The organism is Pandoraea soli (genome assembly GCF_902459595.1).
Classification (GTDB): domain Bacteria; phylum Pseudomonadota; class Gammaproteobacteria; order Burkholderiales; family Burkholderiaceae; genus Pandoraea; species Pandoraea cepalis.
In genome coordinates, this window is record NZ_CABPSG010000006.1 from 230,128 (window position 1) to 287,798 (window position 57,671).

A 57,671-nucleotide genomic window follows, 5' to 3' on the forward strand; every position below is an offset into this window, starting at 1 on the left:
CCGACCATGATCACCTGCCGTGCTCGTGCCATCGCCCCAATCGCATCCCAAACAGGGATCTGTGAGGCTTCGTCGAACACCACGACGTCGAAGTCTGCGGTGTCTGCCGGGAGATACTGCGCAATGGAGAGCGGGCTCATGAGCAGACACGGCGTGAGGCGCAGAATCGCATCCGACGCTTTTGACATGAGTTCACGCAATGGCAGATGGCGGGTCTTCTTCTGCATTTCATAACGCAGAAGCCCCCATTCCGAGCCATGCGCCACCTTTGCTGGTGACGGAAGTCCCGCAGACAACTGAGCGCGGACCCATTGCTGAGTCAGCGAGGTAAACTTCCGGTCCAATTCCCGAAAGTCATGAATCCGCTTTTCATGCTCGGCGGACGCAAACGTTCGCAGCACCTCATCTGCATCGACCACGGCATTCAACCACCATCGGCAGTAGTCAGTCTCGAAGGCCTCTTTGACCGAACCCAAGGCGACAGCGCCGTCTTCAATTCCGGAGACCAACGGCGCGAGACCGAGGGAAAGTGCATGCTGACGAACTTTGCGCCAGGCACACCAATCCCGAAGACGATTCGACTCGTTAGCCACCAGACGCGCGCGCTCTGCAATTTCGCCGGGCAGTGCGTTTAAAAGCGATGAGTACTGCGCTGCGGGAATGCCGCTCGCGCTCGCAAATTTCTCCACTGTCTGGTTGAAAGTCCGAAGTGCTGCTGCATAGGCACGTCCCGCCCCCACAATGGAGCCTGCGGGCTCAAGGAGAACGTTGCTGTCACCTAACAGGAGCGAGATCGGGGCTTTGACTTGAGCCAGCGCCTCTGGAGTCGTGGCCAGACTTGCCAGAGCATTAGCGAGCCCGTCGAGGAAATGAAGCGCAGGCTCAATGCCTTCGAGCTTCGTTTGAAGGCCGTTCCAGAGACCGTCCGTCTTGCCCGAGAGATCGCCAAACTCCTGAATGCGCACGCCAAGCGACACGAGCTCACGCATTTTCTTGAGGTCGTCGGCAGCGGCAGCACCCGCGCGCCCTACTTCGATGGCCGCGAAGCCGTCGTCTTGCCAACGGCTTTCGCCTCGTGCGGCGGCGAGTGCCGCCTGGAACGCCAGATATGCTTTTGCGGTTGCAACATCCGATTGATAGCCATTCCAAACGCCGGCGGTTTCGCCACCAAGACGTTCCATCCGAGCCACCACCTGATCGATCTGGCGTAGCTCTCTGATTCGACTCAGATCATCTCGCGCAGACTCGCCACACTGGCCACGACCGACCGGGTCAAGTCCGACATCCTCCCACGCCTTGCGCTCGCCAGCGAGTTCTAATGCGTCCTGAAATGACTGCAACGATCTAGCGACGTCGATCTCAGTCTTCAAGCCAGCCCACACATTCGCCGTGGGGAGGGACAGATCGTCGAAATCCTTGAGCTGCAGAGTGAGCCGGTCAATGCAAGCTAAATGCTCGATGTCATCCTTGAGATCAGGCTCTCCTGCCCCCGTCGCCAACTCTTTCAGTTTCTTCGCGAGGTTGCGTTTGCGCAGGACGCTTAGCGGCCATGGTGACTCCAGAAGCTCCTTCAGATCAGCCTGCAACTCGCCAACCGTTTTCGACGAGATGCCTTCTTTATAGGTCAGTGAGAGCTGATTGACTTCGTCCTGTCGCTTGCGCAATAGTGCGATCGCAGCATTCAGACGTTCGCGAAGTGCCGCATTCCATGGCTTAGACAGGTTTGCGCGGATTTCAGTGTCCCGTTGGAGCTGGGTCACGCCAAGACGCAAATCATCGAGTGCCTGATTGCCCACGGGAGATGACAGCCCCCGGAGCAGTGCCCGGTATCGCTCAACCAGAGGCGCTGCCGACCGAAGGTTGTCGGCGATTGCCTTGGCATCAGGACGCAGAACAAAACGCCAGTCGTACCCGGACGCCCTAGGCAGCACTGCCGACAACTGTTCCAGTCCCGCGCGCACGCGGACTTCCATCGTCAGAGGGTGCAGTCCGATGGCGGCCTGAAGTGCCGATGCTGCGGCCTCAAATCCTGCTACCGCATGAGTAACCTCGACCGCAGTATTCACAAGGCGTTCGGCCCAAAGCGGAGACCATTCGGTCTGTACAACGTGGGACAACGGGCCTTGCGTGAGGCTTGCTTCGCCGACGGCCTTGGCGTTCACATCCAGCAACTCCGCGGTTTGCCGTAGATCGCGCAAGGCTTCAACGTCGTGCGATTGCGGTGCGGGCCAGGCGAGATGGAGTAGTGGGAAGCCGTGTCCACCGACTACACGACCGATAGCGTCATACACGTTCAGACCGTTCGTGTGGCGCGCGTGAAGACGTTCGACGTAACCGTTTAGCTGGGCGCGCAACGTTTCCAGACGTGCAGCCTCCGCATCCCAGTCGTCGGGGTCCAGCGCTGCGGTCGCGTCCCATGACGTGCGGAGTTGCTCAAGAACCTCTGTCTTGCGAGCCTTGTTAGAGTGAAGTTCTAGGCAGAAATTTCCCAGTCCTACCTCTGCTAGTCTGCGATACACGACATCTAGCGCGGCCATCTTCTCGGACACGAACAGGACGCGCTTGCGCTCCGCCAAGAACTGGGCAATGAGATTTGAAATAGTCTGACTTTTCCCCGTGCCGGGCGGCCCGATCAGCACGTAGTCTTTGCCCTTGCTTCCGGCAACGATGGCGGAAAGTTGTGACGAATCCGCGGGAAGTGGGCAAAAGGTGTCTTTGACCGGAAGCTCTGCATCCAAACGCCGAGCGTCGGGAAATTCCACTGCGCTCTGGTAGGCGTCGCGCGGTGCATCGATCAGATGGCGAACGACCGGATTTTGCTTCAGTTGCTCTGTGCGCTCGGTTAGATCGCGCCACATGAGGTACTTGGCAAACGAAAACGACGCGAGCACAACGTCCTCAACGACTTCCCATCCTGCAATGTCCTTTACGGCATGGGAGACCGTCTTCCAGATACCGGCCACGTCCAAGCCTGCTTCGTCCTGAGGCAACTCCGTGTCCCGAATGCTGAGTTCCAGCTCGAAATCCTGACGGAGCATTTGAATCAGAGTGGGATTGAAACGTGCCTCGTCGTCGTGCAGCTTGATACTGAACTCCGAGCGAGCGCTGCGGCGATCAAGCGAAACAGGTAACAGGATTAATGGAGCGCGATACTTTTTGGCGTCTTTCGCGTCGCGTGTCCAGGACAGGAAACCAAGCGCGAGGAAAAGGGTGTTCGACCCACTTTCCTGCAAGGTTGTCCGCGAGTTTCGATAGAGTTCGACCAGCCGAGCGTCAAGGTCTTCGGGTGTAAGGCCAACGAAGACTTCCTTGCGTGTCAACGCATCCAGTGCGTGTTCGCGGCGAACATGCTCTCGTTCCCGGGCTTCGTGTATTGCCTGGTTCCTAGGGTCGTCACCATCCATCAGATCCGGACGGCTCAATAGCTTGAGCGCGTGGCCTTCGGCCAATACATCTTCCAGGGCGCCGGGCTCGGGCGCGTCGAATTTGACAGATTTCTTGCCGGATTTGAAGCTCAGCAGATTGTTGCGCAGCGAGAGATCCAACAACTTGCGCTGCCATCTAGAGAGCCTGTCTTCCGGGGGCTCGTCGGCGACCTCGATCTTCGATTCACTCGTCCAGACCAGTTCGGGCGGGTCTTCCCACTCGGTTTCGCTAGAACTCGTCGTTTCGAGCGCACTGTCGCCACGCGCAATAGCCTTTTCACTCGCAAGTGGCTTAATGCGTTGCATTCGCGCTCGGCGAATGTCGACGGCGAGCTCGAACTTCCCCTCCTCCTCCTCGGAAATGTGTTCATCGCCTTTTGCCGTGGTAAAGCTAAAGGCGGGGAGCGGACGTTGGACGAGCAATGTCGACTCAAAGAGCACCATCTCCTTGAGCTTCGCCCGCTTGCGAAGCGCCGTGATGTCGTCGATAACGGCGGAGGAAAACTCTTCAGCGTTCAACCAGACGCCTGGGAACGCATGTCCTTTTTGAAACACAACAAGGGGATTCAGTCCCGCTTGCTCAAGCGCGGCACAGACAAAAAGCGTTAGGTCCAGACACGTGCCTAAGCCAGACTCCGCGACTTGGCCTGGTCCTCGGACCTTTTGTCCATCGCGCTCGAAGCTAGCCGGCGGCAACGCATAGTCCAACCCCATCGCGCCGATGGCATTCCATATGGCCGCCGCGATTTCCCAGGCGCGTTTAGGCCCCTCTTCGTATCCGTTGATCGCACCGGATTTTCCTGCTCTACGCAGGATTCCAGCCGCCGCTTTGAGAACGCGGTCTACGGCTGGCTCATTGGGTTGCACAAACGCCGCGACCATATCAGGAAGAGACGAAAGACCACCCCATTGGTTTCGCGGGAGGAGTTCAACGACGTGTTCGCTGCTGGACACAGTCGTCAACGCGTCATCCGTTGTCGTGAGTTCAAACTTCAGGACTGCCTTTTCCGCTTCGGTAAGACGTCCGAGCAATGGCCCATCCAGTGCGATATCCAAATCCGACACGCGAACGGTCTGCCCCGCGGCCAGATGATCGAGGTGCCAGGTTTTCGGCTTGAGAAACGGAGGCTCAGATAGCGCGGTCAGGCGAAGGTTGCGAAACGTGTCGTCCGTTTCATTGACCACGGCAAGTTCGTGAACCGCGGGTACCGCGTTTTGATAATCCGCCAGATTGACTCGAATCGAAACGGTTGTTTGAATTCTTACTTCGCGTGCCGGCGCAACCGGCGAAGGCGTCGGTTCGATGTCCCCGTTACTCATTGTGAATTCCCCGCTTGCTCTTTGACTAATTCAATGCCCGCGGTTGACGGCGCGGTTCGCTGGGGAAGTTAAGTGTGCCGAATAATTACCGCGAACGGCAGCGGGACTTCCCCTGAATAGCAGTAGGCTACCTCATTTACAATTTTATCTCGCGGCGGCGATTCGCGTGGGGGGGCATTCCTACCACATGTGGTATCTCCTCACGACTCCGGTAAGCGCCCGAACGTTAGACGCCACAGCCATTCATCGACAGTGGCGACTCGAGATTCCTTCGAGGGCCAGCATCTGAAACGCTTTTGGTTTCAGCAAGTGATGACGCCTCACGATCTTGAAATCGGGTAGACGTAACGCCCTTCGACGTTGAGCCGCACACGCCGCATTGCCAGTAACGATGGCTGGACGCCGACTAAAACAGCTGAATTCGATGCAATTTTGTGGCCCTGGTGATCTGCATTGAATAATTCGGACCACCTGGAATGTTAGTTTTTCGGCAAACTTTACCCTTAAAAAAGGAAGGCTTTGCCATGAAACGCACGCGCTTTTCAGTCGAACAGATTGTCTCAGTACTGAAGCAAGCGGAGTCGAGCATGCCGGTCGCAGATCTCATCCGGCACGTCGGTATTTCTGAACAGACGTTCTACCGATGGAAAAATCGGTATGCCGGCATGTAGTTAGATCAAATTCGCGAACTCAAACAGTTGGTTACTGGGCTGAGCCTGGACAAAGCCATTCTGCATGACGTCGCGTCAAAAAAGTGGCCCGGCCCGCGCTGAGGCAAGACGTGGTGGATTACGTGATCATCCACTATGGATTTACCCTGAGGCGGGCCTGCAGGCTTGTCTAGCAACCACGTAGCGTGCAGTATTACCATAGGGAGAAAGGCCGCAGGTCTGACGCAGGAAAAGCTGGGAGTACTTGCCGGCGTTGACGAGATGCCCGCTAGCACTCGCATGAACCAATACGAACGCGGCAAGCACGCGCTCGACTATTTGATCGTCGAACGTATCGCTGGGATCCTAAATCTCCCGACGCCTTACTTCTTATCTTCGGATATCTCAGAAGCCAAGCTGCTGGTCGCGTAACATCGCCTGAGTAGCGAGGACAAAGTCCGTCTTTTGTCCCAAGCTCTGGAAATGATCGGAGAGGAAAACTGATCGCGCGGCACACGAATTCTGCGGTGTGAAGCAGTCAGCGCGTTGATAGTCATTTTGTTGGTCGCTGACACAGAAAACAAAAAAGCCCTTGAAAATTCAAGGGCTTCATTGTGTGCTTGGCGGAGAGGGTGGGATTCGAACCCACGGTACGGTATAACCGTACACCGGATTTCGAGTCCGGCGCATTCGACCACTCTGCCACCTCTCCAAGCGTTCTTTCTGCTTTGGTTCGCTGCCTAAGTGGCCTCAAGCAGCGAGAAAGAGATTATAGCCGAATTTCTTCAGCCGCCAACCCCCTTTCCAAACTTTTTTACGCAGCCGGCGCAAGACGCTCGATGCCGCCCATATACGGACGCAGCACATCGGGCACGGTCACCGAACCGTCGGCGTTCTGGTAATTCTCCAGCACCGCGACCAGCGCGCGTCCCACGGCCAACCCCGAACCGTTGAGCGTATGCACCAACTCCGGCTTGCCCTGCGCATTGCGAAAACGTGCCTGCATCCGCCGCGCCTGGAAGCTCTCCATGTTCGAACACGACGAAATCTCGCGGTAAGTGTTCTGCGCTGGAATCCACACCTCCATGTCGTACGTCTTCGCGCTGCCGAAGCCCATGTCGCCCGTACACAGCACAATCGTGCGGAACGGTAGTTCGAGCTTCTTCAGAATCGCTTCCGCATGCCCCACCAGCATCTCCAGCGCATCGTACGACTCCTCCGGACGCACCACATGCACCAACTCGACCTTGTCGAACTGGTGCTGACGAATCATGCCGCGCGTGTCCTTGCCATAGCTGCCCGCTTCCGAACGGAAACACGGCGTATGCGCCACCATGCGCAGCGGCAACGCATCGCCCGCCAGCAATTCGTCGCGCACGAGGTTCGTCAGCGACACTTCCGCCGTCGGAATCAAATAGAAGTTCTCGATCCGCTCGCCATCCTCACCGCCCACCTTGCGCGGCACCTTGAACAGGTCGTCCTCGAACTTCGGAAGCTGCCCCGTGCCACGCATCGACGCCGCATTCACGATGTACGGCACGTACGTTTCCGTATAGCCATGCTCGCTCGTGTGCGTATCGAGCATGAACTGCGCTAACGCTCGATGCAGACGGGCAATGCCGCCCTTCATCACCGAAAAGCGCGCACCGGCGAGTTTCGCCGCCGCGTCGAAGTCCAGACCCAGCGCAGCGCCCAGATCGACGTGGTCGCGCGGCGCGAAGTCGAACGCGCGCGGCGTGCCCCAACGGCGCACCTCCACGTTCTGCGTCTCGTCGGCGCCCAGCGGCACGCTCTCGTGCGGCAAGTTCGGCACACCCAGCAACACGTCCGACAGACGCGTCTGAATCTCCTCCAGACGTACCGACGACACCTTGAGCGTGTCCGCAATGCCGCCGACTTCCGCGATTTCGGCCGAGGCGTCCTCGCCCTTGCCCTTCTTCATGCCGACCTGCTTCGAGAGCGCATTGCGGCGGGCCTGCAACTCCTCGGTTTGCGTCTGAATCTGCTTGCGCTCCGCCTCGAGCGCAGCAAACGTCGCCACGTCCAGCGTATAGCCGCGCGCCTTGAGTCGCGCCGCAACGCCGTCGAGATCCTTGCGAAGAAGTTGAATGTCGAGCATGGTGGGGTGTCTGTCGTTAGCGGCCCATCGTCGTGGGCCAAAAAATTCGTTCTGGCTGCCCGCTTGCCCATCAAGGCACCGGAGGCAGCATCAAGCCAGGGATTTTACCAAACGCTCACGGCGATTTCGCCATTTGGCGCGTTTTGCGATGGCAGCCGCAGCCGCGTCAGGCCGATTCATCGTCGGAAGGCTCGGCTGGCGCAGGCTTGCCGGAAGACGTCGCCCCCGCGCCCGATGGCTTGGCCGCGGCGTCGGCTTGACGCCCCTTGGTGTTCGCGCGCCGCCACTCGGCGTCGAGCGACTTCAACCAGTTGAGCTTCTCCCCAATCTTGCCCTCCAGCCCCCGCGGCACCGGACGGTACCAATGTTGGGCGCGCAAATCGTCGGGGAAATACGTCTCGCCCGCCGCGTAGGCATCGGGCTCGTCATGCGCATAGCGGTACTCGTGGCCGTAGCCGAGTTCCTTCATCAACTTTGTCGGCGCGTTGCGCAGATGGATCGGCACCGCCCGCGACTTGTCCTTGCCGACGAATGCCCGCGCCTGATTGTATGCGTTATAGCCCGCGTTCGACTTCGGCGCCGCCGCAAGGTACAAGATGGCCTGCGCGAGGGCAAGTTCGCCTTCAGGCGTGCCGAGGCGCTCGTAAGTCTCCGCCGCGTCGAGCGCGATGCGCGCCGCGCGCGGATCGGCCAGACCGATGTCCTCCCACGCCATGCGCACAATCCGGCGCGCGAGATAGCGCGGATCGGCGCCGCCATCGAGCATGCGGCAGAACCAGTACAGCGCACCGTCCGGCGAGCTGCCCCGCACCGACTTGTGCAACGCGCTGATCTGGTCGTAGAACGCATCGCCGCCCTTGTCGAAGCGCCGTAGATTCTCGGCGAGCACGCTGGCGAGCAACGCTTCGTCAATCGTCGTGACGTTCTGCATCGCCGCCGCCTGCGCGACGATCTCCACGTTGTTGAGCAGCTTGCGGCCATCGCCGTCCGCCGAATCGATCAGGCCCTGGCGCGCTTCGTCCGTAAATCCGATGTCGCCCAGTTCATGCGCGGCGCGCACGATCATCTCGCCGAGTTCGTCGTCATTCAGGCTCTTGAGCACATACACGGCCGCGCGTGAGAGCAACGCGCCATTCACCTCGAACGACGGATTCTCTGTCGTCGCCCCCACGAAAATGAAGAGCCCCGATTCGACGTGCGGCAGGAACGCGTCCTGCTGCGCCTTGTTGAAGCGATGCACCTCGTCGACGAACACGACGGTTTGCTTGCCCTGCCCGCGCTGGATCTGCGCGGCCTCGACGGCGTCGCGAATATCCTTGACGCCCGAGAGCACCGCTGACAGCGCGATGAAGTACGCCTTGAATGCATCCGCCATCAGGCGCGCCAGCGTGGTCTTGCCCACGCCCGGCGGGCCCCACAGAATCATCGAGTGCGGACGCCCCGCTTCGAACGCCACGCGCAAAGGTTTCCCCTTGCCCAGCAAATGGCGCTGGCCAATCACGTCGTCGATGGTACGGGGGCGCAGGCGCTCGGCCAAAGGCACCGAAGCCGACAGAGGGGCGTCGTTGGACATGTTCTCAAGCAGCGCGGCCGGGGAGTCCCCGGCCGCTTTCGGATCGTCAGATGTCCCCATTATGCCAGCCCGGACACCGCCCCGCCGGCAAGTAACGCCACCGAGGACGGGCACATCATGGACTGATGCGGACGAAGCGCGTTCAACCCTTGATCAGATCGGCCCCCTTGGGCATCGTGAACTTGAAGTTGTCCGCCGACATCGGCGGATTCTTCTGGATCTTGTCGAACGTCAACAACGTGACGTTGCCGAAGGCGTCATAGAGCTCCATTGCCGCCAGGTTACCGTCGCGAAACCCGATACCCACGCGCTGGAACTGCGTGTCTTTCGCCTTCGGCTTCAGCTCCACCCAGTCGATGCCGTTCTTCACGCCGGCGTCCTTGAGGGTGAAATTCTTCTCGATGTCGTTGCTGCCGAACAGGATCGCCGCCGGGCTCGCGCCCAAGGAAGCGCCCAGCTTGCGCTCGGTCACCTGGTTCAGATCCTTGTCATAGATGTAGAGCGTCTCGCCGTCGGCCTGCAGCAGTTGGTCGTAAGGCTTGACGTAGCGCCAGATGAAGCGGCCCGGGCGCGCAAACTCGAAGGTTCCCGAGGCTGCGTTCGACACCTTCACGGCCCCGTCCTGCTGGCCCTTGACCTGCTTCTGCTCAAACTCGCCACGCGCCGACTTCACTTGCGCGACAAACGCCTTGAGCTGCGCCGTGCCACTGGCATAGGCGGGGGCAACCAGCGCCGCCAGCGTCACACCAACAGCACCCGCGATAAGCGGCAAGCCGCGCTTGAATCCCAACATATTCCTTACTCTCCTTCGCGATTCGGCACCAGAATATCCCGGTTACCGTTGCTCGCCATCGCCGACACAACGCCGGACTGTTCCATCTGTTCGAGCAGTCGCGCCGCCCGGTTGTAGCCGATGCGCAGATGCCGCTGTACCAACGAAATCGACGCACGGCGCTGCTTGAGCACCACGGCCACGGCCTGATCGTACAGCGGGTCGGACTCGCCGCCGCCCTCGCCGGTTCCACCGCCCGCGCCACCGGCGCCGTCGATGCCGCCGTCTTCACCGTCGACAACGCCGTCCAGAATGCCCTCGACGTAATTCGCCTCGCCCTGCTCCCGCAGGCGCTCGACCACGCGATGCACTTCGTCATCGGCCACGAACGCCCCGTGCACCCGCAACGGCAATCCCGTGCCCGGCGGCATGTAAAGCATGTCGCCCATCCCCAGCAACGTCTCGGCCCCCTGCTGATCGAGAATGGTGCGCGAATCGATCTTTGACGACACCTGGAACGCCACGCGCGTCGGCACGTTCGCCTTGATCAACCCGGTAATGACATCGACCGACGGACGCTGCGTTGCCAGAATCAGGTGGATACCCGCCGCGCGCGCCTTCTGCGCGATGCGCGCGATCAGCTCTTCGACCTTCTTGCCGACGACCATCATCAGGTCGGCCAACTCGTCGATCACCACGACGATATACGGCAGGCGCTGCAGCGGCTCCGGCGCGTCGGGCGTGAGCGAGAACGGATTCGGGATGTGCTCTTCGCGCTTGGCGGCATCGTCGATCTTGTTGTTGTAACCGGCGAGGTTGCGCACCCCGAGCTTGCTCATGAGCTTGTAGCGACGCTCCATCTCGGCCACTACCCAATTCAGCGCATGGCCCGCCTGACGCATGTCCGTGACCACCGGGCACAGCAGATGCTGGATGCCTTCGTACATGCTCATTTCGAGCATCTTGGGATCGATCAGGATCAGCCGCACCTGCTCGGCGGTCGCCTTGTAGAGCAGCGACAGGATCATCGCGTTGATCCCCACCGACTTGCCCGAGCCCGTAGTACCGGCTACCAGCAAGTGCGGCATCTTCGCCAGATCGGCCACCACCGGCTTGCCGCTGATGTCCTTGCCCAGCGCGAGCGTGAGCAGCGATGCCGAGTCGTTGTAGATCTCGGAGCCGAGAATCTCCGTCAACCGCACCGTCTGACGACGCGGATTCGGCAGTTCCAGCCCCATGAAGTTCTTGCCGGGAATCGTTTCGACCACGCGAATCGATACGAGCGACAGCGAACGCGCCAGATCCTTCGCAAGGTTGACGATCTGGCTGCCCTTCACGCCGGTAGCCGGTTCGATCTCATAGCGCGTGATGACCGGCCCCGGATAGGCAGCCACGACGCTCACGTCGACGCCAAAATCCTTGAGCTTCTTCTCGATGAGGCGTGACGTGAATTCCAGCGTCTCGGCCGAGACGGTTTCCTGTGCGGCCGGGGCGGCGTCGAGCAACGCGAGCGGCGGAAGAATGGAATCGGGCAGATCGGCAAAGAGCGGCGCCTGCTTTTCCTTCTCGACACGCTCGCTCCTGGCCACGACCTTGACGGGCGGCACGATCTGCACCGGTTCGTGCACCTCCGCACGCACGCGGTTCTGCACGATGGCGCCCTCGCGTGCGATCGCGGCCTCCTCGCCCAGCCGACGGTCCTGACGCGCCTCGCGGCGCCGGCGGATCACGGTGCCGGTATCGAGAATCAGCGCGCCGAACTGCTCGGCAACGCTCAGCCACGAGAAATGGAACAGCAGCGACAGGCCGAAAACGAAGATGAGCAGCAATGCCAGCGTGCCGCCGGTGAACCCGAACGCGTGCTGGAAGAAGCCGCCGACCGTCTCGCCGATCACGCCGCCCGAGGCTCGCGGCAATTGGGCTTTGAGGCGATATAGACGCAGTGACTCGATGCCGGCACTGGAGAGCAACAGCATCAGGGACGAAACGATCTCGACCCATCCACCGCTGGCCAGCCGTTCGCGCAGCGGGGGCGCTTCGCGCTTGGCCGAGATCCGGCGATAGCCGGAAATCACGCGCCGGGCGATGAACACCACCAGCCAATACGCGGAAAGGCCCAGCATGAGCAGCAGCATGTCGGCCACCCAGGCACCCACGCGCCCCGCCCAATTGGCGATGCGCTCCACGTGCGCCGCATGCGTCCAGCTGGGGTCCAGACGGCTGTAGGACAGCAACGCCATCAACAGGAACACCATCAGCGCGACCTGCGCCATCCAGCGAATTTCATGGAAGAGGTGCGTCACCCGGTTGGGTAACGACGATCCGGCACCAGCAGAGTAGGAAGATTTCGTCGTCATCAAGCCATGCGGTTGGGCGGGCAGACGGGCGGCCTGCCGCGCGGCAAGGCTCCATTGTAAACAACTATTCCCCCACTTAATGCACGAATACGTGACAAGCCGTAACGCCGGGGCTCCCGGCGGCCTTCGGCAGACGGCCGCGACCGGGCACTCACCCGCCCTGGTGGCACGCGGGCTATCGCGTCGATTGCAAGACTCGATCAACGAAACGACGTCGGCCCCTTATAATGGCGGTTTGCGCCAATCCCCGCGCCGCGCCATTGCGGTGCAGGATCGGATCGGGCGCCAGCCCCCATCCCTTTCCGGTGAGTTCTCGTTCATGTCCGTTGCCAAGCACGCCAAAGTCCTGATTCTCGGTTCCGGCCCCGCCGGTTACAGCGCCGCCGTCTATGCCGCGCGCGCCAACCTCAAGCCCGTGCTGATCACGGGCATCGCCCAGGGCGGCCAGTTGATGACCACGACGGACGTCGAGAACTGGCCCGGCGACCCGACCGGCGTGCAAGGCCCCGAGCTCATGGCCCGCATGCAGGCCCACGCCGAGCACTTCAACACCGAGATGATCTTCGATCACATTCACACGGTGCATCTGAATGAGCGTCCGCTGCGTCTGATCGGCGATTCCGGCGAATACACCGCCGATGCCCTGATCATCGCCACGGGTGCCTCGGCACAATATCTCGGCCTGCCGTCGGAAGACGCCTTCTCGGGCCGCGGCGTGTCCGCCTGCGCCACGTGCGACGGCTTCTTCTACAAGGGCAAGGAAGTCTGCGTGGTCGGCGGCGGCAACACGGCCGTCGAGGAAGCGTTGTACCTCTCCAACATCGCCAGCAAGGTCACCGTGATCCATCGTCGCGACAAGTTCCGCGCCGAGCCGATCCTGATCGACCGTCTGCTGGAGAAGGCCAAGCAAGGCGCGGTCGAACTCAAGTACGACACTGTGCTCGACGAAGTCACCGGCGACGACTCGGGCGTGACCGGCATTCGCATCAAGAACGTGAAGACCGGCGCCAGCGAAGCCATCGCGCTGCATGGCGTGTTCATCGCCATCGGCCACAAGCCGAACACCGACATCTTCGAAGGCCAGCTCGAGATGAAGAACGGCTACATCGTCACGCACAGCGGCCTGAACGGCAACGCCACGGCCACCAGCGTGCCGGGCGTGTTCGCGGCGGGCGACGTGCAGGATCACGTCTACCGTCAAGCCATTACCAGCGCCGGCACGGGCTGCATGGCCGCGCTCGACGCCCAGCGTTATCTCGAAAACCTCGATCAGTAACCGCTGAATGACCTGCGACGGCGCCCTCGCCACGTGAAATTTCACACGCCGGGGGCGCCGTTGTCGTTTGATCTCCCACCGTCCTTGTTCGCACGACCATGAGCAAGAAGCCGCCCAAACTCAGCCTCGGCGATCTCGCCGGCCTGCGCGACACGATCGCCAAGGAATCGGCCGCGCGCGAAGCCGAACGCCTGGCCGCAGCCAAACGCGCTGCGCAAGCCAAGCGCGATGCCAACGTGTTCCGCGACAGCGTGGGCGACATCGCCCCGATCGCTCGCAAGGGCGCGACCGATCGCGTGGAGCATCCCCGCCAGCCGCCCGAACCGGTGGCCCGTCAGACACAGGAAGACGAAGCGGCCGTCCTGCACGAATCGCTGTCGGACGAGTTCGATCCCGAAGCCCTGCTCGACACCGACGATCGCCTGTCCTATCGCCGCCCCGGCATCAGTCACGACGCCCTGCTCAAGCTGCAGCGCGGCGAATGGGTGGTGCAGGCGCAGATCGACCTGCATGGCATGCGTCGCGACGAAGCCCGCGAGGCGCTGTCCGCCTTCCTGAACGACGCCGTGAAGCGCGGCCTGCGTTGCGTGCGCGTAATCCACGGCAAGGGACTCGGTTCCGTGAACCGAGAACCTGTGCTCAAGGACAAGGTGCGAGGCTGGCTGGCGCAAAAGGACCAAGTGCTGGCCTGGGCGCAAGCCCAAAGACGCGACGGCGGCAGTGGCGCGTTGGTCGTTCTGCTCCAGGGTGCGCAGACGCGAGCGCCGCGCGGGTAGTCCACGCGCCCCGGCGCGCGCCGAACACACCACGTCGCACGCCGTCGCACACGCCATCGCAGGCGTGGCAAATGTCGCAAACGTCATCGCCGCAGCCTAAGCTCCATAAACGCCAAAGGGCGACGCCGCGTGCGCAGTCGTCGCCCTCCTCCGTCCAGCCCTTTGCGTCTCGCCCCGCTCGCCGCCGCAACCTCGCGACGACGCCCGAGCCGGCGTCAGACCGCTTGCTCGCCCTCTTCGCCCGTACGAATGCGGATCACGCGCTCGACATCGGTCACAAAGATCTTGCCGTCACCGATCTTGCCGGTGCGCGCCGCGCTCAATACCGCGTCGATGACCTGATCGGCCTGTGCCGAGCCGACGACCACTTCGATCTTGATCTTCGGCAGGAAGTCGACCACGTATTCGGCGCCGCGATACAGTTCCGTGTGACCCTTTTGACGGCCGAAGCCCTTCACTTCCGTGACGGTCAGGCCGGTCACGCCGACTTCGGCCAGCGCTTCGCGGACTTCGTCGAGCTTGAAGGGTTTGATGATGGCAGTTACGCGTTTCATTGTCGCCTCGATATCTTGGTTGGATTGTTCTGAGAATTCGCCGGGCTATTGTACCGGTCCGCGCAAGGCGCGCCGATCACAGTACGCTCAGGCATGCGGGTCGTCGGGCACGGTGTCCAGGTCGGCGAGCCACACCACCGACTCTGAATCGCTCGGGGCGCGCCAGTCGCCGCGCGGTGAGAGCGACCCGCCCGTGCCGACCTTTGGCGCGTTCGGAATGCACGACCGCTTGAACTGACTGGTGCGGAAGAATCGGTCCAGAAAAATGCGCAGATTACGCTTGATCGCCACCAGATCGTACGCGTGATGCGAAACGTGGCCTTCGTCAGGCCAGCGCCCCGTCGAGGCATCGTGCCAGGCGCTCCACGAGAGAAACGCCACCTTGCGCGGTGCGTAGCCGAAACGCAGCGTGTAGTAGAGGTTGAAGTCCTGCAACGCGTAAGGCCCGATGAAATGCTCGGTGCGCTGCTCCGGCGCGCCGTTGGCCTTGCCCGGCACGAGTTCCGGGCTGATTTCCGTCTCCAGGATATCGATGAGCACATTGCGACGCGATTCGGCGTCCTTGCCTGTCTTGCTGGCAGGCTTGGCCGACGCCGCGCCGCCCAACTGCCCGGTTTCAGCCACCCATCGCACGAGGTGCATGATGAGCGTCTTGGGCACGCTGGCGTTCACGTTGTAGTGCGACATATGGTCGCCGACGCCGTACGTGCACCACCCCAGCGCCAGTTCGCTCAGATCGCCGGTGCCGATCACGATCGCGCCCAGGTGATTCGCGAGCCGGAACAGATGATTGGTGCGCTCGCCCGCTTGTACGTTCTCGAACGTAACGTCGTAGACTTCCTCCCCCCGCGAAAACGGATGGTCGAGGTCTGCGAGCATCTGCATGCAACTCGGGCGGATGTCGATCTCACGCGCCGTGCAGCCCACCGCCGTCATCAGCTCGCGCGCCTGGCGCAGCGTTCGCTCGCTCGTGGCGAAACCGGGCATGGTGTAGGCAAGGATGTTCGTGCGCGGCAGCCCGAGCCGATCCATGACCTTCGCGCACACGAGCAGCGCATGCGTCGAATCCAGGCCACCGGACACCCCGATCACGACTTTCCGAATCTTCGAGGATGACAGGCGCTGCATCAGCGCCTGCACCTGGATGTTGTAGACCTCGTGGCAGCGCTCGTCGCGGCGGCGCGGGTCGGACGGCACGTACGGGAAGCGTTCGATGGCGCGCGAGAGCGGCAGCTCGACGTTGCGCGGCATCGCGACATCGACCTTGATCGTGCGAAAGCGCGCTACCTCGTCGGCGTGGCGGCGCACCGACACCCCGAACGTCGTCTGATGCATGCGCTCGCGCGCGAGCCGCTCCAGATCGACGTCCGCATAAATCAGATGCGAGTCGCTGGCGAAGCGCGCCGACTCGGCCAGCAGGTCGCCGTTCTCATAGATGAGCGCCTGGCCATCCCACGCGAGATCGGTCGTCGATTCGCCCTGCCCGGCCGACGTATACAAATAGGCGGCGAGGCATCGCGCCGACTGCTGCCCGACCAGTTGATGCCGATACGCCGACTTGCCGACGACCACGTTCGATGCCGACAGGTTCACGAGTACCGTCGCGCCCGCCAGCGCCGCGAACGACGACGGCGGCACGGGCACCCAGACGTCCTCGCAAATCTCGCAGTGAAAGCGCAGCAACGGCTGGTCGGCCGCCTCGAAGACGAGTGCACCGAACGGCACCTCGTCGCCAAGCAGCGTCACCGTGTCGACGCCCGCGTCATCGGCCGCGTTGAACTGACGCGCTTCGTAGAACTCGCTGTAGTTCGGCAGGTAGGTCTTGGGAACCACGCCATGCACGCGTCCGCGCGCGACGACCACTGCGCAGTTGAACAGGCGTTGCTGCACGCGCACCGGCATGCCCACGATCAGCGCGGCACCCAGTTCTCGGCTCGCCGCCACGATGCCGGCCAGCGCCACGTTGCAGGCGTCGAGCAACGCGCGCTGCTGGAACAGGTCTTCGCAGCTATAGGCGGGAATGCCGAGTTCAGGGAAGGCGACGAGCACGGCGCCCGCGGCATCGGCCTGCTTCGCGAGGGCAATGGTCTGCGCGGCGTTGTAGGCAGGATCGGCGACACGGCATTGCGGCACTCCGACGGCCACACGCGCGAAATCGTGATTGTAGAGATTGAGAAATCGGTTGGTCATGTCGGCGGCTACGAAGCATCGTCCCTGTGCCGATACGACGGCAGGCGAAGGCACCATGGGCCGACGCCCGCCCGGCGCGAGCGGCGGACGTGAGAATCGCCAGTATATTACGCGCGACGCCGCCATGCCGGGCGTCGGCGCATGGCAGGGCGGCGTCAGGACGCCGGGCGTTTGAACGGCGTATGGGCCTCCAGCTCGCCGATATGTTCGTCCATCGCCGAGGTCTCCGCATCGAGAAACTCGGCAATGGCGTCGGCGAAGCGCGCATCGGCAATCCAGTGGGCCGACCAGGTAGGCGTGGGCAGCAGACCGCGCGACATCTTGTGCACCCCCTGCGCCCCGCCCTCGAAGCTGCGCAGCCCATGCGCGATGCAATACTCGATGCCCTGCGCATAGCACGTCTCGAAGTGCATGCCGGAGACGAATTCGGTCGTGCCCCAGTACCGTCCGTACATCGTGTCGCCACTCACCACATTGAGCGCGCATGCCAACGGCTCGCCTTCGCGCTCGGCCATGACGAGCAGCAGCGTGTCGGGCATCGCCGCATGCCACTGATCAAAAAAGGCGCGGGTCAGATACGGCGCATTCCAGTGTTCGCGATACGTGTTGTCGTAGCACTGATAAAAGAAATCGAGCGCGGCTTCGTCGATGTCGGCACCGCGCAGCCAGCGGTACGTTACCCCGGCATCGCGCACGCGCCGGCGATCCTGTTTGAGCTTCTTGCGCTTTTCCTGATTCATCTGCGCGAGAAACGCGTCGAACGAGGCGACGCCCGGGTTCTCCCAATGAAACTGCACACCCTCGCGCAGTGCATAGCCGGCCTCGGTGAGCGCCGCCAGATCGTCGTCGTGCGCGAACAGCACGTGAATCGACGACAACTCGAGCTGCTTCGCGAACGCGATCGCGCCACGGGCGAGCGCGACCCGGTCGGCGTGGGTGCGCGCCAGCAGACGCGGCCCCGTCACGGGCGAGAACGGCACCGCGCACAATAGTTTCGGGTAGTAGTTCAGGCCATGACGCGCAAACGCCTCAGCCCACGCGTGATCGAACACATACTCGCCGCGCGAATGCGATTTGACGTAGAGCGGCATGGCGCCCACGAGGCTGTCGCCGGCATGCATGAGCAGATAGGCCGGCTGCCAGCCGGTGCGCTTCGACGCGCATCCACTCGTATGCATCGCATGCAGGAACGTGTGCTGCACGAACGGGTTGCCGCCCGCGAGCGCATTCCACGCGTCGGCCGGCACGTCTTCAATCGATTGCACTACACGGATGACTACGTCGCTGCTCACCGCTCACCTCGTCTGCGAACCTGCCAGCCGACGTTTCGGCCGTCGGCATTCAACTCCCCAACTGGCCGCCATTGTCGCCGAACTTGGCGAGGCTTTCAGCGGGCAACAAAAAAGCCCGGCACACGGCCGGGCTTCTCGAGCGTCGACGAGCGACGCCGCAGGCGAAAATCGCTTACTTCTTGGCGTTGGCCACGCCGTCGACGATTTCCTTGTGGGCAGCTTCGATGCCTTCCCAGCCTTCGATCTTGACCCACTTGCCCTTCTCGAGCGCCTTGTAGTTCTCGAAGAAGTGCTTGATCTGGTCCTTCAGGTAACCCGGCACGTCGTCGATCGACTTCATGTGCGCCGTCATCGGGCAGATCTTGTCGACCGGCACGACCACCAGCTTGGCGTCCACGCCCGACTCATCGGTCATGTTGAGCAGGCCCAGGGCGCGGCAGCGCACGATCGAGCCCGCCAGCAGCGGGAACGGCGTGACGACCAGCGCGTCAACCGGGTCGCCGTCACCGGACAGCGTTTGCGGAATGAAACCGTAGTTGGCCGGGTAACGCATGCCCGTGCCGATAAAACGGTCGACCACCAGCAGGCCCAATTCCTTGTCCGCCTCGTACTTCACCGGGTCGCTCTGCGCCGGGATCTCGATGATGACGTTGAAATCGTTGGGGATGTCCTTGCCGGCAGGCACGTGGTTGAAGCTCATGATGGCATTCCTGTGTATGAAAAAGGGCATGCCGCCGCACGGCGTGCACGCCCGCCAACCCGCCGGATGCCACGCCGCCCGACGGCAATCGGGCGCGAAACATTATAGCGGGTTTGCTTGTAACGCCGGCAGCCGGGCCAGCCGCTGCGACGTGAGCTCGCCCACGTTCGCGCAGCCGAGCAGTTGCATCGTCGTGTGCAACTCGCCCAGCAGCAGCGCGAGCACCCCGGCCACACCCTCGCCGCCGCGCGCCGCCACGCCGTACAGCGGCGCACGACCGAGCAACACGCCCTTGGCACCCAGCGCAACGGCCTTGGCCACGTCGGCGCCGCGCCGCACGCCGCCATCGAGAAACACCGCCATCGCGGGACCGCGGGCGCTCAAGGCCTCGACGATCGGCGGCAGTGTCTCGAGCGGCGCGAGCGTGCTGCCCAATTGCCGTCCGCCATGGTTGGAGACGACGATGCCATCCGCGCCGTGCGCTTGCGCCAGGCGCGCATCCTCCACGGTCTGGATCCCCTTGACGAGCACTTCACCGGGCCAGTGGCGTCGCACCCAGGCCAGATCGTCCCAACCGAGCGACAGGTCCATCTGACGGCTCAGCACCGCCGCGTGACGCGCCAGATCGGCGCGCTCGCCCACACTCTTGGCGATGTTGCGCAGTTGCGGCGCGCCGTAGGCCAGCATCTGCCAGCTCCAGTGCGGATGGCGCACGCAGTCTGCAATGAGTCTCGGGGTCACGCGCAACGGCAACTTGAAGCCGTTGCGCACGTCGTGATCGCGCTTGCCGTGCACCGGCGTGTCGACCGTCAACAGCAGCGTGCGGAAACCCGCCTCACGCGCGCGGCGCATCATGCTCTCGGCAATGCGCCGGTCCTGCTGCACATAAAGCTGGAGCCACATCTCGCCGTCGGGCACCGCCGCGCGAACGTCTTCCAGCAGCGACGTCGACGCCGTCGACAACACGAACGGCAGCCCGGCATCGGCCGCCGCGCGGGCGAGCCGCTCATCGGCACGTGGCCAGAACAATCCGTTGAGCCCGGTCGGCCCCACGGCCATCGGGGCCGCGGCGTCACGCCCCCAAAACGTCGTCGCGCTCGAACATTGCGACGTATCGGTCATCACGCGCGGCGCAAAGCCCCACTGCGCAAACGCGTCGCGATTGCGGCGCAGCGCGTCGCCGTCTTCCGCCCCGCCCTCCAGGTAATCGAACGCCAGCTTCGTCAGACGCCGCCGGGCCGCCCGACGATAATCCTCCACGCAGGAAAACGCGTGCATTGCTCCCCCCAATCCTCATGTCCCCTCGCGGCACTCGCCACGCGGTCTCGATCCGCACCCCACGAGGGGCGATCTGGGCAATTCGTCACTTGCACACAAACAATTGCATTACAATCACAATCGTTACAATCCGAACATACTGGTACATTCCATGCCGCGCTTGCCCGCCCGGTCATCCGGCCGTACTGAAGTCGCGCCGGCCAAATCCGCCAACGTGACGGACGCCGCGCCGTCGACGCCGCGCTCGTCGCTCTTCGTCGGATCCACCGAAAAGACGTTTCAAGTGCTGCACGCCTTCGACGGCCCCGCGCGCTACATGACGCTTGGCGACATCGCCAAAGCGGCGGGGCTCGATCGCAGCGCGACGCAGCGACTCGTGCACACCCTCGAAGCGCTCGGCTATTTGTTTCGCGTACCCGAGACCCGTACCTACGGCCTGACCACCAAGGTGCTTCAGTTCTCGTACAACTACATCCGCGCGAACGATCTCGTCGAGAAAGCCGCGCCATATCTGCTCGACATCTTCCGCCGCGTCGGCGAAACGACCAACCTGCAGGAGCTTGACGGCCACGAGATCGTGTACATCGCGCGCTTTCCCGGCCAGCATCTCGTGAATATCGGCATCGTGGTCGGGGCGCGCCTGCCGGCGATGTACACCGCCTCCGGCATCGCGATGCTGTCGCGCCTGCCCGACGCACGCGTGCGGGAAATCCTCGCAAATACGTCGCTCGAACCGATGACGCCGTACACCACGACCGACGAAAAGAAGCTCCTCGAACGTATTCAGACAGCCGCACGACGCGGCTATGCCATCGTCGAAAGTGAAACCGTGATGGGGGACATTTCGGTTGCCGCGCCCATCACCGATCACGACGGATACGCGGTCGCGGCCATCAACATCTCGGTGCCGACCTCGCGCTGGACACGCGAGCGCGTCGAGGCCGAACTCGCGCCGCACGTTCAGGTCGCCGCCACCTCGATCTCGAAGTCGCGGATCTCGACCTTCCGCCGCTAAGCCCCTCATGCGGCGGTCGGCCCAGACGGCGCCAGACCTCAGCGTCCCTCGAAGATCGCCAGTTGTCGGGTCAATTCCTCGCGCAGCGCGGCCGACAATCCCGGTGCCGGCGGTAACAACGGCGCGAGCATCGCCGGGGCCTGCACGCCGATCAGATCCATCACCGACTTCATCGGCCCCGGGTTCGTCTCGGCAAACGCCAGGTTCATCAACGGAATGAGCGAGCGGTGCAGTTCGAGCGCGTCGCTCGTCCGGCCTTCCGACGCAAGCCTGAAGATGCGTTGCCACGCGCTCGGCAACAGCGACGCGGTCACCACGATGCCCCCTCGGGCGCCCGCCGCCACGTGCAACGGAAACAGCGTGTCTTCGCCGCTCAGCACGGCGAACGACGCGTCGACGCCCGCGATCGTGCGCAGGAAATGCCACATGTCGGTGTTGCACGCCTTCATGCCCACGATGTTCTCGTGGCGCGACAGTTCGTGCAGCACTTCCGGCGCAATCGCGATGCGCGTGCGATACGGAATCTCGTAGATCAGGATGGGCACCGGCGATTCGTCGGCATAGCGCAGGAAGTAGTCGCGGATACCGGCTTGCGTCGGGTTGGTGTAGTACGGGGTGAGCACGAGCAGGCCGTCGGCACCCGCTGCCGCGAAGTCGCGACCGGCTTCGATGGCGTCGTGATATCCCGGGTCGAGCACGCCCGCGATCACCGGCACGTCGCGGCCGTGCGCCTTCACTTCCTGAGCGGTGAGTTCGGCCATGCGCACGCGCTCGGCGCGCGAGAGCGCCCCATACTCGCCGGTGCCGCCGAGCGGCACCACGCCGTCGATGCCCTGCCCCAGCAGATACCGCATCAGCGCGCGCGCCGCGTCGGTGTGAATTGTGTCGTCGGCGTTCACCGGCGTGGGAATCGCCGGCAGAATGCCCTTCAGTTGTGCAGAGCGAAGCATGTGTTAAACGTCCGTGAATCGTGAGTTCGGTGAAATCGGATACCGCATCAGGTCGTCAGGCTGCGCCGGCGCAAGCGCTCGGCCACCCAGATGAGTGCGGCGATAAAAAGGAACAGGCACGTGGAGACCGCGGCGATCACCGGCGAGATCTGCATCGTGATCTCATCCCAGAACTGCTTGGGCAGGGTGGTCGACAGGCCGCCCGACGTGAACAGCGCGATCGTGAGTTCGTCGAACGAGGTGGCAAACGCGAACAGGAACGACGACAGCAGGCCCGCACCGAGAATCGGGAACGTGACGCGGCGCAGCGTCGCCCACGGACGCGCTCCCAGGCTGTAGGCCGCCAGGTCGAGTCGCGTGTCGTAGTTGCGCAGCACTGCCATCATCGTGATGACGACGTACGGCACGGCCACGACGGTATGCGCGAGGGTCAACCCGACGCTGGAGCCCACCAGCCCGATCTTGGCGAAGAAATAGAACACGCCCACGGCCAGGATCATGCGCGGCACCACGATGGGAGCGAGCACGAAGGCGAGCATCGCCGACTTGCCGCGCATGCCGCCGCGCACCAGCAAGAACGCGGCCGGCGTGCCGATCAGCATCGACAACAGCCCCGCACCGATCCCGACGAGCATCGAGCGCGTGACCGCCTGCATCCACAACGGGGACTCCCAGATCTGCTGATACCACTGCAGCGAGAAACCCTTCGGCGGCCAGGCCAGCCCCGAGGCCGAGTCGAACGACATCGGAATCATCAGCAGCGCCGGTGCAGCTAGAAACACCACCAGCAGAGCGACGATCGCGCGCAGCACGCGCCCATCGCCCTGCTCGCCCTTGTGACGCGGCATCGCACGCAACAGCAGATCGGTGGCACTGCCCAACGCCGAGAGCACCGTCTCGCCCAGCGCCCGGCTCCATCCGCCGCGCCGCTTGCCGGTCTTGACGTCGCCCGCGCCGCCGGCCATCGTCGACAGCCCGACCAGGCGGTCGTAGACGAAGAACACCACCAGCACCACGGCGAGCAGCAGCACCGAGATCGCGCCCGCGAAACCCCAATTCAATGCCTGCATCACCTGATCGATGATGAGCTGCGTAATCATCGTGTCGTGACGACCGCCGAGCAGCGTCGGCGTGATGAAGAAGCCGATCGATGTGACGAACACCATCAACGCGCCGGCGGCCACGCCCGGCAGCGACAACGGGAAATACACGCGCCAGAACACGGTGCCGGGGCGCGCCCCCAGCGTCGATGCCGCACTCGGCAAGCGACGATCGATGTTCTCCATGACGGAGAGCATCGTGAGCACCGCCAGCGGCATAAGCGCATGCACCATGCCGAGCAACACGGCCGGAAAGCTGTAGAGCAGCGAGAGCGGCGCATCGATCAGGCCCAGATCGAGCAACGTTCGATTGATCACCCCATTGCGGCCGAGCAGCACCACCCAGGCAAACGTACGCACGAGAAAACTCGTCCAGAACGACAGCAGCAGCCAGAACAGCAGCCGCTGCTTGCGCGCGCCGCTCAGCGTCGAGAGCCGATAGGCAATCGGATAGCCCGTGAGCACCGCGAAGAAGGTCGTGTATAGCGAGACCTTGAGTGTGATGAGCAACACCTCGACGTACACCGACGAGGCGAACAAGCGCTGATATTCGGCGAGTGTGAAGCCGCTCTCGCCGCGAATGCTCAGCAGCAACAATTGACCGACCGGATAAATCAGCATCACCGCCAGCAGAATGACGATGGGCGCGGCCATGAGCAGCGGGCGCAGGCGCGCACGCCAGCGGGCCCGACGCGGCGCCGGCTGAGCGGGACGGGACGAAGAAGGACGAACCACGGCGGATGCACTCATCGCTTACCCCGCGATCGCCACGGCGTCGTCGGCACGCCATGCGAGGCCGAGCGTCTGCCCGATCTCGAAACGGTTGCCACGACGATGTGTCGGGAACGACGCCACGAGCGACTTGCCTACGCCGCCCCCCTCGGCCACCGCCCCTCCCATCACCGACGACTGCAGGTACAGCTTCGTCATGCCGCCCGTGACCATGATGTCGGTGAGCTTCGCCGAGATCGTCGCCACGCCATCGCGGTGACCGTCATCGCCACCGACGGCGCCATCGTGGATGTGCAGGTTCTGCGGACGCAGCAGCAGTTTGACCGCACGGCCCGGCTCGACCTTCGGGTCATAGACCATCGCGCCGGCCCCCCGCGCACCGTCCACGCCCGGCATCGCCACGCGCACCTGATCGCCCGCGCGCTCAAGCACCGTGGCGTCGAGCAGGTTGGACTCCCCGAGGAAATCGGCCACGAACACGCTCGACGGACGGAAATACAGGTCGTCCGGCGTGCCCAGTTGCGCGATTTCCCCGGCGTTCATCAGGCAAATGCGATCGGACATCGTCATCGCTTCTTCCTGATCGTGCGTCACGTACACGATGGTGGTGCCGAGTTCGCGGTGAATGCGCTTGATCTCCAATTGCATGTGATCGCGCAACTTCTTGTCGAGCGCGCCCAGCGGCTCGTCCATCAAAATGATCGACGGCCGGTAGACCATGCAACGTGCCAGGGCGATGCGCTGCTGCTGCCCTCCCGAGAGTTCACGCGGATAGCGCTCTGCGACATGCGGCAGATGCACCATCTCCAGCGCGTTCATGACCATCTTTCGAGCGGCCTGTGCGTCGGTGCGACGCATTTGCAACGGGAATGCGATGTTCTCCGCCACGGTCATGTGCGGGAACAGCGCGTAGTTCTGGAACACCATACCGATGTCGCGCTCGTACGGCGCGCCGTAGGTGACATCGGTCCCGTTGATGCGGATGGCGCCCGCATCGGGCTGCGACAGACCCGCGATGAGCGAGAGCAAGGTGGTCTTGCCCGAGCCGCTTGGGCCGAGCAAGGTCAGGAATTCGCCCTGGGCGACATCGAGGTCGGTCGGGGCAAGCGCGACGAAATCGCCGTAGCGCTTGGACAGACCCGACACTTGGAGATTGGCAACGGTCATGAGATCAGCACCTTAAAATGCATGAAACGGAACGACAGGTGAGGATCAGGTCAGGATCCAACGGTTGAATCGCTCGAGCGCCACGCTCTGGTTCTGCTGCCAGAACTTCGCGTTGATCTGCACGCCACTCTTCATGTTCTCGGGGAACGTCGGGCAGTGCTTTGCAATCTCGGGCTTGACGTAGTTGAACGCCTCGGGCTGCGTCATCCCGGCCGGGAAGAACTTGGTCAGCTCGGCCTGACGCTTCGGATCGCTCACGAACTTGATGAACTCGCGGCAAGCACCGGCGTTCGGCGTGCCCTTGAGGATCGACCAGTTGTCACACCCCCAGATGTTCTGGTTCCACACGATCTCCACGGGCGCGCCGTTGGCCTGCGCCGACTGCGCGCGCGAAGCCCACGTGGCGACCATGTCGACCTCGCCCGAGCCGAGCATCTGTTCGAGCTGTGCGCCGGTGGTCCACCACACGTCCACATGCTTCGCAATCTTGTCCAGGCTCTTGAATGCACGATCGAAGTCGCACGGATACACGGCGCCGGACGCCACGCCGTCGGCCAGCAGCGCTTCTTCGATGGTGTCGAACGGGTACTTGCGCATGGCGCGACGGCCCGGGAAATCCTTCACGTTCCACAGATCGGCCCACGACGCCGGCGCCTTGCGGCCCTTGAACGCATCGGTACGATAGGCGAGCACCGTCGAGTAAATGTTGGTCCCCACGCCGAACGGCGACATGTACTGCGCGGGAATCTTCGCGATGACGGGATCCGACTCGAGACCGTGGCGCTCCAGATACTCCTTGCCGCCCCCCGTCAGCAGCAGGATTGCGGGCTGGCTGATCTTGGCCATGTCCCACGTGTAGCTACCCGCCTCGACCATGCTCTTGATCTGCGCGGTCGGCTCCGCGTTGGCCTGTACCCCCACAACCTCGATGCCCGTCGCCTTGGCAAAGGGCTTGTAGAACACGGCGTCGTACGCCTTGTTGTAGATCCCGCCATCGTCGCGCACGACAATGCGCTTGGTGGCCGCGCGCGAGGACGTCCATACGAACGGGAACGCCACGGCCGCGGCACCGACCAGCGCCGTCTTCATGGCCGTGCGACGGCCCGGCTGTGCGAGCGACGCAGTGTCGTTGTCGGCGTGGGTGTCAGCGATGTCGGCGGTGTCGAGCGGGCTTGCGAAGGTCTTGCGTTTCATCTTGATCTCCGGTCTTGACTGGGAGGGTGGGCGCGGTGGCGGTGTGCGACTTCGGCACAGCCGCCGCGCGCGCGGTTATGGCAAAACAAACAGCAACACGTGAGATGACTCAGGGAACGAGACGTCCCGGATTGAACAACTGGTGGGGGTCGAGGGCCGCCTTCACGGTGCGCATGAGCGCGAGTTCCGCCGGCGCCTTGTAGCGCTGCATGAGCGGCAACCCCGTCTGCCCGACGCCGTGCTCGGCGCTGAACGTGCCGGACAGCCGCGCGGCCACGTCGTTCACGCAGGCGCGCAGGGTATCGCCCATCGACGCACTGTCGGGGAGCGCCGCCCACGCGGCCAACGAGAACATCGGGATGAAGTGCACGTTGCCGTCGCCCACATGGCCGACGACGGCGATGTCGAGTCCCGGCACGACGGTGTGCACGGCGCGCGTGGCGGCGTCGATGAATTCGGGCACGCTCGACACCGGCACGGCGCAATCCGTCGTCAGCCCGACGGTGGTCTTTTTGTTGGCTTCGCTCACGCTGTGGCGCACTTCCCAGAGATCGGCGCGCTGCGTGTCGTTCGCCGCGATGACGGCGTCGTCAGCCAGCCCTTGTTCGATGGCGTCGCCCAGCGTCTGCGTCAGCACGGTTTCGAGCCCTTCGGCGTCGCGCGTGTCGCTCAGCTCGACCAGCACATGCCAGGCGTGCGCGTGCGCGAGCGGGTTGCGGCGATTCGGCACATTGGCCAGCACCAGATCGAGCTGGTGACGATTCATGATTTCAAAGGCCGACAGGCGTGAGCCGCAAGCGTTCTGGAACATGCCGAGAATCTGTTGCGCGGCGGCGGGGTCGCGCGGCGCAAACCATGCGAGCGCATGCTGCGTGGGCAGCGGATGCAGCTTGAGCGCGGCGGCCGTGATGATACCCAGCGTGCCCTCCGCCCCGATGAAAAGATGCTTGAGATCGATCCCCGTGTTGTCCTTGCGAAGCGCGCGCAGACCTTCCCATATCGTGCCGTCGGCCAGCACGACTTCCAGGCCCAGCACGTTCTCGCGCGTGTTGCCGTAGCGCAGCACGCTGGTGCCGCCCGCGTTGGTCGAGAGCGTGCCGCCGATCTGGCACGACCCCTCGGCACCCAGACTCACCGGATACAAGCGACCGACGCCGGCCGCCGTCTCCTGCACCGTTTTCAGAATGCACCCGGCCTCGACGATCATCGACCCGTTGGCCGCATCGACCTGCCGGATGCGACGCATCCGCGCCAGATTCAGAATGACCGGCGCCGGACCGCCGCTCGGCGGCACCGCCCCGCCGCACAGGCTGGTGTTGCCGCCCTGCGGCAGGATCGAGACCCCCGCGGCGGCGCATAGCTTGACGACATCGCTTACCTGCGCGGTGGTCGACGGCAGCACGACACACAGCGCCTCGCCCCGGTAACGACCGCGCCAGTCCTCCGTGTAACCGGCGGTATCGGGCGCATCGCTGAGCACGGCGTCGGCGCCTAGTGCGTCTTGCAACCGGGGGATCAGCGTCTCGCGCGTCACTGCGTCGTTCATTGCCTGCGTACTCCTGAATGCTTCGCTTCAACGATCTCGCCACGGTGCCTGTCACGGGGCGCGGCAAGCGGTGGGGCCACGCCAGATGCCCATCTGGCGATTCAATGCAATCAAGGATAGGCGATAAAAAATTGCAATAAAATCTCTTTAATTGCAATGCAATCGTTTTAGGTGTTTGTGCGGATGTAACTCATGCGACGGTCAACGCCCTCGTGAGTTAAGTGATAATGAGGGTCACCCCCACACGAGGTGACGTCGTCATGCCCGAAGCTACACACTTCATTGGCAACCAATGGGTCGCGCCCGCGAAGAGCCCTACGATTCCTGTCGTGGATCCTTCCGACGGACAAGTCTTCACCCAGATCGCCCGCGGCGACGCCGAGGACATCGACCGTGCCGTGAAGGCGGCGCGCGCAGCCTTCGACGGCGACTGGGGGCGCACTCCCGCCGCCGAGCGCGGCCGCGTTCTCTACGCGATGGCGAATGTGCTCGCTCAGCACCACGAGGCGTTGGCGCAGCTCGAAGCTCGCGACACTGGCAAGCCGCTCAAGCAGGCGCGCGCCGATGCCGCTGCCATCGTGCGCTATTTCGAGTTCTACGCCGGGGCCGCCGACAAGCTGCACGGCGAGACGATCCCCTACCAGCCAGGCTTTACCGTCTTCACCCTGCGTGAACCGCACGGCGTGACCGGTCACATCATTCCGTGGAATTACCCGCTGCAGATCTTCGGGCGCAGCGTCGCCGCAGCCCTTGCGACCGGCAACGCCTGTGTGGTGAAACCGGCGGAAGACGCCTGCCTGTCGCTGCGGCGCGTGGCCGAACTGTCGATCGACGCCGGGCTGCCGCCGGGCGCGCTCAATATCGTGACCGGATACGGCGCCGAGGCGGGTGCGTCACTCGCGCGGCATCCGGGCATCGATCACATCTCGTTTACCGGATCGCCCGCGACCGGCACGCTGATCTCGCAGATGGCCGCGGAAAACCATACGCCCGTCACGCTCGAACTTGGCGGCAAATCGCCGCAGATCGTTTTCGCCGACGCCGACATGGACGCCGTGCTACCCGTCGTGGTCAACGCCATCGTGCAGAACGCCGGACAGACGTGTTCCGCCGGCAGCCGTCTGCTCATCGAGCGCGACGCCTACGAGCGCCTGCTCGCGCGTCTGGCCGAGGCGTTCGCACATCTGCGCGTGGGACCGTCGCAGGACGATCTCGATCTCGGCCCGCTGATCAGTGCCCGCCAGCAGCAACGCGTGTGGGACTTCCTGTCCGAAGCGCAGCACGATGGCATCGCGGTGATGTCGCAGGGCGAAGTCGTCGGCAGCGCACCGGAAACCGGGTTCTATCAGGCCCCCACGCTCCTGCGCGACGTTCCCGCCAGCCATCGCCTGGCCCGCGAGGAAGTGTTCGGCCCGGTGCTCGCCGCCATGCCGTTTATTGACGAGGCCGACGCTGTGCGGCTGGCCAACGGCACGCCCTACGGTCTGGCCGCCGGTGTCTGGACGCGCGACGGCGCACGCCAGATGCGCCTGGCACGCGACATTCGCGCGGGACAGGTCTTCATCAACAACTACGGCGCGGGCGGCGGCGTGGAGCTGCCGTTCGGCGGGAGGAAGCACTCCGGCCACGGGCGCGAAAAGGGCTTCGAAGCCCTCTATGGCTTCACGACGCTCAAGACCGTGGCCATCCGGCACGGTTGAATCGCAGCACCCATTGCGCACTCCCTGATGTAGATCGCGGCGAAGCATCGAGCGCACGCCTTGTGTCCGACGCTTCGCCATCCCCAGGCAATTCAGGAGACAAGGCATGCGTTTGCAAGAGAAAGTGGCCATCGTCACGGGCGCCGGTTCCGGCTTCGGCGAGGGCATCGCCAGGACATTTGCGCGCGAAGGCGCCGCCGTCATCGTGAACGACCTGAACCGCGAGGCCGGCGAGCGCGTGGCCGACGACATCGCCAAGGCCGGTGGGCGTGCGGCGTTCGTATGCGGCGACGTGTCCCGCGAGGACGATCACGTCACCCTGCTCGACGAAGCCGTCACGCACTTCGGCCATCTCGACATCGTCGTCAACAACGCGGGCACCACGCATCGCAACAAGCCGCTGCTCGAAGTCACCGAAGCGGAGTTCGATCGCGTCTACGCCGTGAACGTCAAGAGCATTTTCTGGAGCGCACGCGCGGTCATGCCGTACTTCCTGCAGCGCGGCGCCGGCGTGATGATCAATATTGCGTCGACGGCGGGTGTACGGCCGCGTCCGGGACTCGTCTGGTACAACGGCAGCAAAGGGGCCGTGATTACCGCGAGCAAGGCCATGGCCGCCGAGTTCGGCCCGAAGAACATCCGCGTGAACTGCGTCAACCCGGTCATCGGCGATACCGGATTGACCGCCGAATTCATGGGCGTGCCGAACACCCCCGAGAACCGCGCCAAATTCCTCGCCGGGATTCCGCTCGGGCGCTTCTCCACGCCGCAGGACATTGCCAACGCGTGCCTCTACCTCGCCAGCGACGACGCCGCTTTCATCACCGGCGTGTGCCTGGAGGTCGACGGCGGACGCTGCATTTGATCGACCCATCGTTTTTGCAGTCGGTAATCCCGTAGTTGTCGCACTCACACCATAACGACAGACAACACCCCGTCAAACCGGAGGAGCTTCCGTATGAACAGCGTTCCCACGCCCCCCTCGCCCATGACCGATGCGTCGTCGGCCGACTTTGAAGCGGCCACCTACCGCAAGGTCGGCTGGCGGCTGATTCCGTTTCTACTGCTGTGCTATGTGGTCGCGTATCTCGACCGGGTCAACGTCGGCTTCGCCAAGTTGCAGATGGTCGGCGACCTGCAATTCTCCGAAACCGTGTTCGGTCTCGGCGCGGGTATCTTCTTCTTCGGCTACTTCCTCTTTGAAGTGCCGAGCAACGTGATCCTGCATCGCGTGGGCGCCCGCGTGTGGATCGCGCGCATCATGATCTCGTGGGGCATCATCTCGGGCGCGACGATGTACGTCACCTCGCCACAGATGTTCTACATCATGCGATTCCTGCTCGGCGTGGCCGAGGCGGGCTTCTTCCCCGGCATCATCCTGTACATCACCTACTGGTATCCGGCCTCGCGGCGCGGACGCATGACCGCCTGGTTCATGACGGCCGTGGCGTTGTCCGGCCTGATCGGCGGGCCGCTCTCGGGCTGGATCCTCAAGGACATGAGCGGCGTGAATGGCCTTGCCGGCTGGCAATGGATGTTCCTGATCGAAGCGATCCCGTCGGTGGTGATCGGGCTGATCGTGCTGTTCGTGCTCGACGACCGCATTCGCGACGCCAAATGGCTCAACGATGCCGAGAAGTCGATGCTCGAGCGCAACATCGCCAGCGATGTGCTCAGCAAGGAAGACCTGCCGCTGCGGAAGGTGTTCTCCAGCCCTCGTGTGTGGATGATGAGCCTGATCTACTTCTCGTTCGTGATCGGCCTGTACGGTGTGGGCTTCTGGCTGCCGACGATCATCAAGGGCACGGGCGTGACCGATCCGCTGCAAATCGGCCTGCTCACGGCCATTCCGTACTTCTTCTCGGTGATCGCGATGGTCGTGGTCGGGCGTCGCTCCGATCTGCGCGGCGAGCGTCGCTGGCACATTGCAATTCCGGCGTTCGTTGGCGCCATCGGCCTGTTCCTGTCGACGACCTGGAGCCACAACACCCAGCTCGCCATGGTCGCCCTGACGCTGGCCACGATGGGCATCATGATCGTGCTGCCGCTGTTCTGGAGCCTGCCCACGGCCTTTCTGGGCGGCACCGCCGCCGCAGCCGGTATCGCGATGATCAACTCGCTGGGCAATCTGGCCGGTTTCGTGGGCCCGTACCTGATCGGCTTTCTCAAGGACGCCACGCACAGCACGAACAGCGGCATGTTCCTGCTCACGATCTTCATGATTCTGGGCGGACTGCTTACGCTGGCCGTGCCCGCGCGGCTCGTCAACCAGTGACGGATACAGCGGGATCGGCTGACGAAACCGCATCTCGCCGGGCAAGACCACTCCGCCACGGGGCCGCTGGCCGGGTCGCCACCGTGGCAATCCGTTGGGAGTAATATCTTTCGCATCAAGAAGGCCGTCCTTGCCGGGACGGCCTGTTTTTTGCCCCCAAATATCCGCATGCCCGCCAACGACTCTCCGACGACGCCGGCCGGCGTCTCGCTCACCCCCGCCGAGGTCAAGTCGATCCTCTCCGGGCTGCTGCTCATCATGTTTTTGGGCTCGCTCGACCAGACCATCGTCGCGCCCGCCCTGCCGACCATCGCCCGAGACCTCGGTAGCTTCGACGCCGTGTCGTGGGTCGTCACCGCTTATCTGCTCTCATCCACGGCCATCACCCCCATCGTCGGCAAGCTCTCCGATCTGTTCGGACGACGCGTCGTCATCGCCGTGAGCGTCGCCGTTTTCCTCGTGGGGTCGGTGCTGTGCGCGCTGGCGCCGAGCATGCTCGCGCTGATCGTGGCGCGTGGCGTGCAGGGGCTGGGCGGGGGCGGCCTCATCGCGCTGTCCAACACGGTGATCGCAGATATCGTCTCGCCGCGCGAGCGCGGCCGATATCAGGGATACATCTCCGGCATGTTCGCGGTCTCCGGCGTGGCGGGTCCCATCACCGGCGGGGTATTCGCTCAGTATCTGAACTGGACGCTCATCTTCTGGATCAATCTCCCGCTCGGTCTGCTCGCCATCTACCTGAGCGACCGCGCGCTGCGCCACCTGCCCCGTCGCGAGGGCAAGCCGAGCATCGACTATCTCGGGTCGGCACTGCTTATCGCCGCGACCGTCTGCCTGTTGCTGGCGCTCACGTGGGGCGGGCATCGCTACGCCTGGGTGTCGATGCCCATTGCAGGCCTGCTCGCCGCGAGCGTGATCGTGGGGGCGATCTTCCTGCGTCACCAGCGTGCGGTGCGCGAGCCATTGCTACCGGTGGCGTTGCTTGCCAACCCGGTGTTCCGGATGACGTCGACGATGGCCGTGCTCGTGATGATGGTCAACATCAGCATCGGGATCTACGTGCCGCTTTATCTTCAGTTGCAGCGCGGCGAATCGGCCAGCCGTTCGGGGCTGATGTTGATCCTGCCGTTGCTGGGCATCGTGGTGGGGGCGCTCAGCGCGGGGCATTACATGCGCGCGACGGGGCATTACAAGCGTCCGCCACAGATCGGCCTGCCGGTGGCGTTGCTGGGGCTGACGACGATTGCGCTCGGCGTGCAGTCACTGCCGCTCTGGGTCGTGGGGCTGTGTCTCGGACTGGTGGGGATCGGCTTCGGCTCGGCCATGCCGGTGATGACCGTGGCGACGCAAAATGCCGTCGCGCCGCGCGACATCGGCATTGCGACGGCCGCACACGCATTCTTCCGGGCGCTCGGCGGGATGATCGGCGTTGCGATGTTCGGCGCGCTCATCGTCGGGCTGCTGGTCTCGGCAGACGGCGGCGGCGCACCGCGCGAACTGACCGACTTCCTTCGCCCAGGCGGCGCACCGCCCGGGATGGAAGATCATGTCCGGCTCGCCTTCGGTGCCTTCTTCGGCGGTAGCGCCCTCATTGCCGCGCTGGCCATCGTCGCGCTCGCCCGCTTGCCGGAACTGCCGTTGCGTCAGAGTTCGGGGAACGAAGCAACGGCCATCGAATGACGATGCGAGCCCGACGGCTCGCTCGCCAGCCATTTACGCGGTCGCGCAGGCCCGATAGTGGCGGTTGGCCAGTTCCATCTGTTCGAGCCCCTCGAAGAGTTGCGCAAGCGCCAGATGCACGCGCTGTTGCAGATGCCGGTCGTCGGTATAACGCAGTGCGCCCTCGAGGAACGTCTGCGCCTTGCCCCACAGCCGCTGGTGCTGGCACAGCTTGCCCAGTGCGAAGAGCAGGTCGGGATCGTTCGGATGTCTCTGCTGCCACGCCTCGGCCTTCTGGATGAGCGGCAGGGCATCGCCGCCGGCACACTCGGCGTAGCGGCGCAGCAGACGCGGGTCCCAGTGCTCGGCCAGCGCGGCCTCGACGATATCGCGCGCCTCGCGCAGACGATCGAGCGAAATCAGCAACTCCGCCGCGACATCGGCTATGCGCGCCGACGTGCGCGCATCGGCCGGCAATTCGTGCCAGCACTTGAGCAGCGCGTCGGCATCGTGGCGGTGATCGCGCAGAATGCCCTCGCTGGCCGTCTGCTTGAGCTTGGCCGCCAGCGCCGGATGCAACGCTTCGCGCTTTTCCAGCACCTTGAGCAGTGCCAGGACCTCGGGCCAGTGCTTCAGATGTTGATGTGCCCGCAGGGCGACCAACTGTGCCTGCATGCGGCGCGCGCCCTGCGCCCGCATCTCGGTCAGGGCTTCGAGCGCCCCTTCCGCATCGCGGGTATCGACGCGCAACTCCGCCGTCTGCAACAGACGCGCCTCTTCCAGGTTCGCCCCCTGCGCCTCGGCCAGCCAGGTGTCGCGACGCGCAAACTCACGCATACGGTGCGCCGCGCGCGCCCCGATAATCGCCGCCACGCCGCGATTGTCATCCTGCTCGGCGGCTTCGCGCGCCGCTTTCTCCGCCCGCGTGTAGCGACCCGCGAAGAGATTCGCCACGGCATCGCGCAACGCGATGTTCGCGCGACGGCTGCGTTGGCGATTGCGGTAAGCGGCCACACGCTCCGGCATCTTGTAGATGTTGCGCAGAATACGAATCACGACGTACAGCGCAACGAACAAGGCCAGCAACGCCAGCACAAAAAGGTTCAGCGATACGTCCACTCGGTACGGCGGCACCAGCATCACCACCTGCCCGTGATTGAACGTCGCCAGCACGGCAAAGCCGGCCGCGACCGCGAACAGGAGCGTCAACCAGATCAGTCCTCGCATGCCCGGCTCCTTACGGCTTGTCCTTGACGTCCTTGACCTGACCGATGGCGGTCAGGCTGGCGTCAAGGGTCGGCAGTTCGATCGTGCGCGAACCCGCGTCGACCTGGTCGAGCAACGTTTTCACGGCGGCGATGCGACGCGACTTGGCGTCGAAATACTTATCGAGCGCGGCCTCCGCGACCACCACGTCGCTATGCACAGCAGAGGCGTTGCGCGCAAGCAGCGCCAGTCGCGCATTGAGCAGGCGCAGCTTGAGATTCGCCCGCAGGAACGCGCCCTGCTCCGGCGCCACGAGCATGACGTCCGGGTCGTCCAACCGGCGGACCTGCACCAGTTGCTTGAGGCTGCCCAGCATCTCCGCGGACAGGCGATGCCACGTCGCGATCCAGCCCGCTTCGCTCACGCTGCCCGCACCGGCCGCGCCCCCGGCCGTCGACGTCGGGTCGACGCGCCGCGCCTCGGCCTGCAACGGCAACGTGTCGACCATGGCAATCGCCTGATCGAGCTTGCCGGTCAGTTGCGGCAAATCGGCCGCCGGCACGGCCTTGAGCCGGTCGATGTCCTTCTTCAGTGCGTCCCGCACGCCTGCGAGCTGCGGTGCGCCGGAGCGTGCCAGACGGGCGTCGGCGCCCTCCAGCGCAATCAGCGCGCCGCGAACGTTGCCGGTGAGCTGCAATTGTTGATTCGCACTCGTGACGATCTGCTCGGTCTCGGCGAGCACCCATTCGTCTCGGTTATGCGCGAGATCCTGATAGAGCTGTTCGAGTGCGGCCTGCTGGCTGCGCGAATCGGACACACGCCCTTCGAGCGCCGTGAGCCGGTTTTGCAGATCGCGCTGATTGTCGAGTGCCTGCGCCGTTCGCACCTGCGCCTGCATGACCTGTGCGTCGCCCGTCTGCTGACGGCGCGCCATTTCCTGCTGCACGCGGTCGAGCTTTTGGTTCAGCGACCAGCCGCCGATGCCGGCCCCGGCCGACACGAGCACGAAGAGCAGCCAGGGCAGCGCGGCCCCCGACCCTCGACGCCGAGGCGGCGGCTCGGGCGGCTGCCATGCAGGCGGGCTACCCGTCGTGCCATAGGGAGCACCGCCGGCCGTGGTTGCATTCGACGCCGCCGGGCCGGTCGACGCCGACGGGTTCTGGGAAGACTCGGGAACGCGATTATCTGTCGTCATGCTTTGACTTGAATGGGATCTGCCCATGTTTTGAGTGCCGCCAACAAATTCTCGTCGCCGGGCGCGCATTGCGTAATCCTATCAAACCCGGCAGCCCGCGCGGCATCTGCGATGCGTTCATGCGACGTAAAGCATGGCGCCGCCAGGATTTGCGCCAGCACCTGCGGGGTGCCCGGCGTGTGGATGCCATCGCGCGTGCCGTAGCGCGCAGCGAGCTGCGTGGCCAGATGACGCACTGCCTCGGAGCTGGTCAGCACCCAGGCGCAACGCTCGGGCGAAGCCAGCCGGGCTTCCAGCGCGGCCCACGCGGCGGCGTCCGGCGCGGGCGCCCGACGCGTGTAGGCGCTGACGAGGTCAATCTGCGCGCCGCTGGCGCGCAAGGTGTCGGCCAGCAGTTCGCGACCGCCGTCGCCCCGCACGATCAATACGCGGCGCCCTGCCAGCGAAGCGAGGTCGAGTTGCGCGAGCAGCGCTTCCGAGTCGAACCGCGCTGCCGGACCGCCCGGCGGCACGATCACGCGATGTCGTGGCGCGGCGATGCCCGCGTCGGCCAGCGCCTGCGCACTCCCTGGGCCGACCACGGCCACCGGCAATGCCGCAGGCCACAAGTCGCTCACGTGGATACCGACATCGGCGAGGTCGTCGCTCGTTCGATGATCGAGGGATGCCAGATGCGCCAGCCGAGCCAGGCCATGCGTCACGGCGTTGGGCGAGACGAATACCGCCAGCGCATAGGACGCCAGCGAGCGCAATGCGCGGTCGAGCGCCGCCAATGTGTCCGGGTCGGCCTGCGCGGCAATGTGCAGCAGCGGGAATGCGAGCGTGTCGATACCTTCGGCGCGCAACGCGCGGGCAAGCGCATGGGCTTGTCCGTCGGGGCGCGTCAGGATGGCGCACGGCGAGCGAGGCGACATCGCCCCACCGGCAAGACGCCCGCAGACGGACGCTGGCGCAACGCCAGCGGCGGGCGGCAAGACCGGCGCGCGCGGGCTCAAGCGGGAGGATCCTTGGGCTCGGGCGGCGGCACCAGTGCCAAGCCGCCCGCATCGATCAGTTCCTGCGCGACACGTTTTCCGAGCGCCTCGGCGCCGGCCACATCGCCTTCGGCAACATTGGCCGCGCCCTGAGCGCGAAGCACCGTCGCGCCGTCCGTCGACGCAATAAATGCGCGCAGTGTCAGTTCGCCTTGCGGCGTAAATTCGGCAAACGCGCCCAGCGGCACTTGGCACGAGCCCCCCAGCGCACGCGACACGGCGCGCTCGGCGCTCACGGCCAGCGTGGTGTGGCCATGGTGAAGTGCGGCGAGCCATTGCAGGATTTCGGGACGTCCGGCGCGCACTTCGATGCCCAGCGCGCCCTGCCCGGCGGCCGGCAGGCTCACCTCCGGCGCGAGCGTAGCGCGAATGCGCTCGCCCAATCCCAGGCGCTTGAGACCGGCCGCCGCGAGAATGATCGCGGCGAAATCGCCGCGGTCGAGCTTGCCCAGACGCGTATCGAGGTTGCCCCGCAACGGCGCCACCTTCAGGTGCGGATACCGGGCACGCAGACTCACTTCACGGCGCAGGCTCGACGTGCCGACCACCGCCCCGGCGGGCAGTGCATCGAGACTGTCGTAGTCGTTGCTCACGAAGGCGTCGCAGGGATCCTCTCGCTCGAGCACGGCCGCCAGCGTGAAGCCGTCGGGCAGTTGCATCGGCACGTCCTTGAGCGAATGGACGGCGAGATCGGCTCGTCCATCGGCCAGGGCAAGTTCGAGTTCCTTGACGAAAAGCCCCTTGCCGCCGACCTTCGCGAGCGAGCGATCGAGAATTTGGTCACCGCGAGTGGTCATTCCGAGGATACTCACGCGACACTGCGGATATAATTTGTGCAGCGCGTCACGCACGTGTTCGGCTTGCCACATGGCGAGTCGGCTCTCGCGCGAAGCGATCACCAGGGTTTCAGGAGCAGCGAAGTTCATTCAGCAACCGCGTGAAGACCAAAAGAAAAAATGGTAACACGCTTGACCGGCCCGAACGGCGGGTCGTGAGAGGAGCGACATGAAGAGCAGCGCAAAGGTAAAAGCCCCACAAGAGGGCCTCGCCAAGTCGGTCGGCAAGACTTCCCCCGCGAAGGCAGCAGCCGCGGCCCCATCCACTTCCCGCCCGGCGGCGGATGGGCCGGCCAAGGGCAAGACCCGCCGCTCGCGTGAAGACAAGGACGCCCCGCTGCGCGAGGACATCCGCTTCCTTGGCCGCCTGTTGGGCGACGTGCTGCGCGAACAACAAGGCAGCGACGCGTTCGATCTGGTCGAGACCATTCGCCAGAATGCGGTGCGCTTTCACCGCGAGGGCGACCGCAGCGCCGCCCGCGCGCTGGGCACGTTGCTCAATGGTCTGACCAACGAACAAGCCATCGAGGTGGTGCGCGCGTTCAGCTACTTCTCGCATCTGGCCAACATCGCCGAGGACCGCCATCACAACCGCCGCCGCCGCGTGCACGCGCTCGCCGGCAGCCGCGCCCAGCCGGGCAGCCTGCGCGCCGCGCTGCAAAGCCTGAAAGACGCCGGCCTTGCCGATCCCGCCACGCTCCAGGCATTCTTCGCAAGCGCGCTCATCGTGCCGGTGCTCACCGCCCACCCGACCGAAGTCCAGCGCAAGAGCATTCTCGACGCCGAGCGCGAAATCGCCCGTCTGCTCGCGCATCGCGACGACGCCCTCACCGAGCGTGAGGCCGCGCGCAACACCGAATCGATGCGTGCCTACGTCACCACGCTCTGGCAGACGCGCATGCTGCGCAGTTCGCGCCTGACGGTGGCCGATGAAATCGAGAACGCGCTGTCGTACTACCGCAGCACGTTCCTGTCCGAGATTCCCGCCCTGTACGACGACGTGAGCGCCGAGCTGCACGACGCCGTGCCCGCCGTGCGCGCCGAAGGCCTCGGCCGCTTCCTGCAGATGGGTAGCTGGATCGGCGGCGATCGCGACGGCAACCCGAACGTCACGGCGCAAACGCTGCAACTGGCCATCACGAGCCAGGCCACCGAAATCTTCGCGCACTACCTCGAACAAGTGCACCTGCTGGGTGCGGAGTTGTCGGTCTCGCAATTGCTCGCCGGCTCCAGCGACGCGCTGCTCACCCTCGCGCGCCGCTCGCCCGACGACTCGCCGCACCGCACCGACGAGCCCTATCGACGCGCCCTCATCGGCGTGTACGCGCGTCTGGCCGCCACGGCGCGCGAGTGGGTTGGCCACGTGCCGCATCGCGTCGCGGTCGGCCGCGCCAACCCGTATCTCGACGCGAGCGAATTCATCTCGGATCTGAATACGGTGGTCGCGTCGCTCATGGCGCATCATGGCGGCGCCCTGGTCGCACAACGCCTTGGCCCGCTCGTGCGTGCCGCCGAGGTGTTCGGCTTCCATCTGGCCAGCATCGACCTGCGCCAGAGTTCGGACATTCACGAAGCCGTCATTGCCGAGTTGTTCGCCAAGGCGGGCATCGAAGCGAATTACGCGAAGCTCGACGAAGACCAGAAGCTCGCCCTGCTGCTGCGCGAACTGCGCGAGCCGCGCCCGCTGTTCTCGCCTTATCTCGACTACTCGCAGCGCACGCGCGACGAGCTGGCGGTGTTTGCCGCGGCGCGCGACATCCGCGCCCGCTTCGGACCGCGCGCGGTGCGCAATTACATCATTTCGCATACGGAAACCGTGAGCGATCTGGTGGAAGTCATGCTGCTGCAAAAGGAGACCGGCCTCTTCCTGGGCGCGCTGGGCGGCAACGGCGCGAAGGCCATCGAGCCCAAGGTCGGTGCGATGGTCATCCCGCTGTTCGAAACGATTGCCGACTTGCGCAATGCGCCAGTCATCATGCGCGCGTTCTTCGACATTCCCGGCATGTCCGAGGTGGTCACGCAGCAAGGCGGAGAGCAGGAAGTCATGCTTGGCTACTCCGACAGCAACAAGGACGGCGGCTTCCTCACGTCGAACTGGGAGTTGTACAAGGCCGAACTCGCGCTGGTGCATCTGTTCGAGGAGAAAGGCATTCGCCTGCGTCTGTTCCACGGCCGCGGCGGCACCGTGGGGCGTGGCGGCGGCCCGACCTATCAGGCCATCCTGTCGCAACCGCCGGGCACGGTGAAGGGGCAGATTCGTCTGACCGAGCAAGGCGAGATCATTGCAAGCAAGTTCGCCAACCCGGAGATCGGGCGGCGCAACCTGGAGACCATCGTGGCGGCCACGCTCGAAGCCACGCTGCTGCCGAGCCGTAACCAGCCGCCGCGTCTGGCCGCGTACGAGCAAGTCATGCAGACGCTCTCCGACACGGCCTTCGCTGCGTATCGCGATCTCGTCTACGAGACGCCGGGCTTCACCGACTACTTCTTCTCGGCCACCCCGATCTCGGAAATCGCCGAGCTCAACATCGGCTCGCGTCCCGCCTCGCGCAAATTCTCGGATCCGAAGAATCGTCGTATCGAAGACCTGCGCGCGATTCCGTGGGGCTTCTCGTGGGGCCAGTGCCGTCTGCTCATCACTGGCTGGTACGGCTTCGGCAGCGCAGTGCAGGCATTTCTCGACGGTGGGCAAGGCAAAGCCGCGAAAGCCGACGCCGAAGGTCGCGAAAAGCGTCTCGATACCTTGCGTCAGATGGTCAAGCGCTGGCCGTTCTTCGCGACGCTGCTCTCGAACATGGACATGGTGCTCGCCAAGACCGACCTGGCCGTGGCGTCGCGTTATGCCGAACTGGTGCCCGACGAGAAGCTGCGCAAGCGCGTGTTCAATCGCATCGTCGCCGAATGGCAGAGCACCTCGCAGGCGCTCGCGCTCATCACCGGTCACGAGGAACGGCTGGCGGACAACCCGCTGCTCGCCCGCTCGATCAAGAACCGCTTCCCGTACCTCGATCCGCTCAACCACTTGCAAGTCGAGTTGTTGCGCCGGCATCGTGCGGGGGAATCGGACGAGCGCGCGCGTCGCGGCATCCACCTGTCCATCAACGGTATCGCCGCCGGTCTGCGCAACACGGGCTGACGTCGTCGCGGCGTGACCCCGCGCCGGCTCCGCAGTCCGCGGGGCCGGCGCACAACGTCGATGGGCCGGAAACGTCACGTTGGCCGAGTGGTACTCCGCTTGAGAATCTCCCCAACGACAGTGGACCGATAGAACGGTATATTTCGGGGGTCCGATTCGATGGCTGCCGGGGGGCCCATCCATCATGCAATCCGATTCCAACGCAGTATCCGCGCGAGGTACCCGCTTACGACGGGCCTCCAGACGCCTCACGGCCACCGCGCTTGGCCTGATTTGCGCAGGCGCGCAGGCGGGTCCGGCCATCCAGATGTCGCCACACACCGCCAGCACCGGCCTTTCCTCATCCGCATCCGCATCCTCCCCCCCGCCCCCGCCCCCGCCCGTCTCGCATGCACTCGCTGCGGCGCCGCACGGCGTGCGCGGTTTGGCCGTACGCCTCGTCTCGCAAACGCTGGCGACGTCGCCCGCCAGTCCACCCAAGCCGCCGCCGATCGTCGACGCCGTGCTCGACCCGCTGATGCACGGCATTCTGGAGCGGCTGGCGATCAGCGAAGCGGTTGCGCGGACCAAATACACGTCGGGCAAGCCGGTGCAGGACACCCCGCGCGAGCAGGCGTTGCTTGACAGCATGGGAGACCGGGCCACCCTGTACGGCCTGACGCCCGCGCAGGCGCGCACGTTCTTCCGTCTGCAGATCGAGGCGGGCAAGCTGGTGCAGACGGCCTTGTTGGCCCGCTGGAAGCGCGAAGGCAGCGCGCCCGGGGAGCCGGTCGATCTGGCCACGCGTTTGCGCCCGGCGCTCGACCGGCTCGGCACGTCGCTCATGCGCGATCTCGGCCGCCTGTGCGCGTTGCCCGACGATCCATCGCGCATGGCGCGCATTCACCAAGCCCGCGAGCGGATCGCCAAGGCGGCGAAGCTCGAAGCGCTGCAACGGGCGGCGTTCGACGAGGCGACGTCGGGTCTGTGCCTGTCGGCGCCCCTGCGCGTCTGGACGCTGTCGGCGCCGCGCTGACCGACGCCCCCTGCCCCGGCCGCGGTCGACGCTGCGCTGGCCGAGGCGCCCCGGCCCCGCCGTCGGCCGAGTCGATGGGCCAACGCCGGGGTTGTATAATCGCGGTTTGCCGTGCTCTGCCACGGTCCGCTTCCATCTGCCCCGATGGGCCTCGATTAGCCAAGCTACGACTATGACCTCCCAACTCCACAAGAAAGGCGAAGCCTGGTCGGCCCGCTTTTCCGAACCCGTTTCCGAACTCGTCAAGCGCTATACGGCGTCGGTCTTCTTCGACAAGCGCCTGGCGCTGTTCGACATCGAAGGGTCGCTCGCCCATGCCGATATGCTGTCGGCGCAAGGCATCATCAGCGCCCAGGATCTGGCCGACATCCAGCGCGGCATGACGCAGATTCGCGGCGAGATCGAGCGTGGCGAGCTCGAGTGGCAACTGGATCTCGAAGACGTTCACCTGAACATCGAAGCGCGCCTGACCGCGCTCATCGGCGACGCGGGCAAGCGCCTGCACACCGGCCGCTCGCGTAACGATCAGGTGGCGACCGACATCCGACTGTGGCTGCGCAGCGAAATCGATCGCATCGGCAATCACCTCGGCGACCTGCGCCGGGCACTGCTGGATCTGGCCGATCAGCACAGCGCCACGATCCTGCCGGGCTTCACTCACCTGCAAGTCGCACAACCGGTGACGTTCGGTCATCACCTGCTGGCTTACTTCGAGATGTTCAGCCGCGACGCGGAACGCATGCTCGACGTGCGCCGCCGCGTGAACCGGCTGCCGCTGGGCGCTGCGGCGCTCGCCGGCACGAGCTATCCGATCGATCGGGAACGGGTCGCGGCGACGCTTGGCTTTGACGAAGTCTGCGCGAACTCGCTCGACGCGGTGTCGGATCGCGACTTCGCCATCGAATTCACGGCCGCCGCCGCGCTCGTGATGACGCACATCTCGCGCTTCTCGGAAGAGTTGGTGCTGTGGATGAGCCCGCGCGTGGGCTTCATCGATCTGGCCGACCGCTTCTGCACCGGCAGCTCGATCATGCCGCAGAAGAAGAACCCGGACGTGCCCGAACTCGCGCGTGGCAAGACCGGTCGCGTCAACGGCCACCTGATCGCGCTGCTCACGCTGATGAAGGGCCAGCCGCTCGCCTACAACAAGGACAATCAGGAAGACAAGGAACCGCTGTTCGACACGGTCGACACCGTGATCGACACGCTGCGCATCTTCGCGGACATGGTGCCGGGCATCAAGGTGCGCGAAGCCAATATGCGCAACGCCGCGCTGCAAGGCTTCTCGACCGCCACCGATCTGGCCGACTACCTCGTCAAGAAGGGCCTGCCGTTCCGCGACGCCCACGAAATCGTGGCGCATGCCGTGAAGATCTGCTCGGATCGCGATATCGATCTGGCCGACCTGTCGCTCGCCGAGTTGCAGAAGTTCTCGCCGCTCGTCGGTGAGGATGTCTTCGATTGCCTGACGCTCGAAGGCTCGGTCGCCAGCCGCAACCACATCGGCGGCACCGCGCCCGCCCAAGTGCAACGCGCCATCGCCGCCGCACGCGCTAAGCTCGCCAAGTAAGTCGGCCTGGCCAGGTCATTCGACCTGGCGAGCACCAACGAAAATGCCACCCGGACGGGTGGCATTTTTCATGCGCGTGAGATGGACGTACGCGCGGGATCATGTCCCTCGCATCAGAACAGCGGAAGCGACAGGAACCCCTTGATGATGATCGCGTTGAGGATGTCGATGAAGAACGCCCCCACCATTGGCACGATCAGGAATGCGATGTGCGACGGGCCGAAACGCTCGGTCACTGCCTGCATGTTGGCGATGGCCGTCGGCGTCGCACCCAGCCCGAATCCGCAGTGGCCCGCCGCGAGCACGGCCGCATCGTAGTTGCGTCCCATGACGCGGAACGTGACGAAGATCGCATAAGCCGCCATCGCGACCGCCTGCACAACGAGAATCACAATCATCGGCAGCGCCAGCGTCGAGAGATCCCACAGACGCAGCGTCATGAGCGCCATCGCCAGAAAGAGCGAGAGACTCACGTTGCCAAGCACCGACAGCGAGCGCTCAAACACTTCGTAGCCCACGAGCGACAGCAAATTGCGCACAACGACACCGGTAAACAGCACGCACACGAACGTCGGCAATTCGAACGCCGTGCCCGCCAGCCAGCGCGCAATGACCTCGCCGCCCAGCAAACAGATGGCCACCATGGCGACCGTTTCGATCAGCGCCTGCGCGGTGATCAACCGCACCGTGTGCGGCTGCTCGAAGCCCTCCGGCGTGGTCTGTTGCGCCGCGGCCGCACCCGGCACGTTGGCGCCCAGACGCCCCACCAGAAAACGGGCGACCGGCCCGCCCAGCAATCCGCCAAACACCAGCCCGAAGGTGGCGCAAGCCATCGCAATTTCCAGCGCCGACTGCACGCCGTAGCGCGAGGTCAGCGTGTCACCCCATGCCGCGCCCGTGCCGTGTCCGCCCGCCAGCGTAATCGACCCACCCAATAAGCCGACGCCCGGCGCCAGCCCCATGATGGACGCAAGCCCCACGCCGATCGCGTTCTGTAAGATCAGCATGCCCGCCACCACGCCAAGGAACAACACCAGGCGACGCCCGCCGGCCTTCAGGCTGGCCAGGTTGGCCGAGAGTCCGATGGTCGCGAAAAAGGCGAGCATGAGCGGCGTTTGCAACGACGTGTCGAACTTCAGCTCAACCTGCCCAAACTGGCGCAGCGCCAACGCGCCCACCGCCACCAGCAGGCCAGCCGCCACGGGTTCGGGAATGCTGTACGTGCGCAGCGGCCCGATCCATTCGACCAGCTTGCGCCCAAGCAACAACACCAACGTGGCACAGACAAGTGTGCCGTAGGTGCTGAACTCCAGTTGTCCGGTTTCCATGAATCCTCCCGCTCGAAAAAAGTGCGTCGAGTGTAGCAACCGAATCGGCCCAAATTAACGGGAAATCACCCAAATTGGCGCAGTTCGAGCCAAACCACAAATCGGGTATGCCGCGCCACATCTCAACGATCGTCAGACATCTTCCGCCATTCCACGGTCAATTCCACGGATTCGCCTACGCATTTTGCGTCCGCCGACACTCAGCAACGCTCGCTACGTGAAATGCGGCCAGCAAAAACGGGCGTATAAGGCGCGCCGCCATACGCTGCGCATCTCCATGCCAACTACGCCAAATACTCCGAAGCAAAAAAAAACGGCCCCGTGCTTTCACACGGGGCCGGAGGTCGCCTCGGGCGCGCTCGCTTACTGGCGCACGCAATCCACAAAATACTCGGGGCGTCCATCCACTTCCTCGACGACCAGACCGTGGATATCGGTGTGGAACCCGGGGAAGCGTTCGTTGAAGTCGCGCGCGAAACGCAAATACTCGATGATCGCGGCGTTGAAGCGTTCGCCGGGAATCAGCAACGGAATACCCGGCGGGTACGGCGTGAGCAACACGCTCGTCACGCGCCCTTCGAGTTCGTCGATGGGCACCCGGTCGATCTGGCGGTGCGCGAGCTTCGAGAACGCGTCGGTCGGTTTCATCGCGGGCTGCATGTCCGAGAGGTACATCTCGGTCGTCACACGCGCCACGTCGTTCGCCTTGTACACGCTGTGGATCTGATCGCACAGATCGCGCAGGCCGATGCGCTCGTAGCGCGGGAACTTCGCCACGAACTCGGGCAGCACACGCCACAGCGGGCGGTTGTGATCGTAATCGTCCTTGAACTGCTGCAGCTCGGTCACCATCGAGTTCCAGCGGCCCTTGGTGATGCCGATGGTAAACATGATGAAGAACGAATACAGGCCCGTCTTCTCGACGATAATGCCGTGCTCGGCGAGGTACTTGGTGACGATGGCCGCGGGAATACCGCTCTCGCCGAACTCGCCGCCCACGTCCAGCCCCGGCGTGATGATCGTCGCCTTGATCGGATCGAGCATGTTGAAGCCGTCGGCCAGATCGCCGAAGCCGTGCCAACGCTCGTTGGCACGCAGCACCCAGTCGTCGCGCTGAATCGTACCCTCGTCGCCCAGATGCTCCGGGCCCCAGACCGAGAACCACCAAGAATCGCCATACTCGGCCGCCACCTTGCGCATGGCGCGGCGGAAGTCGAGCGCCTCGACGATCGACTCTTCGACCAGTGCCGTGCCGCCCGGCGGCTCCATCATCGCAGCGGCCACGTCGCACGACGCGATGATCGCGTACTGCGGCGAGGTCGACGTGTGCATCAGGTACGCCTCGTTGAAGCGATACGTGTCGAAGGTTCGCGCTTCCGACTCCTGCACCACGATCTGCGACGCTTGCGAAATGCCGGCGAGCAGCTTGTGTGTGGAGTGCGTGGCGTAGACCGTGGCCTCCGACGAGCGAGGACGCCCTTCGCCAATCGCGTGCATGTCGCGGTAGAACTCGTGGAAAGCCGCGTGCGGCAGCCAGGCTTCATCGAAGTGCAACGTGTCGATGGTGTTGCCCAGCAGCTCCTTGATCATCTCGACGTTGTAGATCACGCCGTCATAGGTGCTCTGCGTGATCGTGAGAATGCGCGGCTTGGCGTTCGGATCGCGTTCGAGCACTTCGCGCGCGAACGGGTTCGCTTCGATCTTGGCGCGAATGACTGCCGGCTCGAACTCCGACTTCGGAATCGGGCCGATGATGCCGAGGTGGTTGCGCGTCGGCGTAAGAAACACTGGCACGGCGCCCGTCATGGTGATCGCGTGCAGGATCGACTTGTGGCAGTTGCGGTCGACCACGACGATGTCGCCCGGCGCCACGGTGGCATGCCACACGATCTTGTTCGAGGTCGACGTGCCGTTCGTCACGAAGAACAGATGATCGGCGTTGAAGATACGCGCCGCATTGCGCTCCGACGCGCCCACCGGGCCGTTGTGGTCGAGCAACTGACCCAACTCTTCCACGGCGTTGCACACGTCCGCGCGCAGCATGTTCTCACCGAAGAACTGGTGGAACATCTGGCCCACCGGGCTCTTGAGGAACGCCACGCCACCCGAGTGGCCCGGGCAATGCCATGAATACGAGCCGTCGGCTGCGTAGTGCGTGAGCGAGCGGAAGAACGGCGGCGGCAGCGAGTCGAGGTACGACCTGGCTTCACGGATGATGTGACGCGCCACGAACTCCGGCGTGTCTTCGAACATGTGAATGAAGCCGTGCAGCTCGCGCAGGATGTCGTTCGGGATGTGGCGCGACGTGCGCGTCTCGCCGTACAGGAAAATCGGAATGTCCGGGTTGCGACGGCGCACTTCCTGCACGAACGCGCGCAGGTTGATGATGGCCAGCGCCAGCTCGCCCTCGCCTTCACCGCCCGCTTCGCTCGAGAACGTGCCGAACTCGTCATCGTCGATGGACAGGATGAAACTCGATGCGCGGCTCGCCTGTTGCGCAAACGAGGTCAGGTCACCGTAGCTCGTGAGACCGTTGACCTCCATGCCCTCGGCTTCGATGGCCTCCGCCAAGGAGCGAATCCCGGATCCGGAAATGTTTTCGGAGCGGAAGTCTTCGTCGATGATGACGATCGGAAAACGGAATTTCATTGGCGTTCCTTCGACAAAAGAACGAGCCACGGTCCGACATGGCCGTGGCTCTTGGGCAGTGCGACGTTGCGGGTGCTCACCGGTGGCGAGTCAAGCCTGCGCGGGCTAGGTTTTCGGCAGCGTGACGCCACGCTGCCCCTGGTACTTCCCGCCGCGATCCTTGTACGACGTCTCGCAGACTTCGTCGGATTCGAAGAACAGCACCTGAGCCACGCCCTCGTTGGCGTAGATCTTGGCCGGCAGCGGCGTGGTGTTCGAGAATTCCAGCGTCACATAGCCCTCCCATTCGGGCTCGAACGGCGTCACGTTCACGATGATGCCGCAACGGGCATACGTCGATTTGCCGAGACACACGGTGAGCACGTTGCGCGGAATGCGGAAGTACTCGACGGTGCGCGCGAGCGCGAACGAGTTCGGCGGAATGATGCAGACATCGCCGGAGAAGTCGACGAACGACTTTTCGTCGAAGTTCTTCGGGTCGACAATCGTCGAGTTGATGTTCGTGAAGATCTTGAATTCAGCCGCACAGCGAATATCGTAGCCGTAACTCGACGTGCCATAGCTGACGATCTTCTGCCCGTCCTGGGATTGCCGGACCTGCGACGGCTCGAAGGGCTCGATCATGCCGTGCGCCTCGGCCATACGCCGGATCCATTTGTCGGACTTGATGCTCATGTGTGGGCCTGAATGGGCGTAGTACGTGAAAAATTGGGCGTATTTTACGCGATTGTTGCGGTGCAGTGAGGTTTTCACGCGCACCGCGCCGCGCGGGGCTCCCAGGCCCCCTTGCGCGCCGTCCTTACGTGTTCTGAACGACGATCGAGGGGAATTTGCTCGTCATGTCCTTCTGCCGCGCCGCGATCTTCACCGCCATCTTGCGGGCAATGGCCTTGTAGAGCACCGCGATCCGGCCGGCCGGGTCGCCCACCACGCTCGGCATGCCGGCGTCAGCGTGCACGCGGATACTCATCTCCAGCGGCAGCTTGCCCAGCAGCTCGACGTCGAAATCGTGGCTCATGCGCTCGCCGCCGCCCACGCCGAAGATCGGCTCCTCATGTCCACAGTTCGAACAGATGTGCAGACTCATGTTCTCGATGAGACCGAGGATCGGCACGCCGACCTTCTCGAACATCTTGAGACCCTTGCGGGCGTCGAGCAGCGCCAGGTCCTGCGGCGTGGTAACGATGACCGCGCCCGTGACCGGTACCTTTTGCGCGAGCGTGAGCTGGATGTCGCCCGTACCCGGCGGCATGTCGACGATCAGGTAGTCGAGGTCGTGCCAATTCGTCTGGTTGAGCAGTTGTTCGAGCGCCTGCGTGACCATCGGGCCGCGCCAGACCATCGGATTGTCCGGCTCGATCAGGAAGCCGATCGAGCTGGCTTGCAGGCCGTGCGCCGTCATCGGTTCGAGCGTCTTGCCGTCTTTCGACTCGGGTTTGCCGTGAATGCCCAGCAGCGTGGGGAGCGACGGACCGTAGATGTCGGCGTCGAGAATGCCGACGGTGGCCCCCTCGGCCACCAGCGCCAGCGCCAGGTTCACGGCCGTGGTGCTCTTGCCCACGCCGCCCTTGCCCGACGCCACCGCCACGATGTTCTTCACGTTCGGCAGGAGCTTCACCCCTCGCTGCACCGCATGCGCCACGATTTTCTGGCTGATGTCGACGGCCACGCGCTCGACACCGGGCAGCTTGCCCACGGCATCGGTAATGCGCGTGCGCATCGCCTCGAACTGGCTCTTCGCCGGATAGCCGAATTCGATCTGGATACCGACGTGACCATGCTCGGCCACGACCTGCTTCACATACTTTCCGGCAATCAGGTCGAGCCCCGTGTCGGGATCGACGATGCCACGCAGCACTTCATTGATTTGGGCGACTTCCATGTGGGTCTCTCGCTCTGTCGAGGCGCGCCGGGAAAGCCCCGACGAGCGCTAACAACTTGTAACATCCGTGGCGCACGCTCTCGATTAGCATGCGAGGCGCGCGTGTTATGGGGAACCCGCCGGCATGGCAATCTGTCCTTGCCTGCGGTTGACACTCAGCGCTATTGTAAAAGACCGCGCGCCGGCAGGTTCAAAACCCCTGCAACGCACGCGTGCTTCGGCGAAGTGCTCACGCGTTGTTTCACGACTGCTAGCTAATCGATAAGGAGCCTCACATGAATAAGAACTCTCTGCGCGCTTGCGCGCTCGTCCTGACCGCCGCCGCCATGCTGGCCGGTTGCCAGACGCCGCAGGGCACGAACACGGCGGTCGGCACCGGTGTGGGTGCGGCAGTGGGCGCAGGACTGGGCAACCTCATCGGAGGCAACACGACGGGCACGCTGATCGGCGCCGCCGTGGGTGCCGCCGCTGGCGGCGCGACGGGGTACAACTGGAGCGCGATCAAGAACACCTTGGGCGGCCACACGGCCGGCACAGGCACCACGATCTCCGAGCAGCCCGACGGCTCACTCAAGGTCGCGGTCCCGAGCGACGTGACGTTCGACACCGGCCGCGCCGATATCAAGCCGAACTTCCGCGCCGTGCTCGACGACGTTGCCGCGTCGCTCAACCAGAATCCGGGGATTACCGCCAACATCGTGGGCCATACGGACAGCACGGGCGGCGATCGCATCAACATCCCGTTGTCGCAAAACCGCGCGTCCAACGTGATCCAGTATCTGAACAGCCGCGGTATCGCGATGAACCGCATGAGCGGCACGGGCGTCGGGTCGAGCCAGCCGGTCGCCTCGGATGCCACCGCCGCCGGCCGTGCGCAGAACCGTCGCGTCGAAATCCTGCTGCACGCACCGCGCGGCTGATCGCCTCGCGCTTCGCTTTCTGCCCCGCTTTCCGCCTGACGGGGCATTGGGATTTCGTCTCGCAAACGCAGGCCCGGCCCGCCGGGCCTGCGTTCTGCCGAAGCGCCCGAGCAGCATGCTGCGACGCACCATCGAAATTCGGCACCTCAGTTGAACTAAACCCACGTCACATCGCTCAGACCCTTCGGAAGTGCTTACTGTGGGCGCTTCCATCTCCTCTTTGTTATTGACGTTACGTGTGCCTAGTTAAGCCGGAACCTGGTTCCGGCTTTTTTTTGGTTCATCGTGGAATGCCGCCCCACAGACGTCGCCGGCGCCATCGGCAACGGCCGGCCATTGCCCCGCTCCCGCCCCTCCCTCGCCCTGCCGGATTCATTGAGCGAGTCGGGCGGTTGGGCGTCAACTGGCCCCGCCTGCTAGAATCGACCTTTCCCGGTTCCCTCAACGCACAGTCGATCCTCATGTCCCGCCGCATTCTTGTCACCTCCGCCCTGCCGTACGCCAATGGCCAGATTCACATCGGCCATCTGGTCGAATACATCCAGACCGACATCTGGGTACGGTTCATGCGGATGCAGGGCCATGAGGTCTATTACGTTGGCGCGGACGACACGCACGGCACGCCCGTCATGCTGCGTGCCGAGAAGGAAGGCCTCACCCCCAAGCAATTGATCGAACGCGTCTGGAAGGAACACAAGCGCGACTTCGACAGCTTCGGCGTCTCGTTCGATAACTACTATTCGACGGATTCCGAGGAAAACCGCGAATTGTCCGAAGGCGTTTATCTCGCTCTCAAGGAACAGGGTCTGATCGAAGCCCGCGATATCGAACAGGCGTATGACCCGGTCAAGGAAATGTTCCTGCCGGATCGCTTCATCAAGGGCGAGTGTCCGAAATGCGGCGCCAAGGACCAGTACGGCGATTCTTGCGAAGTCTGTGGTTCGACCTATGCGCCGACCGATCTGCTCAACCCGTACTCGGTAGTCTCGGGCGCCACGCCGGTGCGCAAGACGTCCACGCATTACTTCTTCAAGCTCTCGGACAAGCGCTGCGAGCAGTTCCTGCGCAAATGGGTGGCCGGACTCGCGCAACCCGAAGCCGCCAACAAGATGAAGGAATGGCTCGGCGAAGACGGCGAGTCCACGCTGGCCGATTGGGACATCTCGCGCGACGCCCCCTACTTCGGCTTTGAGATCCCGGGCGCCCCGGGCAAGTATTTCTACGTGTGGCTCGACGCGCCGGTCGGCTACTACGCCAGTTTCAAGAACCTGTGCGCGCAGCGCGGCCTGAACTTCGACGAGTGGGTCAAGCCGGGGTCGACAACCGAGCAGTACCACTTTATCGGCAAGGACATCCTGTACTTCCACACGTTGTTCTGGCCGGCGATGCTCGAGTTCTCGGGCCATCGCACGCCGACCAACGTGTTCGCCCACGGCTTCCTGACGGTGGACGGCCAGAAGATGTCGAAGTCGCGCGGCACGTTCATCACGGCACAAAGCTTCATCGACACCGGCCTCAATCCGGAATGGCTGCGTTACTACATCGGCGCCAAGCTGGGCAACACGATGGAAGACCTCGACCTGAACCTCGACGATTTCATCGCCCGCGTGAACAGCGACCTGGTGGGCAAGTACGTGAACATCGCCAGCCGCGCGGCGGGCTTCCTTCTCAAGCGCTTTGACGGTCGCGTGTCGCCGGACGCCATGCAGGCCCCGCTGCTGGGCCAGTTGCGCGCCGTTGCCCCGCAGATCGCTGCGCACTACGAAGCGCGCGAGTTCGGCAAGGCGCTGCGTCTGGTGATGGAACAGGCCGACGCCGTGAACGGTTACGTCGACACGGTCAAGCCGTGGGATCTGGCGAAGGATCCGGCGCAGGCCGGCGCCCTGCACGAGGCGTGCTCGGTCTGCCTCGAGGCGTTCCGTTTGCTCACGCTGTACCTCAAGCCCGTGCTACCTGTGACGGCCGAGGCCGTGGAGCGCTTCCTGAACATCGCGCCGCAAGCATGGCAGGACGTGAGCCGCCCGCTCACCGCCGACACGGCGATCTCCGCCTACAAGCATTTGATGACGCGCGTCGAAGGCAAGCAGGTTGAAGCGTTGCTCGCGGCCAACCGCGACTCGCTGCAAGCGGCCGCACCGGTGGCTGAGGCGGCAGCGGCGAAGGGCAAGGACAAAGCCGCCAGGGCGTCGGAGAAGGCTGAGAACGGCGCGCAAGACGGCATCATCAACATCGACGACTTCGCCAAGATCGATCTGCGCATCGCGCGCATCGTCGATTGCAAGGCGGTCGACGGGTCGGACAAGCTGCTGCAACTCACGCTCGACGTGGGCGAAGCGCAAACGCGTAACGTCTTCTCCGGGATCAAGTCCGCCTATCCGCAGCCCGAAGCGCTGGTGGGCAAGCTCACGGTAATGGTCGCCAACCTCGCGCCGCGCAAGATGAAGTTCGGTCTGTCCGAAGGCATGGTGCTCGCCGCCTCGGCCGCCGACGAGAAAGCGGAACCGGGCCTCTACATCCTCGAGCCGCACGACGGCGCGAAGCCTGGCATGCGCGTGAAGTAATGCGCTGACGTGCCGCTTGGAAACGCCGGCGGCGTCGCATGGCAACGCCCGCGCTTCCCACGAAAAACACCCCGAATACCGGACATCTCGTCCGGCACCGGGGTGTTTTTTTATGCTGGCGTCCCGCAACTCGGCGGCCGAGGGTAGCGATGAAACGCCGACCGGCTAGCGCAGATGATCCACCGGCAACGCGGTGGTGAATTTCACCGTTTCCATCGAGAAGCTCGCGCTGATGTCTTGCAGATCGGCCACGCGAATGAGCTTTTTGTAGAAACGGTCGTAGGCAGCGATGTCCGGCAGGTACACCTTGAGCAGATAGTCGATCTCGCCCGCCATCCGGTGCATCTCGACAATTTCAGGCAATTCCCGTGCGCCTGCCACGAAGCGGACCATCCAGTCCTCGCTGTGCGCGGCCGCCTTGATGAACACGAACGCGGTGACGCGCAGATCGAGCTGCTGAGGATCGCACAGCGTGACCTGCCCCGTGATGACGCCGTTTTCACGCAGGCGCTGCACGCGCCGCCAGCAGGGCGTCGGCGACAGATGCACGGCTTCGGCCAGTTCACCCAGCGAGCGCGAGGCATCGGCTTGCAGATTTTCGAGAATTGCGAGATCGGTTTTGTCCATGACAGCCACCTGAGAGGAAAATTTTTCCAAATCCTACGCCATTCGGCAGAAAATTTGAAACCCTTTACCTCTCGTTGGCACGTAAACTTCAGAAACATTCTGGAAACAGGCGGCATCATGAAAATCTTCACTCAACATCCGGCCTCTGTCGGTGAAAATTACCTCCAACACATGGGGTCGGCACTGTCCTTCGCGCTGCCCTTGCTCGGCGCCTGTCTGGCGTGTCTCGTGCACGCACTGCTGCCGTTCCTGTTCGAGAAAACGGGCAGTCGAATCATCGTGCGCCTGCACGACCGCATGGTGACGCATCGCGACCGGCACGCCGTGCCCGCGACGCCGTCCGAGAAGGCCGAGGGCCAACAATCGCAGGCGATGCCATAACGCCGAGTCGTCGAGGCCGAGCGATCGGCCTTCGCCTCGCCCCCGATCAGGGACGCTCCGACGCAGGATCCGCCGAGCGCGACGTGACCGTTACCCGGCCATCGGGGCCGAAGTGCGCGTTGAACATGCCCGCCGTGTTGACGCCGTCCTCGAGCCAGCGCCAGCTCCACACGGTCTCCTTCTTCAGTCGGTACTCCGCCACGCTCGTCGGCTTGCCGAGCAGACGCCGCACGTCGTCCTGCGACATGCCGGGGCGCACCTGTTCGAAGTTCTCCGGCGAGAGCGCCTGGCTGACGCCACGCAGCTTCCCGTCAGGCGCAATGTCAACCATGTAGGTCCGCAAGCCGCCCGGCGCACGCGGATACTCCAGCCGCCGCGAACCGTCGTCGTTCTCCCAGATGATTTCCGGCTTGCCCATCTGCTCGCGCACCTGGGCCTCGGTCGTGACGCCCGGTGTGAGGTTGCGCAACAGCATGTCATCCGGCTTGATAGCGTTGACCGTATCGCGCGCTTTTTCACGCACCTTGTCGATCTGCTGCTGATCGCAGCCGAACAAGCCCAACAGACTCGCGAACAATCCCATGGCGACTCCCCAGCGAAGACCCCGGCGCAGCCCCTGCGCCGGGTGAACGAAACTGCGCAACGTTGTCATCGACAACCCCTCCTTTTCCCGTATTTTTTCCACGCATTTGGCGCGCCGCGCCGTCCCCGCATCGATCAGTCGAAGCGACGGTTGAACAACACGTCGAAGCCGGACAGCGAACCGGTGCGCAGCACCAATTGCCAGCGACGCGACACCTGCCACGTAATCTTCACGATGCTCGCGGCACTGGTCAGACTTTGCTCGTATCCCAGGGCGAAGTTGTCCGAGATTGCCTTGCCCACCTTCACGACCTGCTCGTCGTCCGACAGGCCCGAGTCGCTGGTGCCGATGCTGAACTCGTCGATCCCGAGATCCTTGATGATGCGTCTGCCGCCCGTGGCCCCGAGCAGCGCCGTGGCCGCCCCCGCCATCGCCTGACGCTGGCCGAGCCCCGCGCCGTCCGGGCCGTGGCCGAACATCAGCCATGAGAGCTTCTCCTCGTCCGACACGTTCGGCTCCGACACAAGCGACACACGCGGCTGGCGCACCGTGCCCGTCACCAGCACCCCGGCGGCGACTTCCTGATTACGGCGCATCGCCTGAATGTAGATGTCGGGATTGTCGAGCGGGCCGACGAAGTTGATCTGACCGCGCTCGATCGCGAGCTTCCGGTCGAACGCCTCGTACGTGCCCTCCGCCACCGTGATGGTGCCGGTCGCACGCATCGTCGTGAGCGGATCGCTCTGCAGGCGCACGCTGCCGCGCAACAGCAGGTCGGCCCCGCCGCCGACGAAGCGGAAGTCCCGCCCCAGATTCACCTCCACGTTGATGTGCGGCGAGAAGCGGCTGGCCGGCTTCGCGCTGATGCGGGCAGCCTCCTCCTTCGCGTCGAGCGGCCGGGTGCGGGCCTGCGCGCCGCCGCGCACCACCACGACATCGTCGCCAAGCTTCGGCGCGCTGGTCGGCGGCAGCGCAAAACGGGCCCGGTCGATGGTGAACTTGCCGGTCACGGCCATCGCGTCGCCACTGCCCATCGCCTTCGCCTCGCCGGTAAGGGTTAGCTGCCGGTCCGGCGCGGCGAACAATTGCAGCTTGTCGGCCGTGAGCGTAACGCCAAGCGTCGGCTCGGGCGTGTCGAGCCGGATGTTGCCCGTCGCCCGCGCCGTGCCGCCGCCACCGCCTGTCACGACCACGTCGCGCAGCACGATCTCGGTCGGTGTGAGCGCCACGCGCACCCGACCATTCTTGACGCGAACGCCCGTGTCGAACATCTGCATCGACAGATCGTCGGCGGTCAGCTCGCCGGTGGGACGCGGCTTGCCTACCGTGCCCGCGAGCGTCACTTGGAGGTTCGCACGTCCCTTGAAGGCAAATTGCGCCCCGGCCAGACGCTCGAAATTCGAGAGATCGGGGACGGCAATGGCGAGGCGTCCCGCGAGCGGCGCGGTGTCCGGCACCTCGGGAATGCCGCCCTGCACATGCAGGCCTGCCTGTATGTCGGCGTCCAGCGTGCCGACCAGCGACGAGACGGCCTTGAGCGTGACGTGCGCTGTCTGCCCCGCCAGGTCGACGTGCGCGCGCAGCGCCGAGATCCCGAGCGGCACGCGCGCCCCCACGCCGCCCTTCTCCGCCGTCAGGCCGGGAACGCCTGTCACCGTCACGTTCACGCTCTCGTTCAACCCGCCGCGACTCAACGTGACGTCACCCCTGCGCCGCACGACTTCGACGAAGCCGTCGGCACGCTGACCGGTGTGCACGTCCCATTTGCCGTCGAGCACGAGGTCGCTGGCGACCGACGACGACTCGCCCGTGAACGCGTGCATGACGCGCAACACCTGCGCGACGTCGAGCGTGTCGATGGTGCCCGCCGTCTTCAGTTGTCCCTCGCCGTAGTCGAGGTTTGCCAGTGACACCGTCCCCGCATCCGTCACGAGTTTGGCCGCGCCGAGATGCACGCGGTCGGCACTCACCTGCACCTGCCACGGGGACGCCAGATCAAGCTTCGGCACGCCACGGTTTTCGAGCGTCTGAATCATGCCGCGCCAGCCCGGCTTGCCGCGCGTATCGGTCACGGCGCCGGCAGCATCGAGATTCATGTCGAGCGGCGCTTCGCGCAACCTGCCCGCCGCCTTCAGATGCAATGTATGCGCGCCGCGAGTGCCCGCCAGCGCAAGCGAGAGCCGATCGAGCCGCGCGATGTCGCTGGTCAGGCCCTGGCCCTCGAGCGTCACGTTCAACCGGTCGCCCGCCGCGCCCGGCAGGCCGCCGCTGACGTCCACCTTCCCGCTCAGATGCTGGAGCCGTTGCGCCCCGAAGACAAGCTTGTCGGCCGCCAGCGACGCGACCACGACCGGACGCTCGATCGTGCCCGACACTTGCCCGTCCACTTGCAGCCGACCCGCGAGGCCGAAGCCCAGCTTGTCGAGCGACGGCGCGTCGACCTTCACCGCCATCTTGTCGCCCGCAGTACCGAAACTGCCGCGCAATTGCACCTGATTGCCTGCCACGAGCAGGTTGGCGTCACTGGGCAGCAGTCGCGTGCCCGCCAGCCTCACCGTGCCCGACCCGCTCATCGGCAAGTCGGCGTAGACGCTGTCCTGCAATGCAAACTTGAGCGCGAGTCCGAACGCCGGACGCAGCGCCCCCTGCGCATCGACCTGCCCCGTGACGCTCGCCGTCGGTGGCTTGGTACCCCGTTTTTGCGGGCCGTAAAGGTCATACCAGGCGGCGGGGTCGAAGCGCGTGAGCTTGATCTGCGCCCGATAGGCGCCCGCGTCGTCGTTTTCGAGAACGCCGGTGGCCGCAACCTTGCGATTGCCGGCCTCCAGCGAGAGCGCGTTGACGGTGGTGCCCTTAGCATCGAGACCGATGTCGGCCAGCACACGTCGGGCCGCGTCGCGCCAATCGAGGACGATGTGTTGCCCGGTTGCGTCGAGCTTGATGTCGAGTGGCCCGCCGAGCGTCGTCGCAGGCAGCTTGCGGTACAACGCGCGCAGATCGAGATCGCGCATCGTCAATGCGAAGCCGCCGACAGTCGCCTCGGCATCCGCCGACGTCGGCGGCGCCGCCTTTGCGGCGCTGGCCGCATTCGCCCCCTTCGCCCCCTTCGCCGCCGACGCGACAGGCGC

At 64.3% G+C, this 57,671-nt stretch carries 39 protein-coding genes, 1 tRNA gene and 2 pseudogenes (2 of these 42 only partly in view); 15 read left to right on the plus strand and 27 right to left on the minus strand.

Annotated features, from left to right (window positions below):
* Positions 1–4,745 carry the 5' portion of a DUF3320 domain-containing protein gene (locus PSO31014_RS13030; RefSeq protein ID WP_150552006.1) on the minus strand. It extends 1,846 nt beyond the left edge of the window, so only the first 4,745 of its 6,591 coding nucleotides appear in the window; it begins with the start codon at positions 4,743–4,745; its stop codon lies off the left edge, out of view.
* Between the two features lie 524 nt (positions 4,746–5,269).
* Between PSO31014_RS13030 and PSO31014_RS22685 the strand changes: the two are divergent.
* Together PSO31014_RS22685 and PSO31014_RS22840 are read left to right on the plus strand one after the other, a co-directional pair.
* Positions 5,270–5,586 (plus strand): annotated as a pseudogene (locus PSO31014_RS22685) (transposase); the annotation flags it as partial.
* Positions 5,587–5,695: 109 nt separating this feature from the next.
* Positions 5,696–5,827, plus strand: coding sequence for a hypothetical protein (locus PSO31014_RS22840; protein WP_281349097.1), 132 nt, complete (start codon positions 5,696–5,698; stop codon positions 5,825–5,827).
* Between the two features lie 189 nt (positions 5,828–6,016).
* Here the strand turns inward: PSO31014_RS22840 and PSO31014_RS13045 are convergent.
* From PSO31014_RS13045 to PSO31014_RS13065, 5 genes are all read right to left on the minus strand, one after another.
* Positions 6,017–6,107, minus strand: a tRNA-Ser gene (locus tag PSO31014_RS13045).
* A gap of 102 nt (positions 6,108–6,209) precedes the next feature.
* On the minus strand, positions 6,210–7,514 hold the full coding sequence (gene serS, locus PSO31014_RS13050; RefSeq protein ID WP_150552008.1) for a serine--tRNA ligase: 1,305 nt from the start codon (positions 7,512–7,514) through the stop codon (positions 6,210–6,212).
* A gap of 166 nt (positions 7,515–7,680) precedes the next feature.
* A complete protein-coding gene (locus tag PSO31014_RS13055; protein ID WP_150552009.1) occupies positions 7,681–9,087 on the minus strand; it encodes a replication-associated recombination protein A in 1,407 nt (468 codons plus the stop codon).
* A gap of 142 nt (positions 9,088–9,229) precedes the next feature.
* Positions 9,230–9,880: an outer membrane lipoprotein chaperone LolA gene (lolA, locus tag PSO31014_RS13060; protein ID WP_150552010.1), complete on the minus strand. Its 651-nt coding sequence runs from the start codon at positions 9,878–9,880 to the stop codon at positions 9,230–9,232.
* A 5-nt stretch (positions 9,881–9,885) separates the two neighbouring features.
* Positions 9,886–12,216 carry a DNA translocase FtsK gene (locus tag PSO31014_RS13065; RefSeq protein WP_039830646.1) on the minus strand — a complete coding sequence of 777 codons (2,331 nt, stop codon included), beginning with the start codon at positions 12,214–12,216 and terminating at the stop codon, positions 9,886–9,888.
* Between the two features lie 319 nt (positions 12,217–12,535).
* On the opposite strand from PSO31014_RS13065, the gene trxB reads away from it, so the two are divergent.
* Both trxB and PSO31014_RS13075 read left to right on the plus strand, forming a co-directional pair.
* Positions 12,536–13,492 carry a thioredoxin-disulfide reductase gene (gene trxB, locus PSO31014_RS13070; protein ID WP_026132246.1) on the plus strand — a complete coding sequence of 319 codons (957 nt, stop codon included), beginning with the start codon at positions 12,536–12,538 and terminating at the stop codon, positions 13,490–13,492.
* Positions 13,493–13,590: 98 nt separating this feature from the next.
* On the plus strand, positions 13,591–14,268 hold the full coding sequence (locus tag PSO31014_RS13075) for a Smr/MutS family protein (protein ID WP_150552011.1): 678 nt from the start codon (positions 13,591–13,593) through the stop codon (positions 14,266–14,268).
* Between the two features lie 215 nt (positions 14,269–14,483).
* Here PSO31014_RS13075 and PSO31014_RS13080 read toward each other — a convergent pair whose 3' ends face one another.
* The 5 genes from PSO31014_RS13080 to PSO31014_RS13100 form a co-directional block, all read right to left on the minus strand.
* Positions 14,484–14,822: a P-II family nitrogen regulator gene (locus PSO31014_RS13080; protein WP_150552012.1), complete on the minus strand. Its 339-nt coding sequence runs from the start codon at positions 14,820–14,822 to the stop codon at positions 14,484–14,486.
* An 87-nt stretch (positions 14,823–14,909) separates the two neighbouring features.
* On the minus strand, positions 14,910–17,012 hold the full coding sequence (locus PSO31014_RS13085; RefSeq protein ID WP_150552013.1) for an NAD(+) synthase: 2,103 nt from the start codon (positions 17,010–17,012) through the stop codon (positions 14,910–14,912).
* Positions 17,013–17,167: 155 nt separating this feature from the next.
* Positions 17,168–18,304 (minus strand): GNAT family N-acetyltransferase, encoded by a 1,137-nt coding sequence (locus PSO31014_RS13090; RefSeq protein ID WP_150552014.1) that lies wholly within the window; start codon positions 18,302–18,304, stop codon positions 17,168–17,170.
* A 172-nt stretch (positions 18,305–18,476) separates the two neighbouring features.
* Positions 18,477–19,004 (minus strand): inorganic diphosphatase, encoded by a 528-nt coding sequence (gene ppa / locus PSO31014_RS13095; RefSeq protein WP_017235373.1) that lies wholly within the window; start codon positions 19,002–19,004, stop codon positions 18,477–18,479.
* Positions 19,005–19,106: 102 nt separating this feature from the next.
* Complete coding sequence (locus PSO31014_RS13100) at positions 19,107–20,282, minus strand: alpha-hydroxy acid oxidase (RefSeq protein ID WP_150552015.1); 1,176 nt, start codon at positions 20,280–20,282, stop codon at positions 19,107–19,109.
* A 151-nt stretch (positions 20,283–20,433) separates the two neighbouring features.
* Here PSO31014_RS13100 and PSO31014_RS13105 point away from each other — a divergent pair, with 151 nt between their 5' ends.
* Positions 20,434–21,297: an IclR family transcriptional regulator gene (locus PSO31014_RS13105; protein WP_150552016.1), complete on the plus strand. Its 864-nt coding sequence runs from the start codon at positions 20,434–20,436 to the stop codon at positions 21,295–21,297.
* Between the two features lie 38 nt (positions 21,298–21,335).
* Here the strand turns inward: PSO31014_RS13105 and PSO31014_RS13110 are convergent, their stop codons facing one another.
* The 5 genes from PSO31014_RS13110 to PSO31014_RS13130 all read right to left on the minus strand — a co-directional run bounded on the left by PSO31014_RS13110 (position 21,336) and on the right by PSO31014_RS13130 (position 27,986).
* Positions 21,336–22,247, minus strand: coding sequence for a dihydrodipicolinate synthase family protein (locus PSO31014_RS13110; RefSeq protein ID WP_150552017.1), 912 nt, complete (start codon positions 22,245–22,247; stop codon positions 21,336–21,338).
* 47 nt (positions 22,248–22,294) lie between these two features.
* Positions 22,295–24,001 carry an ABC transporter permease subunit gene (locus PSO31014_RS13115; protein WP_150552097.1) on the minus strand — a complete coding sequence of 569 codons (1,707 nt, stop codon included), beginning with the start codon at positions 23,999–24,001 and terminating at the stop codon, positions 22,295–22,297.
* A 99-nt stretch (positions 24,002–24,100) separates the two neighbouring features.
* The gene (locus PSO31014_RS13120; RefSeq protein ID WP_150552018.1) at positions 24,101–25,246 is read right to left on the minus strand and encodes an ABC transporter ATP-binding protein; all 1,146 of its coding nucleotides are present in this window, start codon (positions 25,244–25,246) and stop codon (positions 24,101–24,103) included.
* A gap of 45 nt (positions 25,247–25,291) precedes the next feature.
* Positions 25,292–26,335, minus strand: coding sequence for an ABC transporter substrate-binding protein (locus PSO31014_RS13125; RefSeq protein ID WP_174976509.1), 1,044 nt, complete (start codon positions 26,333–26,335; stop codon positions 25,292–25,294).
* A gap of 214 nt (positions 26,336–26,549) precedes the next feature.
* Positions 26,550–27,986 carry an FAD-binding oxidoreductase gene (locus tag PSO31014_RS13130; protein ID WP_150552020.1) on the minus strand — a complete coding sequence of 479 codons (1,437 nt, stop codon included), beginning with the start codon at positions 27,984–27,986 and terminating at the stop codon, positions 26,550–26,552.
* 260 nt (positions 27,987–28,246) lie between these two features.
* Here PSO31014_RS13130 and PSO31014_RS13135 point away from each other — a divergent pair, with 260 nt between their 5' ends.
* The 4 genes from PSO31014_RS13135 (at position 28,247) to PSO31014_RS13150 (ending at position 33,641) form a co-directional block, all read left to right on the plus strand.
* Positions 28,247–29,686 carry an aldehyde dehydrogenase family protein gene (locus tag PSO31014_RS13135; protein WP_150552021.1) on the plus strand — a complete coding sequence of 480 codons (1,440 nt, stop codon included), beginning with the start codon at positions 28,247–28,249 and terminating at the stop codon, positions 29,684–29,686.
* A gap of 106 nt (positions 29,687–29,792) precedes the next feature.
* The gene (locus tag PSO31014_RS13140) at positions 29,793–30,551 is read left to right on the plus strand and encodes an SDR family oxidoreductase (protein WP_150552022.1); all 759 of its coding nucleotides are present in this window, start codon (positions 29,793–29,795) and stop codon (positions 30,549–30,551) included.
* A 93-nt stretch (positions 30,552–30,644) separates the two neighbouring features.
* Positions 30,645–31,961, plus strand: a complete 1,317-nt coding sequence (locus PSO31014_RS13145) for an MFS transporter (protein WP_246176621.1) — start codon at positions 30,645–30,647, stop codon at positions 31,959–31,961.
* 168 nt (positions 31,962–32,129) lie between these two features.
* Positions 32,130–33,641: an MDR family MFS transporter gene (locus tag PSO31014_RS13150; protein ID WP_150552023.1), complete on the plus strand. Its 1,512-nt coding sequence runs from the start codon at positions 32,130–32,132 to the stop codon at positions 33,639–33,641.
* Between the two features lie 33 nt (positions 33,642–33,674).
* On the opposite strand, the gene PSO31014_RS13155 is transcribed toward PSO31014_RS13150, so the two are convergent.
* The 4 genes from PSO31014_RS13155 to hemC form a co-directional block, all read right to left on the minus strand.
* The gene (locus tag PSO31014_RS13155; protein WP_150552024.1) at positions 33,675–34,847 is read right to left on the minus strand and encodes a heme biosynthesis HemY N-terminal domain-containing protein; all 1,173 of its coding nucleotides are present in this window, start codon (positions 34,845–34,847) and stop codon (positions 33,675–33,677) included.
* A 10-nt stretch (positions 34,848–34,857) separates the two neighbouring features.
* A complete protein-coding gene (locus tag PSO31014_RS13160; RefSeq protein WP_174976500.1) occupies positions 34,858–36,021 on the minus strand; it encodes a uroporphyrinogen-III C-methyltransferase in 1,164 nt (387 codons plus the stop codon).
* Positions 36,018–36,935 carry a uroporphyrinogen-III synthase gene (locus PSO31014_RS13165; RefSeq protein ID WP_150552026.1) on the minus strand — a complete coding sequence of 306 codons (918 nt, stop codon included), beginning with the start codon at positions 36,933–36,935 and terminating at the stop codon, positions 36,018–36,020. The genes PSO31014_RS13160 and PSO31014_RS13165 overlap by 4 nt, the downstream gene beginning before the upstream one ends.
* Positions 36,936–37,012: 77 nt before the next feature.
* The gene (gene hemC / locus PSO31014_RS13170) at positions 37,013–37,981 is read right to left on the minus strand and encodes a hydroxymethylbilane synthase (protein ID WP_150552027.1); all 969 of its coding nucleotides are present in this window, start codon (positions 37,979–37,981) and stop codon (positions 37,013–37,015) included.
* Between the two features lie 79 nt (positions 37,982–38,060).
* Between hemC and ppc the strand changes: the two genes are divergently transcribed.
* The 3 genes from ppc to argH all read left to right on the plus strand — a co-directional run bounded on the left by ppc (position 38,061) and on the right by argH (position 43,612).
* Positions 38,061–41,027 (plus strand): phosphoenolpyruvate carboxylase, encoded by a 2,967-nt coding sequence (gene ppc, locus PSO31014_RS13175; protein WP_281349102.1) that lies wholly within the window; start codon positions 38,061–38,063, stop codon positions 41,025–41,027.
* A 424-nt stretch (positions 41,028–41,451) separates the two neighbouring features.
* Positions 41,452–42,042: a gamma subclass chorismate mutase AroQ gene (gene aroQ, locus PSO31014_RS13180; RefSeq protein ID WP_174976501.1), complete on the plus strand. Its 591-nt coding sequence runs from the start codon at positions 41,452–41,454 to the stop codon at positions 42,040–42,042.
* A gap of 172 nt (positions 42,043–42,214) precedes the next feature.
* Complete coding sequence (gene argH / locus PSO31014_RS13185; protein WP_150552029.1) at positions 42,215–43,612, plus strand: argininosuccinate lyase; 1,398 nt, start codon at positions 42,215–42,217, stop codon at positions 43,610–43,612.
* 113 nt (positions 43,613–43,725) lie between these two features.
* Here the strand turns inward: argH and gltS are convergent, their stop codons facing one another.
* The 4 genes and pseudogenes from gltS to apbC form a co-directional block, all read right to left on the minus strand.
* Positions 43,726–44,940, minus strand: coding sequence for a sodium/glutamate symporter (gltS, locus tag PSO31014_RS13190; RefSeq protein ID WP_150552030.1), 1,215 nt, complete (start codon positions 44,938–44,940; stop codon positions 43,726–43,728).
* A gap of 363 nt (positions 44,941–45,303) precedes the next feature.
* The gene (locus PSO31014_RS13195) at positions 45,304–47,589 is read right to left on the minus strand and encodes an arginine/lysine/ornithine decarboxylase (RefSeq protein WP_150552031.1); all 2,286 of its coding nucleotides are present in this window, start codon (positions 47,587–47,589) and stop codon (positions 45,304–45,306) included.
* 105 nt (positions 47,590–47,694) lie between these two features.
* Positions 47,695–48,264, minus strand: a complete 570-nt coding sequence (gene dcd / locus PSO31014_RS13200) for a dCTP deaminase (protein WP_026132167.1) — start codon at positions 48,262–48,264, stop codon at positions 47,695–47,697.
* Between the two features lie 124 nt (positions 48,265–48,388).
* A pseudogene (apbC, locus tag PSO31014_RS13205) lies at positions 48,389–49,519 on the minus strand (iron-sulfur cluster carrier protein ApbC); the annotation flags it as partial.
* A gap of 227 nt (positions 49,520–49,746) precedes the next feature.
* On the opposite strand from apbC, the gene PSO31014_RS13210 reads away from it, so the two are divergent.
* On the plus strand, positions 49,747–50,391 hold the full coding sequence (locus tag PSO31014_RS13210; protein ID WP_017235059.1) for a YiaD family glycine zipper/OmpA-like lipoprotein: 645 nt from the start codon (positions 49,747–49,749) through the stop codon (positions 50,389–50,391).
* A 461-nt stretch (positions 50,392–50,852) separates the two neighbouring features.
* On the plus strand, positions 50,853–52,952 hold the full coding sequence (gene metG / locus PSO31014_RS13215) for a methionine--tRNA ligase (RefSeq protein ID WP_150552033.1): 2,100 nt from the start codon (positions 50,853–50,855) through the stop codon (positions 52,950–52,952).
* 165 nt (positions 52,953–53,117) lie between these two features.
* On the opposite strand, the gene PSO31014_RS13220 is transcribed toward metG, so the two are convergent.
* Positions 53,118–53,579 carry an Lrp/AsnC family transcriptional regulator gene (locus PSO31014_RS13220; protein WP_026132166.1) on the minus strand — a complete coding sequence of 154 codons (462 nt, stop codon included), beginning with the start codon at positions 53,577–53,579 and terminating at the stop codon, positions 53,118–53,120.
* 117 nt (positions 53,580–53,696) lie between these two features.
* Between PSO31014_RS13220 and PSO31014_RS13225 the strand changes: the two genes are divergently transcribed.
* Entirely contained in the window at positions 53,697–53,960 is a 264-nt protein-coding gene (locus tag PSO31014_RS13225; RefSeq protein ID WP_150552035.1) for a DUF6356 family protein, read from the plus strand.
* 46 nt (positions 53,961–54,006) lie between these two features.
* Here the strand turns inward: PSO31014_RS13225 and bamE are convergent, their stop codons facing one another.
* Both bamE and PSO31014_RS13235 read right to left on the minus strand, forming a co-directional pair.
* Positions 54,007–54,543, minus strand: a complete 537-nt coding sequence (bamE, locus tag PSO31014_RS13230) for an outer membrane protein assembly factor BamE domain-containing protein (RefSeq protein ID WP_150552100.1) — start codon at positions 54,541–54,543, stop codon at positions 54,007–54,009.
* Between the two features lie 134 nt (positions 54,544–54,677).
* Positions 54,678–57,671: the 3' portion of a translocation/assembly module TamB domain-containing protein gene (locus PSO31014_RS13235; RefSeq protein WP_150552036.1), read on the minus strand. Its footprint extends 1,149 nt past the window's final position; only the last 2,994 of its 4,143 coding nucleotides appear in the window; its start codon lies beyond the right edge, outside the window; it ends in the stop codon at positions 54,678–54,680.

Excerpts from the sequence above, each read along its gene's own strand:
- PSO31014_RS13220 (WP_026132166.1), bottom strand. The coding sequence starts at position 53,579 with ATGGACAAAACCGATCTCGCAATTCTCGAAAATCTGCAAGCCGATGCC.
- PSO31014_RS13125 (WP_174976509.1), bottom strand. The coding sequence starts at position 26,335 with ATGAAGACGGCGCTGGTCGGTGCCGCGGCCGTGGCGTTCCCGTTCGTA.
- PSO31014_RS13115 (WP_150552097.1), bottom strand. The coding sequence starts at position 24,001 with ATGGCCGCGCCCATCGTCATTCTGCTGGCGGTGATGCTGATTTATCCG.
- PSO31014_RS13145 (WP_246176621.1), top strand. The coding sequence starts at position 30,645 with ATGAACAGCGTTCCCACGCCCCCCTCGCCCATGACCGATGCGTCGTCG.
- PSO31014_RS13110 (WP_150552017.1), bottom strand. The coding sequence starts at position 22,247 with ATGCTTCGCTCTGCACAACTGAAGGGCATTCTGCCGGCGATTCCCACG.
- serS (WP_150552008.1), bottom strand. The coding sequence starts at position 7,514 with ATGCTCGACATTCAACTTCTTCGCAAGGATCTCGACGGCGTTGCGGCG.
- PSO31014_RS13120 (WP_150552018.1), bottom strand. The coding sequence starts at position 25,246 with ATGACCGTTGCCAATCTCCAAGTGTCGGGTCTGTCCAAGCGCTACGGC.
- PSO31014_RS13085 (WP_150552013.1), bottom strand. The coding sequence starts at position 17,012 with ATGACCAACCGATTTCTCAATCTCTACAATCACGATTTCGCGCGTGTG.
- ppa (WP_017235373.1), bottom strand. The coding sequence starts at position 19,004 with ATGAGCTTCAACCACGTGCCTGCCGGCAAGGACATCCCCAACGATTTC.
- PSO31014_RS13225 (WP_150552035.1), top strand. The coding sequence starts at position 53,697 with ATGAAAATCTTCACTCAACATCCGGCCTCTGTCGGTGAAAATTACCTC.
- dcd (WP_026132167.1), bottom strand. The coding sequence starts at position 48,264 with ATGAGCATCAAGTCCGACAAATGGATCCGGCGTATGGCCGAGGCGCAC.
- PSO31014_RS13105 (WP_150552016.1), top strand. The coding sequence starts at position 20,434 with ATGCCGCGCTTGCCCGCCCGGTCATCCGGCCGTACTGAAGTCGCGCCG.
- lolA (WP_150552010.1), bottom strand. The coding sequence starts at position 9,880 with ATGTTGGGATTCAAGCGCGGCTTGCCGCTTATCGCGGGTGCTGTTGGT.
- PSO31014_RS13195 (WP_150552031.1), bottom strand. The coding sequence starts at position 47,589 with ATGAAATTCCGTTTTCCGATCGTCATCATCGACGAAGACTTCCGCTCC.
- gltS (WP_150552030.1), bottom strand. The coding sequence starts at position 44,940 with ATGGAAACCGGACAACTGGAGTTCAGCACCTACGGCACACTTGTCTGT.
- PSO31014_RS22840 (WP_281349097.1), top strand. The coding sequence starts at position 5,696 with ATGAACCAATACGAACGCGGCAAGCACGCGCTCGACTATTTGATCGTC.
- trxB (WP_026132246.1), top strand. The coding sequence starts at position 12,536 with ATGTCCGTTGCCAAGCACGCCAAAGTCCTGATTCTCGGTTCCGGCCCC.
- argH (WP_150552029.1), top strand. The coding sequence starts at position 42,215 with ATGACCTCCCAACTCCACAAGAAAGGCGAAGCCTGGTCGGCCCGCTTT.
- PSO31014_RS13130 (WP_150552020.1), bottom strand. The coding sequence starts at position 27,986 with ATGAACGACGCAGTGACGCGCGAGACGCTGATCCCCCGGTTGCAAGAC.
- metG (WP_150552033.1), top strand. The coding sequence starts at position 50,853 with ATGTCCCGCCGCATTCTTGTCACCTCCGCCCTGCCGTACGCCAATGGC.
- ppc (WP_281349102.1), top strand. The coding sequence starts at position 38,061 with ATGAAGAGCAGCGCAAAGGTAAAAGCCCCACAAGAGGGCCTCGCCAAG.
- PSO31014_RS13160 (WP_174976500.1), bottom strand. The coding sequence starts at position 36,021 with ATGACGACAGATAATCGCGTTCCCGAGTCTTCCCAGAACCCGTCGGCG.
- PSO31014_RS13135 (WP_150552021.1), top strand. The coding sequence starts at position 28,247 with ATGCCCGAAGCTACACACTTCATTGGCAACCAATGGGTCGCGCCCGCG.
- PSO31014_RS13100 (WP_150552015.1), bottom strand. The coding sequence starts at position 20,282 with ATGCACGCGTTTTCCTGCGTGGAGGATTATCGTCGGGCGGCCCGGCGG.
- PSO31014_RS13210 (WP_017235059.1), top strand. The coding sequence starts at position 49,747 with ATGAATAAGAACTCTCTGCGCGCTTGCGCGCTCGTCCTGACCGCCGCC.
- hemC (WP_150552027.1), bottom strand. The coding sequence starts at position 37,981 with ATGAACTTCGCTGCTCCTGAAACCCTGGTGATCGCTTCGCGCGAGAGC.
- PSO31014_RS13065 (WP_039830646.1), bottom strand. The coding sequence starts at position 12,216 with ATGACGACGAAATCTTCCTACTCTGCTGGTGCCGGATCGTCGTTACCC.
- bamE (WP_150552100.1), bottom strand. The coding sequence starts at position 54,543 with ATGGGATTGTTCGCGAGTCTGTTGGGCTTGTTCGGCTGCGATCAGCAG.
- PSO31014_RS13075 (WP_150552011.1), top strand. The coding sequence starts at position 13,591 with ATGAGCAAGAAGCCGCCCAAACTCAGCCTCGGCGATCTCGCCGGCCTG.
- PSO31014_RS13140 (WP_150552022.1), top strand. The coding sequence starts at position 29,793 with ATGCGTTTGCAAGAGAAAGTGGCCATCGTCACGGGCGCCGGTTCCGGC.
- PSO31014_RS13155 (WP_150552024.1), bottom strand. The coding sequence starts at position 34,847 with ATGCGAGGACTGATCTGGTTGACGCTCCTGTTCGCGGTCGCGGCCGGC.
- PSO31014_RS13080 (WP_150552012.1), bottom strand. The coding sequence starts at position 14,822 with ATGAAACGCGTAACTGCCATCATCAAACCCTTCAAGCTCGACGAAGTC.
- PSO31014_RS13150 (WP_150552023.1), top strand. The coding sequence starts at position 32,130 with ATGCCCGCCAACGACTCTCCGACGACGCCGGCCGGCGTCTCGCTCACC.
- PSO31014_RS13055 (WP_150552009.1), bottom strand. The coding sequence starts at position 9,087 with ATGTCCAACGACGCCCCTCTGTCGGCTTCGGTGCCTTTGGCCGAGCGC.
- PSO31014_RS13165 (WP_150552026.1), bottom strand. The coding sequence starts at position 36,935 with ATGTCGCCTCGCTCGCCGTGCGCCATCCTGACGCGCCCCGACGGACAA.